At 39.7% G+C, this 51,539-nt stretch carries 43 protein-coding genes, 2 rRNA genes and 1 other annotated feature (1 of these 46 cut by a window edge); of the genes, 40 read left to right on the top strand and 5 right to left on the bottom strand.

The features are described 5' to 3' along the window. Nucleotides 1-522: 522 nt before the first annotated feature. The 5 genes from rpmH (at nt 523) to IGL36_RS13410 (ending at nt 3,735) form a co-directional block, all read left to right on the top strand. Nucleotides 523-657, top strand: coding sequence for a 50S ribosomal protein L34 (gene rpmH, locus IGL36_RS13430; protein WP_002356012.1), 135 nt, complete (start codon nt 523-525; stop codon nt 655-657). Between the two features lie 203 nt (nt 658-860). After that, nucleotides 861-1,217, top strand: coding sequence for a ribonuclease P protein component (gene rnpA, locus IGL36_RS13425; RefSeq protein ID WP_002356011.1), 357 nt, complete (start codon nt 861-863; stop codon nt 1,215-1,217). Then, nucleotides 1,217-2,044 (top strand): YidC/Oxa1 family membrane protein insertase, encoded by an 828-nt coding sequence (locus IGL36_RS13420; protein WP_002356010.1) that lies wholly within the window; start codon nt 1,217-1,219, stop codon nt 2,042-2,044. The genes rnpA and IGL36_RS13420 overlap by 1 nt, the downstream gene beginning before the upstream one ends. Nucleotides 2,045-2,058: 14 nt before the next feature. Continuing rightward, nucleotides 2,059-2,835, top strand: a complete 777-nt coding sequence (jag, locus tag IGL36_RS13415) for an RNA-binding cell elongation regulator Jag/EloR (protein WP_002356009.1) — start codon at nt 2,059-2,061, stop codon at nt 2,833-2,835. Between the two features lie 177 nt (nt 2,836-3,012). After that, the gene (locus tag IGL36_RS13410; RefSeq protein WP_002363545.1) at nt 3,013-3,735 is read left to right on the top strand and encodes a response regulator transcription factor; all 723 of its coding nucleotides are present in this window, start codon (nt 3,013-3,015) and stop codon (nt 3,733-3,735) included. 43 nt (nt 3,736-3,778) lie between these two features. Here the strand turns inward: IGL36_RS13410 and IGL36_RS13405 are convergent, their stop codons facing one another. After that, nucleotides 3,779-4,474: a GntR family transcriptional regulator gene (locus tag IGL36_RS13405; RefSeq protein ID WP_002397724.1), complete on the bottom strand. Its 696-nt coding sequence runs from the start codon at nt 4,472-4,474 to the stop codon at nt 3,779-3,781. A 133-nt stretch (nt 4,475-4,607) separates the two neighbouring features. Next, the gene (locus IGL36_RS13400) at nt 4,608-6,005 is read right to left on the bottom strand and encodes a CitMHS family transporter (protein WP_002356005.1); all 1,398 of its coding nucleotides are present in this window, start codon (nt 6,003-6,005) and stop codon (nt 4,608-4,610) included. Between the two features lie 404 nt (nt 6,006-6,409). On the opposite strand from IGL36_RS13400, the gene IGL36_RS13395 reads away from it, so the two are divergent. The 33 genes from IGL36_RS13395 to guaB all read left to right on the top strand — a co-directional run bounded on the left by IGL36_RS13395 (nt 6,410) and on the right by guaB (nt 44,565). After that, on the top strand, nt 6,410-6,772 hold the full coding sequence (locus IGL36_RS13395; RefSeq protein ID WP_430609057.1) for a hypothetical protein: 363 nt from the start codon (nt 6,410-6,412) through the stop codon (nt 6,770-6,772). Then, the gene (locus IGL36_RS13390) at nt 6,756-7,157 is read left to right on the top strand and encodes an acetyl-CoA carboxylase biotin carboxyl carrier protein subunit (protein WP_002363547.1); all 402 of its coding nucleotides are present in this window, start codon (nt 6,756-6,758) and stop codon (nt 7,155-7,157) included. The genes IGL36_RS13395 and IGL36_RS13390 overlap by 17 nt, the downstream gene beginning before the upstream one ends. A gap of 29 nt (nt 7,158-7,186) precedes the next feature. Next, nucleotides 7,187-8,302 carry a sodium ion-translocating decarboxylase subunit beta gene (locus IGL36_RS13385; protein ID WP_002383526.1) on the top strand — a complete coding sequence of 372 codons (1,116 nt, stop codon included), beginning with the start codon at nt 7,187-7,189 and terminating at the stop codon, nt 8,300-8,302. Between the two features lie 21 nt (nt 8,303-8,323). Further along, a complete protein-coding gene (locus IGL36_RS13380) occupies nt 8,324-8,458 on the top strand; it encodes an OadG-related small transporter subunit (RefSeq protein WP_002356001.1) in 135 nt (44 codons plus the stop codon). A 32-nt stretch (nt 8,459-8,490) separates the two neighbouring features. Beyond that, nucleotides 8,491-9,483 (top strand): [citrate (pro-3S)-lyase] ligase, encoded by a 993-nt coding sequence (gene citC, locus IGL36_RS13375; protein ID WP_002397726.1) that lies wholly within the window; start codon nt 8,491-8,493, stop codon nt 9,481-9,483. 5 nt (nt 9,484-9,488) lie between these two features. After that, nucleotides 9,489-9,797, top strand: a complete 309-nt coding sequence (citD, locus tag IGL36_RS13370; RefSeq protein ID WP_002355999.1) for a citrate lyase acyl carrier protein — start codon at nt 9,489-9,491, stop codon at nt 9,795-9,797. Next, entirely contained in the window at nt 9,785-10,672 is an 888-nt protein-coding gene (gene citE, locus IGL36_RS13365) for a citrate (pro-3S)-lyase subunit beta (RefSeq protein ID WP_002355998.1), read from the top strand. Before citD ends, citE begins: the two co-directional genes overlap by 13 nt. 2 nt (nt 10,673-10,674) lie before the next feature. Next, nucleotides 10,675-12,207: a citrate lyase subunit alpha gene (gene citF, locus IGL36_RS13360; RefSeq protein ID WP_002355996.1), complete on the top strand. Its 1,533-nt coding sequence runs from the start codon at nt 10,675-10,677 to the stop codon at nt 12,205-12,207. Continuing rightward, nucleotides 12,200-12,736: a citrate lyase holo-[acyl-carrier protein] synthase gene (gene citX / locus IGL36_RS13355; protein WP_002390266.1), complete on the top strand. Its 537-nt coding sequence runs from the start codon at nt 12,200-12,202 to the stop codon at nt 12,734-12,736. Before citF ends, citX begins: the two co-directional genes overlap by 8 nt. Then, on the top strand, nt 12,729-14,126 hold the full coding sequence (locus IGL36_RS13350) for an oxaloacetate decarboxylase subunit alpha (protein ID WP_002359205.1): 1,398 nt from the start codon (nt 12,729-12,731) through the stop codon (nt 14,124-14,126). Before citX ends, IGL36_RS13350 begins: the two co-directional genes overlap by 8 nt. Nucleotides 14,127-14,243: 117 nt before the next feature. Continuing rightward, nucleotides 14,244-15,416 carry an NAD(P)-dependent malic enzyme gene (locus tag IGL36_RS13345; RefSeq protein ID WP_010710949.1) on the top strand — a complete coding sequence of 391 codons (1,173 nt, stop codon included), beginning with the start codon at nt 14,244-14,246 and terminating at the stop codon, nt 15,414-15,416. A gap of 6 nt (nt 15,417-15,422) precedes the next feature. Then, the gene (gene citG, locus IGL36_RS13340) at nt 15,423-16,292 is read left to right on the top strand and encodes a triphosphoribosyl-dephospho-CoA synthase CitG (protein ID WP_002397728.1); all 870 of its coding nucleotides are present in this window, start codon (nt 15,423-15,425) and stop codon (nt 16,290-16,292) included. A 741-nt stretch (nt 16,293-17,033) separates the two neighbouring features. Then, nucleotides 17,034-21,998 (top strand): Ig-like domain-containing protein, encoded by a 4,965-nt coding sequence (locus IGL36_RS13335; RefSeq protein WP_025189619.1) that lies wholly within the window; start codon nt 17,034-17,036, stop codon nt 21,996-21,998. A 232-nt stretch (nt 21,999-22,230) separates the two neighbouring features. After that, nucleotides 22,231-23,628, top strand: coding sequence for a tRNA uridine-5-carboxymethylaminomethyl(34) synthesis GTPase MnmE (gene mnmE, locus IGL36_RS13330; protein ID WP_002355989.1), 1,398 nt, complete (start codon nt 22,231-22,233; stop codon nt 23,626-23,628). A gap of 19 nt (nt 23,629-23,647) precedes the next feature. Beyond that, nucleotides 23,648-25,546 (top strand): tRNA uridine-5-carboxymethylaminomethyl(34) synthesis enzyme MnmG, encoded by a 1,899-nt coding sequence (gene mnmG, locus IGL36_RS13325; RefSeq protein ID WP_002355988.1) that lies wholly within the window; start codon nt 23,648-23,650, stop codon nt 25,544-25,546. A 306-nt stretch (nt 25,547-25,852) separates the two neighbouring features. Next, entirely contained in the window at nt 25,853-26,593 is a 741-nt protein-coding gene (locus IGL36_RS13320; RefSeq protein ID WP_002386435.1) for a hypothetical protein, read from the top strand. Between the two features lie 253 nt (nt 26,594-26,846). Next, nucleotides 26,847-27,647, top strand: coding sequence for an SDR family oxidoreductase (locus IGL36_RS13315; protein WP_002355987.1), 801 nt, complete (start codon nt 26,847-26,849; stop codon nt 27,645-27,647). A gap of 15 nt (nt 27,648-27,662) precedes the next feature. Then, nucleotides 27,663-29,525 carry a BglG family transcription antiterminator gene (locus tag IGL36_RS13310; RefSeq protein WP_002397733.1) on the top strand — a complete coding sequence of 621 codons (1,863 nt, stop codon included), beginning with the start codon at nt 27,663-27,665 and terminating at the stop codon, nt 29,523-29,525. Beyond that, nucleotides 29,522-30,007, top strand: coding sequence for a transcriptional regulator GutM (locus IGL36_RS13305; protein ID WP_002355985.1), 486 nt, complete (start codon nt 29,522-29,524; stop codon nt 30,005-30,007). Before IGL36_RS13310 ends, IGL36_RS13305 begins: the two co-directional genes overlap by 4 nt. Then, the gene (gene srlA / locus IGL36_RS13300; protein ID WP_002355983.1) at nt 30,007-30,561 is read left to right on the top strand and encodes a PTS glucitol/sorbitol transporter subunit IIC; all 555 of its coding nucleotides are present in this window, start codon (nt 30,007-30,009) and stop codon (nt 30,559-30,561) included. The genes IGL36_RS13305 and srlA overlap by 1 nt, the downstream gene beginning before the upstream one ends. 16 nt (nt 30,562-30,577) lie before the next feature. Further along, nucleotides 30,578-31,573 carry a PTS glucitol/sorbitol transporter subunit IIB gene (gene srlE / locus IGL36_RS13295; RefSeq protein ID WP_002355982.1) on the top strand — a complete coding sequence of 332 codons (996 nt, stop codon included), beginning with the start codon at nt 30,578-30,580 and terminating at the stop codon, nt 31,571-31,573. A gap of 23 nt (nt 31,574-31,596) precedes the next feature. Then, on the top strand, nt 31,597-31,953 hold the full coding sequence (locus tag IGL36_RS13290; protein WP_002355981.1) for a PTS glucitol/sorbitol transporter subunit IIA: 357 nt from the start codon (nt 31,597-31,599) through the stop codon (nt 31,951-31,953). 27 nt (nt 31,954-31,980) lie between these two features. Then, on the top strand, nt 31,981-32,658 hold the full coding sequence (locus IGL36_RS13285) for a fructose-6-phosphate aldolase (protein ID WP_002397734.1): 678 nt from the start codon (nt 31,981-31,983) through the stop codon (nt 32,656-32,658). A gap of 200 nt (nt 32,659-32,858) precedes the next feature. After that, nucleotides 32,859-34,631 carry an oleate hydratase gene (locus IGL36_RS13280; RefSeq protein WP_002361446.1) on the top strand — a complete coding sequence of 591 codons (1,773 nt, stop codon included), beginning with the start codon at nt 32,859-32,861 and terminating at the stop codon, nt 34,629-34,631. Between the two features lie 558 nt (nt 34,632-35,189). Then, nucleotides 35,190-36,176: a DUF3114 domain-containing protein gene (locus IGL36_RS13275; RefSeq protein WP_002397736.1), complete on the top strand. Its 987-nt coding sequence runs from the start codon at nt 35,190-35,192 to the stop codon at nt 36,174-36,176. Nucleotides 36,177-36,423: 247 nt separating this feature from the next. After that, nucleotides 36,424-37,140: a 16S rRNA (guanine(527)-N(7))-methyltransferase RsmG gene (gene rsmG / locus IGL36_RS13270; RefSeq protein WP_010716707.1), complete on the top strand. Its 717-nt coding sequence runs from the start codon at nt 36,424-36,426 to the stop codon at nt 37,138-37,140. A gap of 15 nt (nt 37,141-37,155) precedes the next feature. Then, nucleotides 37,156-37,917 carry a ParA family protein gene (locus IGL36_RS13265; RefSeq protein WP_002355976.1) on the top strand — a complete coding sequence of 254 codons (762 nt, stop codon included), beginning with the start codon at nt 37,156-37,158 and terminating at the stop codon, nt 37,915-37,917. Continuing rightward, on the top strand, nt 37,910-38,800 hold the full coding sequence (locus IGL36_RS13260; RefSeq protein WP_002355975.1) for a ParB/RepB/Spo0J family partition protein: 891 nt from the start codon (nt 37,910-37,912) through the stop codon (nt 38,798-38,800). Before IGL36_RS13265 ends, IGL36_RS13260 begins: the two co-directional genes overlap by 8 nt. Nucleotides 38,801-38,917: 117 nt before the next feature. Further along, entirely contained in the window at nt 38,918-39,103 is a 186-nt protein-coding gene (locus IGL36_RS13255; protein ID WP_002355974.1) for a DUF951 domain-containing protein, read from the top strand. Between the two features lie 56 nt (nt 39,104-39,159). Then, the gene (ychF, locus tag IGL36_RS13250; RefSeq protein ID WP_002355971.1) at nt 39,160-40,275 is read left to right on the top strand and encodes a redox-regulated ATPase YchF; all 1,116 of its coding nucleotides are present in this window, start codon (nt 39,160-39,162) and stop codon (nt 40,273-40,275) included. Nucleotides 40,276-40,387: 112 nt separating this feature from the next. Continuing rightward, nucleotides 40,388-41,077: a DUF1129 domain-containing protein gene (locus IGL36_RS13245; protein WP_002363563.1), complete on the top strand. Its 690-nt coding sequence runs from the start codon at nt 40,388-40,390 to the stop codon at nt 41,075-41,077. A gap of 166 nt (nt 41,078-41,243) precedes the next feature. Further along, entirely contained in the window at nt 41,244-42,926 is a 1,683-nt protein-coding gene (locus IGL36_RS13240) for a 6-pyruvoyl-tetrahydropterin synthase-related protein (protein ID WP_002397737.1), read from the top strand. Between the two features lie 157 nt (nt 42,927-43,083). Next, nucleotides 43,084-44,565 (top strand): IMP dehydrogenase, encoded by a 1,482-nt coding sequence (gene guaB / locus IGL36_RS13235; RefSeq protein WP_002355966.1) that lies wholly within the window; start codon nt 43,084-43,086, stop codon nt 44,563-44,565. A gap of 211 nt (nt 44,566-44,776) precedes the next feature. On the opposite strand, the gene serS is transcribed toward guaB, so the two are convergent. The 3 genes from serS to IGL36_RS13220 all read right to left on the bottom strand — a co-directional run bounded on the left by serS (nt 44,777) and on the right by IGL36_RS13220 (nt 48,243). Next, a complete protein-coding gene (gene serS, locus IGL36_RS13230) occupies nt 44,777-46,048 on the bottom strand; it encodes a serine--tRNA ligase (protein WP_002355965.1) in 1,272 nt (423 codons plus the stop codon). A gap of 87 nt (nt 46,049-46,135) precedes the next feature. Beyond that, nucleotides 46,136-46,342 (bottom strand) — a binding site (T-box leader). A gap of 40 nt (nt 46,343-46,382) precedes the next feature. Continuing rightward, nucleotides 46,383-47,564: a sensor histidine kinase gene (locus IGL36_RS13225; RefSeq protein WP_002363566.1), complete on the bottom strand. Its 1,182-nt coding sequence runs from the start codon at nt 47,562-47,564 to the stop codon at nt 46,383-46,385. Further along, nucleotides 47,554-48,243, bottom strand: coding sequence for a response regulator transcription factor (locus IGL36_RS13220; RefSeq protein ID WP_002355963.1), 690 nt, complete (start codon nt 48,241-48,243; stop codon nt 47,554-47,556). The genes IGL36_RS13225 and IGL36_RS13220 overlap by 11 nt, the downstream gene beginning before the upstream one ends. A gap of 665 nt (nt 48,244-48,908) precedes the next feature. On the opposite strand from IGL36_RS13220, the gene IGL36_RS13215 reads away from it, so the two are divergent. Both IGL36_RS13215 and IGL36_RS13210 read left to right on the top strand, forming a co-directional pair. Further along, a 16S ribosomal RNA gene (locus IGL36_RS13215) occupies nt 48,909-50,469 on the top strand. A gap of 226 nt (nt 50,470-50,695) precedes the next feature. Continuing rightward, nucleotides 50,696-51,539, top strand: a 23S ribosomal RNA gene (locus IGL36_RS13210); it runs 2,069 nt beyond the window's last position. The 16S and 23S rRNA genes sit together here, the layout of an rRNA operon.

The raw sequence follows: 51,539 nt of genomic DNA, 5'->3' as shown, positions 1-51,539 counted from the left end.
ACAGTGACCTCCTATATGTTTAAATTTTGGTTATCTAAAAAATGTGGATAACTTAAAAGAATGAGCATAGTCGATTTTAGCATTTTTTTAAAACTTTTTCCACAAGCAATTGTTCAATGTGGAAAAAAAGTACACAAGGGTGAAAAAAGTTTTCCACAGGGTGTCGACACTTGCGGAAGAAAGTGGTTGTTGAATGAGTTATCCACAAAAAGTTGAGAATAATTAAGCTTGACACAATCATGTTTCAAGAACTTATCAACAGCTGAAAAAACACCTGTGCAAAACTTTTTAACAGGCTGTTTTTTTGTGTAAAACTAGTGGAAAAATGGCTGTGAACAGAAAAAAATGTGGAAAACTATCCACAAGCTACTCACAGGAAAATTTAATTTGTGGATAATTGAAACGAATCTTTCTCAGGAAATATTTCTTAAATTTTATTGACAAAAGACCCCATTACTCGTTATACTATCAAAGTATGTCTATATATTGATGGATAGTTACAATTTCAGGAGGTGTAATTGCATGAAAAGAACGTATCAACCAAACAAACGTAAACGCCAAAAAGTTCACGGATTCCGTAAACGTATGAGCACTAAAAATGGCCGTCGCGTATTAGCAAGCCGTCGTCGTAAAGGTAGAAAAGTTATTTCTGCTTAATGATGGTCTGGTCTTTTAAACAGTCAATTTCTAAGAACCCTTAGTTATCTCCATAATTTTTTGGAAGATGTGAAGATAACTAAGGGTTCTTTTTCTGTTTTCAATAAAAGAAAGCAGGATTCTATAGAAAAGGCTACTAAAAAAGAGCGGAAATATGCTATTATTATTAAGAAGTAAAAAAATATAGAAACAAAGGGATGCCGATGAAAAAGTCCTACCGTGTCAAGAAAGAAAAAGAATTTCAACAGGTGTTTAATAAAAAACAATCTTGTGCAAATCGTCGTTTCGTGGTGTACGTTTTAGAGAAACCACAACAAGCCCATTTTCGAGTGGGGATTTCTGTTGGGAAGAAAATTGGAAACGCGGTCACAAGGAATGCTGTGAAGCGGAAAATCCGCGCGAGTTTATTTCAATTAAAAGACCGTATCTCTCCAGAAATTGATTTTATCGTGATTGCACGTCCAGGATTGGAAAAGTTATCGTCTGAAGAAGTGAAAGCTAATTTAACACATGTGTTAAATTTAGCTAAAATATTAGATGTAAGAGAGGGAATTGAGTAGTGAAGAAGTATAAGCGCTTATTATTAATGGCTGGGTTAGTGACCTTAGTCTTTGTTTTATCCGCCTGCGGAACCGCGCCCGTAAGTGAAAGTAGTACAGGAATTTGGGATCGATACATTGTTTATTATTTTGCCCAAGCGATTAAGTTCCTATCATTAGGCGGCAGTGTCGGAATTGGGATTATCCTATTTACGTTAGTCATCCGGATTATTTTATTGCCGTTGATGCATTTCCAAACGAAGAGTATGCGTAAAACACAAGAGTTGCAACCGCAATTAAAGGCCTTGCAACAAAAATATTCTTCAAAAGATCCTGAAACACAACGCTTATTCCGAGAAGAACAGCAACGTTTGTATGCAGAGAATAATGTGAATCCTTACATTGGCTGTTTACCACTGTTGGTTCAACTACCAATCATGATGGCTTTGTATCAAGCCATTTCACGCGTGCCTGAGTTAAAAGAAGGAACGTTCTTGTGGTTAAGCCTCGATAAGCCGGATCCGTATTTAATTTTACCGATTTTAGCGGCTGTCTTTACGTTTGCTAGTACGTATCTTTCAAGTATGAGCCAACTAGAAACAAATGCCTCACTGAAAATTATGAATTACGTTATGCCAGCGATGATCTTCTTTATGGGGATTTCATTAGCCAGCAGTTTATCTCTTTACTGGGTGGTCTCAAATGCCTTCCAAACAGGGCAAACATTGTTATTAAACAACCCATTCAAAATCCGTAAAGAGCGGGAGGAAGCAGCACGTCAAGCCAAAGCACGGGAGCGAGCGCTTGAACGAGCAAAAAGTCCTAAGAAAAAAGGGAAGAAAAAATAAAGGAGGTCGTTCAGATGCCGATTTATGAAGGAAATACAATCGAAGAAGCAACGCAGAAAGGCTTACAAGCACTTGGTTTAACCAAAGAGGATGTTACAATTGATGTGTTAGACGAAGGAAAAAAAGGATTTTTAGGTCTAGGAAAAAAACTTGCCCAAATTTCAATGGAACCAACGATTAGTGAGCAAGTCACAGAAGCGGTCGAAGAAACAGTGGAAGATATTGTTGTTGCCGATGAAGCAAAAGCAGTGGAAGAAGCAGTTGAGGAATTAACCGAAGCAATTCCTAGTCTCTCAGAGGAATCAACACATTCTTTAGAAAATCTGGAAGACGAAGCTGCTATTACTGAATTAGCGATGTATTTAACGAATATTTCAAATGAACTGAACGCCCCTGCCATGGTTCGCATAGCGCGCGAGAATGGCAATATTATCTTCCATTTAGAAACAGAAAAACAAGGTATCTTAATTGGAAAACACGGAAAAGTGTTAAATGCGTTACAGTATTTAGCGCAAGTCTTTATTCACCGCATTGCAAGCAATAAGCTATCGATTGTTGTGAATGTCGGAAATTATCGTGAAAAACGTCATGAAATTTTGGAACGTTTAGCGAAACGCACCGCGGAAAAAGCCAAACGCACTGGGCGGCCAGTCTTCTTGGAACCAATGCCGGCTTTTGAAAGAAAACAAATTCATCACACGCTAAGTAAAGATGAGCAAATCAAAACCCATTCTGAAGGGGATGAACCTTATCGGTATTTAGTGGTTGAACCAGTTAAGAAGTATTTTTAAACAAACAAAGAAACGTTGGCAACTCTCAGCAGGGACTGAATAGTTGCCAACGTTTCTTTGTTAAATGATTTTTTAGCCGTCTCCGTTTCTTTTTTTATGTTATGATAATCAGTAATTACTCCAGTAGTAAATTCAAATGAAAAAGTTTTGTAAAGAGACGTAGGGGGAGCAACAGGTATGCGTACGGAGAAAATACTGGTTGTAGATGATGATGCAGCAGTTCGTCGCTTGATTTGGAAAGCATTACAATCAACAGGTATTCTTATTTACCAAAGTGAATCAATTGAAAAAACAAAAGATATTGTGTCCAGAGTTACCTTTGATTTGTTCATTTTAGATGATAACTTGGAACATGACAGCGATGGTTACTACTTAGTCCAAATGATTAGAGAGAAATATCCACTAGTGCCAATTATCTTTTTTAGTAGCAAAAAAGAAGAAGAGGATATCATTGCAGCCTTGGAAATGGGCGTGGATAGTTATATAACGAAACCTTTTTCCTTGAATGTTTTTAAGGCTCAGGTGATTGCTTCGTTGAATCGAGCTCGAATGATTCGAAAACAATTGAATGTTTATAAAAAAGAAGAGCTACAGGTAGGCGATTTCCGTTTTGATTATGGTCGTTATCAACTATTTAAAAAGGATTTACCTATTTCATTGTCTTCGAAAGAAGTTCAATTAATTCAATTTTTTCTGGAGAATCCCGAGCAAGTATTCTCTAAAGAACAAATTTACAGCAGTGTTTGGGGTACTGGGGATGTCGATGCGAATACGATTATGGTTTTTATTAATCGTTTACGAAGTAAATTAGAAGAAAACCCGAAAGAACCTTGTTACCTTCGGACCGTTTGGGGCATTGGTTATACCTTTACGCCAGATGGTTGCGTACAAAAAAAATGAAAAAAGGCCCGCAGTTGCACGAGCGACTGCGGGCCTTTTTTGATTATTCAATTTGTCGATGTTCCATTTCTTTCAAAATAAATTGAAGCGAACGATTTAGATGTTCATGGGTTAAAAGTGTGATCTGGTCAATATTCTTTGTTTTCATTCCGCGGAAAATTAACCAATGTTCTTCTAGGGCAATACTACGACGTTCTGAGGCACGAATCGCAATATCTCTGAAATAGATTAAGTAAGCATGGAGATCAGTCACAATTTTTTTTAAACGTAGCATCTGACTCTTAGTATAAATAAAGGAATTAAAATCTGAAAAGTTCTGTAGTAAGTCATCTACTTGGTTATTTTTATTGTATTGTTCTCCTTCGAGAAGTAAGGCTTCCAATTCATCAAAATCTTCTGGTGTCATGAGTTCCATGGCTTTAATGGTTGCTAAAGTGTCCAAAGATTTACGAATATCATAAATTTCATAAGCATCTTTCATACTAATCCCTTTAACCACGATACCTACCATAGGTATATGTTCCACCAATTGTTCTTTGACCAATTCTTGTAAAGCAAAGCGAATGGGCGTCCGACTAATGTTTAATTGCTCGGAAAATTCTTTTTCGTTAATCCGTTCACCTGCAGGAATATCCCCTAAAATAATGGTTTTTTTAAAGGCTTCGTAGGTACAAATTTTTAGAGGTTTACTGCTGGTTAAATCTAAGTTCCGTTTTACTGCTTCAACCGTTGGATTCATATGAGGCACCTCCCTATAGGTTATTTTTATAGATAATAAATATAATATTAAAAATGAAAATATAACGCAAGAAAAGACAAAATGAAAAGAAAACCGAGGAGAAAAGGCACTCCTACGGTTTCAGCGACGACGTTTAATTTTGTGGAATAAATAAAGGCATGTGACCTAAAGCAACAATTGTAACAACGAAAATAACGAAAATTCCTAAGGCATATTTTGCTGATTCTTTTTGCCATTGGCCCATATCTAAACCAGTTAAACGTAATAGCAAGTAAATAAATGCCACTAATGGACTTAATAAGTGGAACGCTTGCCCCATTAAGGAAGCTAAAGCCATAGACATATTGTCAAATCCATAAGAACGTCCAGCTTCTGCTAGGACTGGTAAGACACCGAAATAGAAACCGTCGTTTGAAATAAAGAATGTTCCTGGTGCTGAAATGAACGCAATCACTAAGCCCCAAGCGCCGGCTAATTGTTTTGGAATAATATTAACAAAGCTATTTGCTAAGGCATTGGCCATACCAGAACCTTGGAATAAGCCCATGAAGACGCCAGCAGCAAAAACTAAGATAACTACTTGCACAGCATCACCAGCATTTGCACTAATACGGCTGCTTTGATCTTTTAATTTTGGATAGTTAATCATTAAAGCGATACAAGTACCAACTAGGAATAATAATAACGGTGGCATTTCAATCCACGAAGGCAAACCTAATTGACCAACGAATGAACTTAGGACTAACCAACCGATTAAGACAATCGTTAAAATACCATTGAACGCAAAATTCTTTGGACGACGAATTTCTAATAACTCAGGATCGTTAACAATAGTCATTTCTTCCAATTCTTTATCAGTAAGCGTTGTCACGCCTAAGCGAGCACGTTCTTTTTTCCCCATGCGATAAGCAACAAAGAAGATAACATACAATACAGATAAAATCATACCAGGTGCTAAATAAGAAAGAATGTCGGCATCAACTTCTAGTACGGCCATGGCACGAGCTGTTGGACCGCCCCAAGGTAATAAGTTCATAATGGTGTTTTGTAAGATAACAAGCACACCTAAATTCATCAATTTCATATTAAGTTTTTTGTAGATGGGAATAAACGCAGAACAGCAAATCAAGGTCGTAGTTGTTCCATCTCCGTTTAAGGAAACAGCAGCAGCAACTACCGCAGTAGCCATCAAGACTTTCATTGGATCGCCTTTAGCAAAGTAAATCATTTTTTTAGTGATTGGGTCAAACAAACCAGCATCCAACATAATAGAGAAGTAAAGAATGGCAAATAATAACATAATACCAGTTTTTGAAGTAGTTGAAATCCCATCTAAGACGAAATTCCCAATGTTGACTTCAGGGACAACACCGTCAGCACCAGGTGGCGGACTCGCTACTCCAGTTGCAATTGCAATCAAAGTAAAAATAAGAGGAATAATTACTAAAGATGTAAACGGTGACAATTTCTTTTTCATGATTACATACATAAAGATGATAATCATACCATAAGCTAAAATAGTGAGTAACATGTTTTTCTTCCTTTCTTTTTTTAGAACTTTTTTGTAAGCGTTAACAACCGGTGTTAATAAAAAAGAATAGCCATGAGAAATGTTTCACAGTATTCTGGTTTACAACAAAAAATATTTTTTGTGTTTGTCTATAGTGTGAGAATATACAAACTTTCGCAGAGAATAAATAGCCTAAAACAAAAAGAACATCAAAAAAACAATTCAACAATCAAATTCTTATTAATAACTTAATATAATATTAATAGAATCTTAACGGCTGATAAATGCTTATATACCAATGTTTACAGAGTTTTTTTCACAAAATAAACAATAAAAGAACAATCTGAGCTAGTGTTTTCACTAGGTTTTTTAACGGTTTTTTCTATAATGAACGTATACCAAGAATTAGTGAAAGGAGAGACAATATGGGCCTATTTAAGTCCTTATTCAAGAAAGAGCAACACACGCAGGATACCGAGATTAATGAAAGCGTTATCCAACGTGAAGCGGATAACTTGGAAAAGCGATGGATAGATATACCAGCATATATTCCTTCTGAGCCAAAAGAATATCAATTGGTAAGTATTGTGGCCACTGCCATCGCAGCAGGAGAGTTTCCAGAAAGTCGTTTTGTTATCAAAAAAATCGCAAAACGAAATCCAGAAGCAAAAGAAGTTGCCATTATTGCAGCCAGTATAGCTGCAGAGCTTTCAGAAGAGTCTCAGCTAGTTGTCAAAAGAATTTCAAAACAAAACCTTGAGGAGGATCATTATGTTACGCAAATTTAAAATTTCAATTGATGGGAAAGAATATTTAGTCGAGATGGAAGAAATCGGTGGCGTCCCACAACCAGCACCTGTTGCGCCACAACCAACAGCGCCAGTTGCTACGACAGAAACACCAGCCCCTGCTGTTGAAGAAGCCCCAGCGCCAGCAGCACAGCCAGCCGCCCCAGCAGGAGCAGATGCAATGCCTGCGCCAATGCCAGGAACTGTGTTAAAAGTATTAGTCAATGTTGGTGATACGGTGTCTGAGAACCAACCATTGTTAATTTTAGAAGCAATGAAGATGGAAAATGAAATCGTTGCAGGAAAAGCAGGTACGGTAACAGGAATTCATGTTACCCAAGGCCAAATTGTGAACCCAGGGGAACCATTAATAACAATTAACTAGAATTAATTTAAGAAGAGGAAGTGATTTGTGTGGAGACACTGATTCAAGGTGTTATAGGAATGGGCCAAGAACCAGGACGCATTGTGATGATGCTGATTGGTGGACTATTAATGTATTTAGGAATAAAAAAAGAGTATGAACCAACACTTTTAGTGCCGATGGGTTTAGGAACGATTTTAGTGAACTTTCCTAATTCCGGCGTATTGAGCGCTGGCGGCGAGCCAGGTCCGTTTAATGTTCTTTTTGATTTTGGAATAAAAACAGAATTATTCCCGTTATTATTATTTATTGGGATTGGGGCAATGATTGATTTCGGTCCATTGTTACAAAATCCGTTTATGTTGATGTTTGGTGCCGCTGCACAGTTTGGGATTTTCTTTACAGTTATTATGGCTGTTTTATTAGGTTTTGATTTAAACGATGCTGCTTCGATTGGGATTATTGGTGCCGCTGATGGCCCAACGTCTATTTTCGTAGCAAATACCTTACATTCAAAATACATGGGGGCCATAATGGTTGCCGCTTACTCCTACATGGCGTTAGTTCCGATTATTCAACCAGTAGCGATTAAAGCAGTGACGACGAAAGCCGAACGTCGGATCCGTATGACTTATCGGGCCGGTGAAGTTTCTCAAACAGCGAAAATTCTTTTCCCGGTTGTTATTACGATTGTCGCAGGGTTAATTGCGCCGGTGTCATTACCATTAGTTGGTTTCTTAATGTTTGGGAACTTATTAAGAGAATGTGGCGTTTTGGATCGTTTATCCATTACAGCTCAAAATGAATTGGTGAATATTATTAGTATCTTGCTAGGACTATCTATTTCCGTTAGCATGAACTATGCAGAGTTCTTAAAAGTCGATACATTGATGGTTATTGGCTTAGGGTTAGTCGCCTTTATTATGGACTCAGTCGGCGGCGTGCTTTTTGCTAAATTCTTGAATTTATTTAGAAAAGAAAAAATCAATCCAATGATTGGTGCTGCGGGTATTTCCGCTTTCCCAATGTCTAGTCGGGTCATTCAAAAAATGGCTACAGATGAAGACCCACAAAACTTTATTTTAATGCATGCTGCTGGTGCCAACGTTTCAGGACAAATCGCTTCTGTAATTGCTGGTGGCTTACTATTAGCCTTTTTAACATAGGACGGAAAGGAGAACGAATACATGTCTGTTAACATGGAAGATTTAAAAATTGCTTTTGAACTGTTAGGTTTTGGTTGGGGCGGCGTTTTCGTTGTTTTATTTATCATTTATCTAGCATCTAAATTACTAACAAAATTATTTCCAATTAAAAAATAAAGGAGGTTATTGCTGTGAGCAGCGTATATACAATGAAAAGAATCTGGTTGCAAAAAGATAAAAAAGCTTATCAAGCTTGGCGCGAATTAATGGAAAAAGCCGAATTGCAAACGACAGAAGCACTTGATTACACCGTTGGCATATATGATGACACAGCATTAATCGCCTCTGGCTCGCTTTCAGGCAAAACGATTAAGTGCGTGGCCGTTTGTAAAAAATATCAATCTGAAAATTTGTTAACCCAATTGGTGGTTCATCTACTTGAAAAACTGAGAGAAGAAAACCAATTACACAGTTTTTTGTATACAAAACCAAAAAATGAACAAATTTTTCAGTCGCTAGGCTTTCAAAAAGTGGTTGCGAATCAAGAGGTGCTATTTATGGAGCAAGGCAAACCAGATTTTGCCGATTATCTTGATTACCTGACACAGCATAAAAAAGCAGGGCCAGCCAGTAGCATTGTCATGAATGCAAATCCTTTTACGAAAGGCCATCAGTACTTAGTCGAAAAAGCAGCCAAAGAAAGTCCGCACGTTTATGTGTTTGTTTTATCTGAAGATAAATCGCTATTTTCAAAAGAAGCACGTTTCGCAATGGTGCAAAAAGGGGTCGCCCATTTACCCAATGTGACAGTCCTATCTACAGAAGATTACTTAGTTTCGTCTGCGACTTTTCCTACCTATTTTTTGAAAGAAAAAGCGCCATTAGAGGTAGCTGCAATTCAAGCAACGCTTGATGCAACGTTATTTAAAGAAAGAATTGCGCCAATACTTGAAATTCAGCAACGTTATGTGGGAGAAGAGCCTTATTCAGAAGTGACCGATGTCTACAATCAAGCAATGCAACAAGTTTTCGGACAAACGATAACGCTAACCATTGTCCCGCGATTAGCGATTGATGGAGAGCTGATTAGTGCGACGAAAGTTCGCAAAGCGATGGTTGAAGGCGACAAAGAGACACTCAAGAAGTTTTTACCAGCAACAAGTTATCAATACTTAGTAGAACACAAGAAACTAATGAGGTGAAGAAAGTGAAGATTATCAAAAATGCTACTGCAGGGACAGTAGAATCAAGTGATATTATGATTACCGTCCAACCCATTGAATCAACAGAAAATACCATTGAATTAGAAAGTAGTGTCGAAAAACAATTTGGCAATCAAATTCGTCAGGTGATTACGACAACTTTGGAACATTTAGATGTCCAAGGCGTTGCGGTCAAGGCGATTGATAAAGGGGCATTAGATTGTACAATCAAAGCTCGGATGATTACAGTTTTACATCGAGGCGCTGAAAAAGAAACGTATGATTGGAAGGAGTTGGACTCATGGAACGTTTAAGAAGAACAATGATGTTTGTCCCTGGAGCGAACGCAGCAATGCTAAGAGATGCACCTTTGTATGGGGCAGATTCAATCATGTTTGATTTAGAAGATGCAGTTTCATTAAAAGAAAAAGACTCTGCCCGTGTTTTAGTCCATTCTGCTTTGAAAACTTTCGATTATGGCAATATTGAAATTGTTGTTCGGATCAATGCTTTAGATGCCGGTGGCGCAGAAGATATTGAAGCAATGGTCTTAGCTGGTGTCGATGTGATTCGTTTACCAAAAACAGAAACAGCCCAAGATATCATTGATGTCGAGGCAGTCATTACAGAAGTAGAACAGCAAAATGACATTCCCGTAGGAACAACGAAAATGATGGCTGCTATCGAATCGGCTGAAGGTGTTCTAAATGCGCCCGCGATTGCCAAAAGTTCAACTCGATTGATTGGCATCGCGTTAGGCGCCGAAGACTATGTTACCAATATGAAAACACGGCGCCATCCAGATGGCCAAGAACTATTCTTTGCTCGTAGCATGATTTTACATGCCGCTCGAGCAGCTGGGATTGCAGCTATTGATACGGTCTATTCAGATGTAGACAATACGGAAGGCTTTGAAGCCGAAGTTCGTTTGATTAAACAGCTAGGTTTCGATGGGAAATCGGTGATTAACCCTCGTCAAATCCCATTAGTTAATACTATTTATGCGCCAACAGAAAAAGAAATCCAGAATGCTAAGGAAGTAATCTGGGGCATTCGGGAAGCCGAAGCAAAAGGTTCCGGTGTTATCTCCGTAAATGGAAAAATGGTTGATAAACCAATTGTTGAACGAGCTGAACGGGTCATTGCGTTAGCATTGGCGGCTAAATTAATTACCGAGGAGGAAATATAGACATGGTAGTAAATAAAGTAGGCAAAGACATTCCTCAATCTTATGCAGAGCAATATGGCATTTATGAAGGAGAATTAGCACACATTGATGCTTATCAAGAAGCGAGCCGAGCAATTAAACCAGTGAAACCTCGGGAGACAAAACTTTTAGGAAGTATTCGTGAAGCAATTGAAAAAACAGGTTTAAAAGATGGCATGACCATCTCTTTCCATCACCATTTCCGTGAAGGAGACTATGTGATGAATTTAGTTTTAGCCGAGATTGCCGCCATGGGGCTGAAAAACATTTCGATTGCACCTAGTTCAATTGCAAATGTTCATGAACCTTTGATCGAACACATTAAAAATGGAGTAGTCACCAACATTACTTCTTCAGGTTTGAGAGATAAAGTAGGCGCCGCTATTTCAGCAGGTATCATGGAAAATCCTGTGGTGATTCGTTCACATGGTGGCCGGGCACGGGCAGTAGCAGCAGGCGATATCCATATTGATGTAGCTTTCTTAGGTGCACCAAGTTCAGATGCTTATGGAAATGCGAATGGAACCAAAGGAAAAGCTACCTGTGGTTCTCTTGGATATGCGATGGTCGATGCAAAATATGCGGATCAAGTGGTCATCATTACTGACACATTAGTACCATATCCTAATACCCCTATTAGTATTCCACAAACAGATGTTGATTATGTGGTAGAAATTGATGCAATTGGTGATCCAGATGGAATTGCCAAAGGCGCGACACGTTTTACAAAGAATCCTAAAGAATTATTGATTGCTGAATATGCCGCAAAAATAATTACACATTCTCCTTACTACAAAGAAGGCTTCTCATTCCAAACAGGAACAGGTGGCTCTTCACTAGCAGTTACGCGGTTCATGAGAGAACAAATGCTTAAAGATGGCATTAAAGCAAGTTTCGCTTTAGGCGGAATTACGAATGCAATGGTGGAACTTTTGGAAGAAGGCTTAGTAGAAAAAATTATTGACGTCCAAGACTTTGATCATCCATCAGCTATTTCTTTAGGGGAAAATGCCAATCATTATGAAATTGATGCCAATATGTATGCCTCACCGCTTAGCAAAGGGGCGGTTATTAATCAATTAGACACAGCTATTTTATCTGCTTTAGAAGTGGACACAGATTTTAATGTAAATGTCATTACTGGTTCAGATGGTGTCATCCGTGGTGCTTCTGGCGGACATTCCGATACAAGTATGGCTTGTAAAATGAGTCTAGTGATTGCACCACTTGTTCGTGGACGGATTCCAACAATCGTTGAGCAAGTAAATACAGTCGTTACACCAGGTACGAGTGTCGATGTCGTAGTAACAGAAGTCGGCATTGCAATCAATCCAAAAAGAACAGACTTAATTGATTGTTTTAAAACCTTAGATGTTCCTCAGTTTACGTTAGAAGAGTTGAAAGACAAAGCCTACAACATTGTTGGCACCCCGGAACCAATTAAATATGGAGACAAAGTTGTTGCGTTAATTGAATACCGAGATGGTAGTCTAATTGATGTGGTACGCAATGTTTAATGGGGAAAAAGTAACACTTTTAGAGATGTTGGATGCTCGCGAACAAAGAGCTGCCACACAGAAGGAGTTGTTAGAAACAGCACCAGAAGCTAGTCTCTTATCTGCCACAATGAATATTCCTGGAGAAGTAAAAAATTCGCCCACTTTAACGGCTGTTTTTTTAGAAGTAATTGACGAAGTCGAGCAACAATTGCTGGATCAAGTACCGATTGTTAATTTTTACCGGAATGAAAAGACAGGGCCTGAATATTATTTGGCGGTTTCGTTAGCCCCGCAAGAGTTAAAACAAAGAATGGTCAAAATTGAAGAAACACATCCTTATGGTCGTTTAGTGGACCTAGATGTTTTATGGGGAAATGAAGAACTAAAAAGCCTTCATCGAGGAGATTTAGGCTTGCCACCACGGCGCTGTTTTATTTGCCAAGAAGAGGCGAAAGTCTGTGGACGAAATCGACGTCACAGTCTTGAAGCAATGCAAGAAAAAATAACAGAAATAATTTTGACACGAAAGGAGCAGCCAAGTGAGTAAAAAAATTCGTTTTACAGAAACGGTGCTACGGGATGGACAACAAAGTTTAATTGCAACACGGATGCCAACCTCAGATATGCTGCCGATTATTAAAACAATGGACGAGGCAGGATTTCATGCATTAGAAATGTGGGGCGGGGCAACGTTTGATTCCTGTGTCCGCTATTTAAACGAGGATCCTTGGGAACGTCTTCGCCAAATTCGCAAAGAAGTTAAAAATACCAAACTTCAAATGTTATTACGAGGACAAAATTTACTAGGATATCGTCATTACGCTGATGATGTGGTGCGGGCCTTTGTCGAAAAATCAGTTGAAAATGGGATTGATATTATTCGTATTTTCGATGCCTTGAATGATGTCCGTAATTTACAAACAGCAATTCAAACAACAAAAGAAGCTGGCGGACACTGTCAAGCAGCGATCTCTTATACCACGAGTGAAATTCATACCATCGATTACTTTGTAAAATTAGCCAAAGAATTAAGTCAAACAGGAGCGGATTCCATTTGTATTAAGGACATGGCAGGCGTTTTGACGCCACAAACGGGTTTTGAATTAGTGAGCAAAATGAAAGATGCCATTGATTTACCTTTAGAGGTGCATACGCATGCGACTAGTGGTATTTCTGAGATGACCTATTTAAAAGTTGCTGAAGCAGGTGCGGATATTATCGATACAGCTATCTCTTCTTTCGCTGGTGGTACGAGTCAACCAGCCACAGAATCTGTAGCCATTGCGTTAGAAGATTTAGGCTTTGAAACAGGTTTAAATATGGAAAAAGTAACAGAGATTGCTGACTATTTCAATCCGATTCGTGATCGTTTTAGAAGTGAAGGCATTTTAAACCCTAAAGTTAAAGATACGGAACCGAAAACCTTGATTTATCAAGTGCCTGGTGGTATGTTATCAAACTTATTAAGTCAATTAACGGAGCAAGGTTTGCAAGACAAATATGAAGAAGTTTTAGCTGAAGTACCTAAAGTAAGAGCGGATTTAGGGTATCCACCACTAGTTACGCCGCTTTCACAAATGGTCGGAACACAAGCCTTAATGAATGTGATTTCTGGGGAAAGATATTCCTTAATACCGAATGAAATCAAAGATTATGTGCGCGGAGAATATGGCAAATCACCAGCACCTATCGCAGAAGAGATTAAGCAAAAAATCATTGGGGATGAAGAGGTAATCACTTGTCGACCAGCGGATTTATTGAAACCAGAGTTGCATAGTTTAGAAAATGAAATCCAACAATATGCAAAATCTGAAGAGGATGTCCTATTATATGCGATGTTCCCACAACAAGGAAAAGACTTTTTAGGACGTCGTGAAGATCCTTTTTACGATGTACCGTTACAGAAAGTGACAGTCAAACTTGACTTGCCAGAATAGAACGGGCAAGTGCTCCGCAAATGTATAAAGAAGCAAGGGTTTGAGCGACGATAACGGTTGTTCAAACCCTTGCTTCATCAAATAGAAAAAAGGCAGCCCGTGAAAGGAAGTGACAATGTGTTAGAAGAAGTTCTAGCAATTCATCAAAAAAATATTGGTGTACTAAGTCTTGAAGCAACAGAAGCGGTGTTAAACCATCATGATTTAGCCAAAATGTATACACCTGGTGTCGCAGAATTGAGTTTAATGATTGCCCAAAATCATGAATTAGCGCGCGAGTGGACCATTAGTGGTAAGTTAATTGCGGTTATTACAGATGGATCAGCTGTTCTGGGTCTCGGCAATATGGGCACGCAAGCGGGCTTGCCAATTGTTGAAGGCAAAGCTTTACTTTATAAAAATTTGGCGGGGGTCGATGCTATTCCCTTAGCACTGGAACAAAAATCAGTGGACGAGATGGTTCAAACAATTGAAAATTTACAAAATAGTTTTGCAGGAATCCATTTAGAAGATATTTCTGCACCAAAATGTTTTGAAATTGAAGAAAAACTTCAACAACGTTTGAACATTCCTGTGTATCATGATGACCAAGAAGGCACTGCCATTGTCGTTTTAGCTGGGCTAATTAACGCAGCTAAAATTAAAGGAAAACCTTTAAATGAATTACGTGTGGTGATTAACGGAGTTGGAGCTTCTGGTGTAGCGACCGCTAAGTTATGTATTCAAGCGGGGATTACGCATCTCACCTTAGTAGATCGCCAAGGTGTTTTAAGAGAAGAAGACCCGACATTGAATCCTTACCAACGTGCTTTGCTTCGACAGGTAATAAAACCATCAGTAGAAAACAAAGATTTAGCCACCGCTGTCGTCAATCAGGATGTTTTTTTAGGCTTATCAGAAGCGGATGTGCTAACGCCAGCCCTGATTAAATCAATGAACCAAGACCCAATTATCTTTGCTTTAGCAAATCCTAAACCAGAAATTGAACCAGCCCTCGCCCAAGCCAATGGCGTCCGTTTATTAGCAACTGGTTCTTCCAAATATCCGAATCAAGTGAACAACATTTTAGCTTTTCCAGGTCTTTTTAAAGGGTTATTGGCAGCGAAAGGCAGAAAAGTCGATGTCGGTTTGCAAATGACAGTAGCACGAAGCTTGGCCGCTATGATTTCAGAACCCACAGCAGAAAAATTCATACCTAATGTATTTGATGGCGGCGTAGTTGACACGGTTTTTAATGCTGTACTAGACTATATAAAACAAGAAAAGACCACGGCAGAAGAAGGGACGTAAGAGGCAATGACAAAGCAAGCAAGGAGTAAATTAGCGCAGCAAGCACAATTGGCACTACTCTATGAAGTGACCTGTTTAAATAAACCAGGCTTGGTGGATCCAGTCGATGCAGGCGCCCATCAAGATATGGATGTTTTCACTTTTTTAGAAAGTAGTGTGGTTTTGACTCCTTATTTTGAAACCTTCGTTCAAGCTGGGACAGAGCTACGTCATTTGCCGATTGAGGCAACATTTCGCGCAATTCGACAAGTTGGTTTAGAAGCAGAACGAGCAATGTTTGAGGCAACAGAAGGGATCAACACACATAAAGGAGCGATTTTTTCTCTAGGTATTTTTTTAGCTATCTGTGGTCGTCTAATGATTTGGGAGACCCCTTGCACCTTACAATTGTTTCAACAAACGCTTCAAACAATGACGCAAGACTTACTGGCCGACTTTGAAAACCTCGCTACGAATGAGCTAGAAAAACTGACTTGGGGTGAACGATTATTTGTTCAGCATGGCTTGACTGGAATCCGTGGTGAGGCGCAACAAGGTTATCCCGCTGTCTTTGAACAGGGAGTGCCTTATTATCAAAAACATCAAGGCACACAACAACAAAAACTCATTGATACGCTCCTTTATTTATCGCTCTATGTTGAGGATACGAATTTGATTAAACGAAGTCAAAATGTCCAAATTTTTGAAATATATCAACCGTTAATTCAGAAATATTTTGCTTTAGGGGGGACACAAACGTTACGGGGAACCCTTTGTTTAGAAAGATTGAATCACTTATTCAAAGAAAAAAATTGGAGTATTGGTGGCAGTGCAGATGCTTTAATTTTGGTGGTGTTTTTAGATAAACTCATGAAATTAAATTGGCTGACGCCTTAATTAAAAAGATAGTTACAACGCTGATTTGGTCAGTTGTTTTGACCTTATATGCTTATGGAAAGGTCTCAAGAGAATTCAAGAAAGCGATTGACAAATACCACGAAACACAGTATATTTTATTACGAAATCATTCTTATCAGAGTATACAAATACGATGATAAACAGTTGAAGCGAATCTTGATTTGCTTTTCCTAAACCTGATTCTTTTAGAATCAGGTTTTTGTTTATCTAAAAGGCGGCATTCGTTCAAAAACGGCTGTCGCCTTTTTTTATGAAATTTTTTTAATATAAAAAATTTCATAAAAAAAATCTTAAAAACAGAAAAAATTGTTATAGATTAGAGTCATTTTTTTGATGTAAAGTTTTTATGACTTACAGCCATAAAATTGATAAAAACAGTCAAAGAAGCAGAAAAAATAATAGTGGAATTTCTCAAAAAAATAAAAAAATTTTCCGTTATTTAATTATCGATTTATCAAACGATAAGTTATAATAAAATAATTTATTTATCTTTAATGATTGGGGAGAAATGTATAAACTTCCTCATTTTCCTCTCATTGTATAATAACTCACTAATGAATTAGTGAGTTTTTTAACATATCCAGGATGCTTGTTATCAAATGAATTTTTATATAAAAATTCACAGCATTATATTTTGAAAAGCTGAGGAAATGTACTAAACTGCAGGTGTTAAATCCATTTAAATCGCTAAAGGGGGAGATGAACAACTAGGGGAAGCTAATGATCTTGGTATTTATCGTTTATTTTAAAGAAAAGAGGGACGATCAGATGAAAAAGAAAATTGTTGAGGATTTTAATCGGAAAAGTCAGCATAAAAAATGGACAAAACGCAAGATGCTTAATTTAGCAATATCAAGTGGTTTATTATTTACGTCATTAGCAATCCCTGTAAGTATAGCTGTTACCTCTGGCACAATCAGTGCATCAGCAGCGGTCTTGGATATCGAACTATTATCAAATGTTACGTCAAATAATGACAGTGGCACTTCAACGAGTAATCGTTGGACAGCCGCAAACCAAAATCAACCAGTTAATTTCACGGTTTCTGGTGGCGCTTTAGCAGATGCTTCCGCTGTGTTTAGTGGACAAAAACAAGCGGTGTTAGTGGTTCCTCCTGAGTTAAGAGGAAATGTAGCTGCAGCAGGCAGCGCAGCAATCAATACCAATGTCACGATTGATCTTTCAAAAGTTACTTTTTTGACCGCCGTTTTGAATGCAGCCAATGATTTAACCAATGTCATTACTCAAATTACCAGTGGAGCGTTAGGGAATTTAACTGGTGTTGATATTGATCTGACGGAAGTGAATCGTCAGTTGGAATTAGTGAATAACATTGAAAACTTAGGTGCTGCTTCATTTACAGCTCCGGAAACGTTAGCAGCTGACGGCTCATACATTAGCGCACCAATTAGTGATGGTTTAGGGTTAGTTTTAGCCCAAAATGTTTCAAACATCTTACAAGATTTGAATGCGGCAGTTCAAGCTTTGGAGGCAAAAGGAACCAGTATCCCAAGTAATCTTGTCGCCACAGCCATAAATGCAGCCTTGCTTCCTGTCAAAGGCACGGTAAACGTGGCTGTTTCAGGTGCTTTGCCTTTATTAGCGGTTGGTGGTTCAGGTGTGAATGAGTTAGTGGATGCTTCTTTACTAGGCGCAACTACGGTTACTTTACCAACTACCGTTTCAACACCTCAAAATTTATCCAATAATTTAGATGCTCGTTTTGTAGGAACAGTCGTTCAAACAGATCTTTTAGACGTTAATTTATTAGCAACAGCAGACGGTGTATCCAACATTTATTTTGCTGCAGGTACTACTAGTGAAGTAACCGCACCTACCGTAACAGGAGTAACAGGCAATTCAACGGCAGGTTACGAAGTTAAAGGAACTGCCGATGCCAATGCCACGGTTGAAATCCGAAATGCAGGAGGTGCCGTGATAGGTACAGGTACTGCTGATGGGACAGGGGCATTTACAGTTACCATTCCCGCAGGTGAAGCAGGTGCGAATGAAACGTTAACCGCCGTAGCGAAAAACGCCAGCGGCACAGAAAGTACGCCAACAACGTTCCAAACACCAGCGGATGAAGCAACCGTAACCGCACCAACAATCACAGGAGTGACAGGTAATTCAACGGCAGGTTACGAAGTTAAAGGAACTGCCGACGCCAATGCCACGGTTGAAATCCGAAATGCAGGAGGCACCGTAATAGGTACAGGTACCGCCGATGGGACAGGGGCATTTACAGTTACCATTCCCGCAGGTGAAGCAGGTGCTAATGAAACGTTAACCGCCGTAGCGAAAAACGCCAGCGGCACAGAAAGCACGCCAACAACGTTCCAAACACCAGCGGATGAAGCAACCGTAACCGCACCAACAATCACAGGAGTAACAGGCAATTCAACAGCAGGTTACGAGATCAAAGGCACCGCCGACGCCAATGCCACGGTTGAGATCCGAAATGCAGGAGGCACCGTAATAGGTACAGGTACCGCTGATGGGACAGGAGCGTTTACAGTTACCATTCCCGCAGGTGAAGCAGGTGCCAATGAAACGTTAACCGCCGTAGCGAAAAACGCCAGCGGCACAGAAAGTACGCCAACAACGTTCCAAACACCAGCGGATCCTAATACACCCGTAGCGACGCCAATTGTTGAGACTGTAACAGGTAGTACAACAAAAGGCTATGAGGTCAAAGGGACTGCTGAAGTTGGCACCACCATTGAGGTTCGCGATGCAGCTGGCACGGTCCTTGGTACTGCAACAACTGGAACTGACGGAAAATATACAGTGACTTTAGATCCAGGAAAAGCAACAGCAAATCAAACGCTGAGCGTTGTAGCGAAAAACGCTAGTGGCACGGAAAGTCAACCAGCAACGGCGACAACACCAGCTGATGTCACTGCACCAACAGTTGATAACATCACAGGCAACTCTGGTTCGGGTTATGAAATTACAGGAACAGCAGACCCTAACACAACAATCGAAGTTCGTGATCCAGCTGGGGCAGTCATTGGTACAGGTACCTCTGATGCGAATGGTGATTTTACTGTAACGCTACCAACGGGAACGACAAATCCTGGGGATACGTTAACAGTGATTGGAAAGGATAACGCAGGAAATGAAAGTCAACCGACTGAAGTCCTTGTTCCTGCTGATGCCACGGTTACAGCACCAACTGTAACAGGAGTAACAGGTAATTCAGTTGCTGGTTATCAGGTGACAGGCACCGCTGATCCGAATGCTACCATTGAAATTCGTGATGCAGATGGGAACGTGATTGTAACAGGGACTGCCGATGGGACTGGTTCCTTTGCTGTGAACCTTCCAGCTGGGACGGCAAATGCGAATGAAACATTGACAGCGTTAGCCAAAGATCCTGATGGCAATACAAGTACACCGACAACCTTCCAAACACCAGCAGATGAAGTAGTGGCACCGCCAAGTGTCGACAAAGTTACTGGGAATACAACACAAGGATATCAAGTGACAGGTACCGCTGAACTTGGCACCACCATTGAAGTTCGTGCAACAGACGGAACAGTTTTAGGCACCGCAACAACTGGACCGACTGGCCAATATACTGTGACGTTAGCTTCAGGAAAAGCAACAGCTAAACAAACAGTGAATGTAGTTGCTAAAAATGATACTGGACTTGAGAGTCAACCAACTACAGCTATGACACCCGCTGATGTTACCACACCAACAATTGGTGACATTACTGGAGATTCAACAACTGGTTATGAAATCACTGGGACGGCGGACCCTAATACCACCATTGAAGTACGGAACCCAGATGGAACAATTATTGGTACAACGACAACGGATGATCAAGGAAACTTTACTGTGGACCTTCCAGCGGGAGCCGCTAATCCTGGTGATACATTAACAGTTGTTGGAAAAGACGGTGACGGCAATGAAAGTCAACCAACGGAAGTGACGGTCCCTGAAGATGCAACCGTAGCAGCACCAACTGTGACGACTGTTACAGGAACAACTGCCACTGGGTATCAAGTAACCGGCACGGCAGAGCCAAATGTCACCATTGAGATTCACAATGAAGCAGGTTTAGTTATTGCTACGGGAACGACTGATGGTGCTGGCGCATTTACAATCACTCTTCCGACGGGCACAGCAACAGCTAACGAAGCCTTAACTGCCATTGCGAAAGATGCTGCTGGGAAAGAAAGTAATCCGACTGCTTTCAAAACACCTGCTGATCCAGATGCACCAGTCGCGACACCTACTGTTGACAAAATCACTGGTAGCACGACAAACGGCTATCAAGTAGTAGGAGCAGCAGAAGTTGGTACAACAGTTGAGGTGCGTGACGCCGATGGCACAGTCCTTGGCATGGCAACTACTGGAACTGATGGCAAATACACAGTGACTTTAGAGCCAGGGAAGGCCTCAGCTAACGAAACAATAACTGTCGTAGCGAAAAATGCAACAGGAAAAGAAAGTCAGCCAGCTACAGCAACTACACCAGCCGACTTAGCCACACCAACCATTGATTCTATTACCGGAAATTCTGGTAAAGGTTACGAAATCACTGGAACGGCGGAGCCCAAAACCACTATTGATGTCCGTGACGCAGACGGAACCATCATTGCTGCTACCACTGCTAACGAAACCGGCCAATATACGGTGACTCTACCAGCTGGCGTAGTGACACCAGGAGAAACGATTACGATTATTAGCAAAGATGGCGCTGGCAATGAAAGTCAACCAGCTACAGCCGTTATTCCAGCGGATGTTGTTTTAGCGGCGCCAACTATTACGAAGGTTGAAGGAAACAAAGCCAATGGCTATACAGTCACTGGAACTGCTGATCCAAATGTCACGGTTCAATTTTACAATAGCAGTGAACAATTATTGGCAAGTGGCAATACAACTACTGGAGGCACCTTCTCCGTTCATATTGCAGCAGGGTTAGCAACAGAAAAAGAAACGTTAACCGCACTAACCACAGATACACAAGGAAATGTGAGTCCTAAAACCACATTTATGACGCCAGCCGATATTACGGGAGAACCAGAAATTAAAATTGCGGCACCAACTGTTTCTTCAGTTTTAGGAACGTCTAAAGCCGGCTACCTCATCAAAGGAACAGCTGAACCAAACCGAATCATTCAAATTAGTAACCGACTATTAAGAAGTGTGATTGCTGTAGGTGCCACCGATGCTGAAGGCAACTTCGCTATCCAATTAACAGCGGGACAAGCGACTGCTCAACAAAGTTTACTTGCGACAGCTACAGATGGCGCAGGACATTACAGTACGGCTACAACCTTCATGACACCAGCCGACCCAACGAATCCTGGAGGAGGCAATGGTAACACTGGCGGAAATAACGGCAATACAGGCGGCAACACAGGAAACAATGGCGCAACTGGTGGGAATAATGGGAATGGTTCAAACACAGGTTCAAATCCAAATGGAGGTTCTGGTTTAGGCACAACAGGTTCTGGCTTAGGTTCACTAGGCAATGGCCTCGGTACAAATGGTAGTGGCTACCACCCTAAACTAAGCACCATCAGTTATGGCACTGGAAATCACGGGAAAACAGGCTTCTTACCTAGCACAGGTGAAAAAGAGTCTTCAGCCGTGACAACAAGTTTGTTTGGCGCCTTTGTCGCACTCCTTGCGAGCATGGGAATCATCAAACGCAAACGTAAAAACTAGCTCTCTCCTTTAATTCCTATAGATGAGAAAACGTATTGTTGAGAATTCCCCACTCAATGATACGTTTTCTCGTTCCATTTAATGAAGAAAAATTGCCAAATAGAATAAAATGTGCTATTCTATTTTCAGAAAATCGAAGGAACAAGCAGTGAAAGTGCTAAATCCAACCTGAATTTTTTAATGCAGGAGGAGTGGGCGCTTTTTTTGTTGTTATGAAGAAAGGAAGCTAATTATGCAATCAGCTACAATGGAATTTGATACAATTGCGGCGATTTCTACGCCGCCAGGTGAAGGTGCGATTAGTATTGTTCGTTTAAGTGGCGAGCAAGCAGTTGCTATTGCAAACAAAGTTTATCGGTCAGGCACTAAAGATTTAGCTAAAGTCCCCACGCACACGATTCATTATGGTCATATTGTTGATCCGCAAAACGATCAATTGATTGATGAAGTCATGCTTTCTGTGATGCGGGCACCGAAAACATTTACACGAGAAGACGTGGTAGAAATTAACTGTCATGGCGGCATTGTCGTGGTGAACCAATTATTGCAATTACTGTTACGTGAAGGCGCACGAATGGCCGAACCTGGGGAATTTACAAAACGTGCTTTTCTAAATGGCCGAATGGATCTTTCACAAGCAGAAGCAGTGATGGACTTAATCCGTGCTAAAACGGATAAAGCGATGAATGTTGCATTGAATCAATTGGATGGTAACTTGTCGGCGTTAATTCGTTCATTAAGACAAGAAATTTTAAATACTTTAGCACAAGTAGAAGTTAATATCGATTATCCAGAGTATGATGATGTCGAAGAATTAACCACGAAATTACTTTTAGAAAAAGCCGAATTTGTGAAAGCGCAGATTCAACAATTATTAACGACCGCTAAACAAGGAAAAATTTTGCGAGAAGGTCTAAGTACAGCAATTATTGGCCGACCAAATGTCGGGAAATCCAGTTTGTTAAACCATCTGTTACGAGAAGAAAAAGCTATCGTTACAGATATTGCTGGAACGACACGTGATGTCATTGAAGAATACGTTAACGTTCGCGGTGTTCCTTTAAAATTAATTGATACAGCGGGGATTCGCGAAACAGAAGACATTGTTGAACGAATTGGTGTCGAACGTAGCCGCAAAGCGTTAGCAGATTCGGATTTAATTTTGTTAGTCTTAAATCAAAGCGAAGAATTGACAGAGGAAGATCGTCAACTGTTGGAAGCAACGAAAGGCTTAAAACGCGTTATTCTTTTAAATAAAATGGACTTACCGACAAAACTAGATCCTAACGAATTACAAGAATTAGTCCCTGCAGAAGAAATTTTATCCGTTTCGGTGTTGTCAAACACAGGCTTAGACCAGTTAGAAGCGAAAATTGCTGATCTTTTCTTTGGCGGCCAAACAGGCGAAAAAGATGCTACCTATATTTCTAATACACGTCATATTGCTTTGCTAGATCAAGCAGCGCTTTCGTTACAAGAAGTGATTAACGGCATCGAAGCAGGTATGCCAGTCGATTTAGTTCAAATTGATATGACCCGTTGTTGGGATTATTTAGGGGAAATCGTCGGTGATAGTGTCCAAGATGAATTAATTACACAGTTATTTAGTCAATTTTGTTTAGGAAAATAAGACAAGAGAGGAATTTTTTATGAATCAATATCAAGCAGAATCATATGATGTTATTGTCGTCGGTGCTGGACATGCTGGCTCTGAAGCAGCCTTAGCAGCCGCACGAATGGGCGTTAAAACGTTACTTTTAACGATTAATTTAGATATGGTTGCTTTTATGCCATGTAACCCTTCTGTTGGTGGACCTGCCAAAGGAGTCGTTGTCCGAGAAATCGATGCATTAGGCGGCGAAATGGGTAAAAACATTGATAAAACCTACATCCAAATGCGGATGCTAAATACTGGTAAAGGTCCAGCAGTGCGTGCGTTGCGCGCGCAAGCTGACAAACATGCCTATGCGACAGAAATGAAACATACCATTGAAAAAGAAGAAAATTTAACCCTTCGTCAAGGGATTGTTGAAGAATTAATCGTGGAAGATGGCGTTTGTCGTGGTGTTGTAACTTCAACAGGTGCCGCATACCGTAGTCAAGCAGTGGTGATTACTGCCGGTACTGCCTTGCGTGGCGAAATTATTATTGGTGAATTAAAATATTCTTCAGGACCAAACAATTCGCAACCTTCCGTTGGTTTAGCCAATCATTTAAAAGAATTAGGTTTAGAAATCGATCGCTTTAAAACAGGAACGCCGCCACGAGTAAAATCAAGTACGATTGATTATTCTGTGACAGAGGAACAACCAGGCGATAAAGAACCCAACCACTTTAGTTACAGCACGCCAGATAGTGCCTACAATCAAAACCAAGAACCTTGTTGGTTAACTTATACGAATGAAACAACGCATGAAATTATTCAAAAAAATCTACACCGCGCCCCAATGTTTACTGGGATTGTGGAAGGTGTGGGCGCTCGGTATTGCCCATCCATCGAGGACAAAATTGTTCGTTTTGCAGACAAACCAAGACACCAATTGTTCTTGGAACCAGAAGGGTTGAATACCGAAGAAGTTTACGTCCAAGGCTTATCTACTTCTTTACCAGAAGATGTCCAAACAGAAATGCTTCATTCTATTGAAGGATTAGAAAAAGTAGAAATGATGCGTACAGGTTACGCCATTGAATACGATGTGGTAGTCCCTCACCAATTACGCCCAACATTAGAAACAAAGGTCATTGAGAATCTTTATACAGCAGGTCAAACGAACGGAACTAGTGGCTACGAAGAAGCTGCTGGTCAAGGCTTGATGGCAGGAATTAATGCTGCATTGAAAATTCAAGGCAAAGAGCCTCTTGTTTTAAAACGTAGTGATGGCTATATTGGCGTCATGATTGACGATTTAGTTACAAAAGGTACTAACGAACCTTATCGCTTATTAACGTCACGTGCGGAGTATCGTTTAATTTTACGACATGACAATGCGGACTTACGTTTAACAGAAATGGGTCATGAAATTGGCTTAGTCAAAGAAGAACAATATGCCGCCTATCTAGTCAAAAAAGCGGCTGTTGAAGCGGAAATTGCCCGCTTAGGCAAACATCGGATTAAACCAACCAAAGAAGTGCAAGCATTTTTGGAAACTAAAGGCGCTGCTGGCTTAAAAGACGGTATTTTAGCTAGAGATTTTCTGAAACGCCCAGAAATCAGTTATCAAGAAGTCGCTCAATTTATTCCCGCACCTGAAGAGGCGCTCGATCCAAAAGTGATTGAACAAGTAGAAATTCAAATCAAGTACGAAGGCTACATTAAAAAAGCCATGGAAAAAGTTGAGAAACTAAAACGCATGGAAGCAAAACGCATTCCAGAAAACATCGATTACCAAGCGATTAACGGCTTGGCTACAGAAGCAAAACAAAAACTACAAAAAATCCAACCAGAAACGATTGCCCAAGCAAGCCGTATCAGCGGTGTGAACCCCGCTGACATTAGCATTTTGATGGTCTACATCGAACAAGGAAAAATCGCGAAAGTACAAGGATAATAAGTGAAAAAAGAAAGTTGCTATTTAAATGGTGTAGTTAAACTCAAAAATTAATTTTTTTTGATTTAACTTTTAAATGCACTAGCATAGCAGCTTTCTTTTTGTATGGATGAGTTTTATTGTAGTTAATTTAGTTTGAATAGAAAAAATAAACAAGCTAACTCATAGAAATAATTATATTTTTAACATATATTAGAATGTTCTTGATTTATATTAGTGGAAAAAGTAACATATAAGTGACCACAATTATCTGAACAAAAATAAAAGTCAGGGGAGAGAAGTTTTGTGTTGAGTAAAAAATGGTATATGGGGATATCTTTATTATTATTGATTAGTTTGACTGCATGTGCATCTAATAGTGAAAGTACTGGTTCAAAAAAAAGTTCAGAAGAACCGATAAAAGTGACAAATAGTTCGAGTGATTCACAGAAAACAGAAGATTCATTGCCAAAAATAATGAATAAATTAGCAGCTAATGGCCAGTCGGTTGATGAAATCTATGTAACTGGAGATATAACTGTGGGGAATGATGCTACAGTAAAACCTGGTATTTATGATTTAGAAGTTACTGGTGGACGTGGTAATTTCACAGGAACTAGAAAAGATATTAACGGATTATTTTTTAATTGGGTCTTGGGTACACCTGATTCAGGTGCAGATTATGCTTCAAAAGTAAGATTAATTTTATTTGATGGTGATGTGTTAAGTTTTAGAAATATATCTAAAATCAAACTAAATGCTGTACCAGAAAAAGTTACAGAAGCTACAGAGTTAGGTATTGGCGAATATATAGTGGGAAGAGATGTACCTGCTGGAAAATACAAATTGAGTACAAACATGGAAATGGATCCACAGTTTGCTAATTTGGGTTGGGATTTAGATATATATAATGATAATGAAGGAAATTCTAGGTCGCAAAATTTTAATCCAGGGAATCAAGATGTAGCAATTGAGTTAAAAGAGGGAGAAATTATTTCTACTTCTTTCTACAACTCTAAACATGATGTACCGACCGACACAGCAAAATTAATTTTAACAGCAGTATAAAGTTGGAATATTTGGAAATAGCTACTTATAACTCAGTTTAGTCTACATCGAACAAGGAAAAATCGCGAAAGTGCAAGGATAATAAAAATTTGAAGCAGTTGCTTCTTCACGGATGATTGATTGTGAAGAAGCAACTGCTTTTTTGTTTTGAATTAGTCTACTTTTTTTTCTAAACTGCAAAAAAAGACTGTCTTAAATAATTTCACAAACTGACCTATACTGAAAGCGCAAACAAATGATAGGAGTGGAACAAATGACAGATTGGTTAGGAATTAAAGGAAAAGTAGTGATTGTTACAGGAGGCTCATCTGGTATTGGTCGCAGCATTGTTGAAAGCTTGTTAGCACAAGAGGTCTATGTTGCTAATTTTGATATTTCAGCATCAGAAACGCAACATGAGCATTTACTCTTTGTGAAAGTCGATGTAACTTCTCGAGCAGAAGTAGAAGCGGGTGTCGCTCAAGTGGTGGAAAAATTTGGAACCGTAGATGGCCTAGTAAATAATGCCGGAATCAATATTCCTCGTCTATTGGTGGATAAAAATCATCCTCATGGGCCTTATGAATTATCGGATGAGGTATTCGACAAAATTGTAGCCATCAATCAAAAAGGGCTCTACCTAATGAGCCAAGCAGTGGGCCGGATTCTTGTACAAAAACAAGCAGGTGTCATTATTAATATGTCTTCAGAAGCTGGATTAGAAGGCTCCGAAGGGCAAAGCGCCTACGCTGCAACGAAAGCAGCGGTCAGCAGTTATACACGTTCATGGGCTAAAGAGTTAGGAAAATCAAACGTCCGTGTCGTGGGGATTGCGCCAGGCATTATGGAAGAAACGGGCTTGCGCACCTTAGCATACGAAGAAGCATTGGCTTATACACGAAACATTTCTGTGGAGCAATTGCGAGCAGGTTATTCAAAAACAAGTACGATTCCATTAGGTCGTAGCGGAAAACTCCATGAAGTCGCTGACTTAGTATGCTATTATTTATCAGACCGTTCAAGCTATATTACAGGCATCACCACAAACGTAGCTGGAGGTAAAACAAGAGGATAGAGGTGGGAAAACTAAATGACGCTAGTAAATAGATGGTACCAAGTAATAAAATTACTAGTTGATCACAAAGGAATGAGCTTACAGGAATTGCAAGAGAAATTAGCCGCAAGTCCTCAAACAGTTCGTAAAAACATTGATACATTGAATGATGAATTAATCGGTATTGCCCAAATTATTCAGAAGGAAAATCTCTTTCAGTTAGAAATCAATAACTTTGAAGGTTTTGAAGAGGTTTTGTCTGGACGGCTAAAAAGGGAATCTGATTTTAATTCTTCAAGCAAGCGTGTTTCCTACATTATCAAACGATTAATAGAAGAAGATCAATTTATTTCAACTTATGATTTATCCGAAGAACTCGCCGTTAGTCGCGGCACAGTTAATAAAGACATTAAGCGCATGAAAGAGCTGATTGCTCCTTGGCAGGTTGCGGTTGTAGGCACGCCAAACCGTGGCATTCATTTAGAAGGAAAAGAGTTTGATTTACGCTTACTTCATGTGAATTACGTCCAAGAATATTTTGAAGAACAGTTTCTTCATGAAACTACCAAACAAATGATACAAAAAATAATCAAAGAAACAAGACTAGCAAAACAAGATAGTTTTCTTTTACGAAGAGTGGTTTCAATTGTTTTGCAGCGTGTTTTAGCTGGAAAACTCATTACGGAACTACCACCAGAATATGTTGATTATGTTCGTCATAACGAGCAGATTGAAGAACTGATGTATCACTTGGAAATAACCTATAATGTAACGTTAAGCCAATGGGAACGTTCCTTTATCAGCTTTCCTTTTAACATCAACACAAACCATATTCGTAATTCTTTATTGGCTGATGAAGGACTCTTAGCTGACTATTTTCAAAAAATGATGAAAAAAATTCATCATTCAGTTGTTGTTGAATTTGATGAGGACTTCTTGTTTTCAGAAATGAAAGATCATTTAAGAAACGTGATGAATCGACTCGTTTTTCATGTGGAGTGTCACGATTTATTTTACGGAGAAATTGAACGACAATATCCTTTGGCCTATGAATTAGCCAAGATTGGCTTGCAAGAATTGGGCCGTTTGTTAAATCGTTGTGTGCCGACGGTTGAATTTGGGTATCTCGCTTTGTATTTTGAACTAGCATTGAGAGGGAACTATGAAGCGGGAGCCAAAAAAGAAATCGCTGTAATCTGCAGTACAGGTCATGGAACGGCCTTGATCATTCAGCGGCAATTAGAAAAAGTTTTGGGTCCAGACGTCCAGATTGCCCATTTTTCTGAAGAAGAGGCAGAGAGAAGAGAATTGAATCAATATTTTGCTATTTTTACAACCATTCCCTTAAAAAATATTCGACCACAAACACCGATGATCCATTTAACTAATTTATTTAACGATACTTGGCTCAGAAATGAGTGGCAGAGAGCAAAAGAAATTCGTTCCGTGGAATCTCAAAATATTCATATGACCTATCAATTATTAGAGAATACTCAAGGTTACCGAGCGAATATCCAGAAAATGATTGCTGATTTAGAAGCAGAAAAATTAGTAGATCCCCGATTTATCGAACGAATTTTTACTAGAGAAGATCAACAAACAACTATTTTTGAATCGGGGATTGCCTTTCCCCATACAATTAATCAAGCCTTACCAACGATTATTTTATCGATTGGGGTTTTTGAAGAATCACTGGTTACACCAGAAGGTAAAGTTGATGTTATTTTGCTGTTGGGTATTCCAGAAGAGCTGACGGCCACTGTTGAAGCAGAGTTACTACAACTATATGACCGCTTGTTTACAATCGCAGGAGACGAACGTTTACGTAATGAATTACGGAAGCAACGAGATGTTTTAGCGGTTAAAGAGTGGATGCAAAGGAAGGGGATTATCATATGAGTTTTATCTACGTATTCGGGGCGCTTTTTTTAACAGCTTACTTCGTTCAGATAGCTATGGGAATGAAACAGATTAAACACTTTAATCAAAACTACCAAGAATTGCGACAATTAGGAAAAGTCGCGATTGGTCGACGTGCAGGGAAGTTAAAAGCAGGCACGATTATCTTGTTTGCTGTGGATTCGCAAGGGAAAATCTTAGCCGCTAGAAAGATGCAAGGTGTCACCGTTCTAGCTAAATTTCATCCCTTACCTCAGTACGTGAACGAGGATATTCATTATATGGATCATTACCATCCACTCGTACAAAAGGAAAATAAATTAACCCAACAAGCGATGGAAAATGCACGAGAAATTTACTTACGTGTTGAGCTTGGCAATTATCAAGAAACACAACCATTAACGCCGCTTAATGGAGCCAAAATTCAATGGCAATTATGGAAAAATAAAGTACAAACAAAATTGAAAGGAAGTGTCGAGTAATGTCTTATATTACAAAATTTGCGGAAGGATTTATGCACCTTTTCCAAACAGGAGCAGAAACATTTATTTCTTGGATGACAGGCATCGTACCTGTTGTTTTGATGTTAATGGTAGCTATGAATACTTTAATTGCTTTTCTAGGAGAAGAAAGAGTAACCAAGGTAGCCAAACTTTCTGCCAAAAATCCTGTTACGCGGTATTTAGTGTTGCCTTTTTTATCCGCTTTTATGTTAGGCAATCCAATGTCCTTTACGATGGCTCGATTTTTACCAGAATACTATAAACCTAGCTATTATGCTGCACAAGCGCAATTTTGTCATACCAGTAATGGAGTTTTTCCTCATATTAATCCTGGTGAATTGTTCGTTTGGTTAGGGATTGCGCAAGGGATTGATACGTTAGGACTAAATTCGATGGACCTAGCGATTCGCTATATGTTTGTAGGGATATTAATGAATTTTATTGGCGGTTGGGTTACCGATTTCACTACCGCCTATGTTTGCAAACAACAAGGAATTACCCTTAGTAAAACAGTAGAGATTGCTGTGGATTAGAAAGGAGCAAGGTGAGATGACGTACAATAGTATTAAGGTAGTTAAAGGAAATGGCGGTTATGGTGGGCCCTTAGTGATTACACCGACAGAAGAAAAACATAAATTTATTTACATTACAGGTGGCGGCGAGAAACCCGCAATCGTTGATAAAATCGTAGAATTGACAGGAATGGAAGCGGTCAATGGTTTTAAGACATCGATTCCAGATGATGAAATAGCATTAGCCATTATTGATTGTGGAGGCACTCTTCGTTGCGGAATTTATCCTAAAAAAGGAATTCCTACTATTAACGTTGTTCCAACTGGCAAAAGTGGTCCCTTAGCACAATACATTAATGAGACAATTTATGTTTCCGCTGTAGGCCCGAAACAGATTACATTGACATCAGAAGAAGCTGCTGCTGATACAGAAAAGCCCACCTCGAAAAAAACAGAATTTAAATATGATACAAGTAAAAAAATTACTGAACAAAAAGCGGAACAACAAAGTTTTGTTGCGAAAATTGGTATGGGTGCAGGAAAAGTTGTAGCGACATTCAACCAATCAGCCCGTGAAGGCGTACAAACGATGATCAACACAGTGATTCCGTTTATGGCATTTGTTTCTTTATTAATTGGTGTGATTCAAGGTTCAGGAATTGGTGAATTTTTTGCCAATATCATGGCGCCATTGGCAGGAAACATTGTGGGTTTAACAATTATTGGTTTTATTTGTTCTCTGCCATTTCTTTCTCCTTTATTAGGTCCTGGAGCAGTAATCAGCCAAGTAATTGGTACGTTAATTGGTGTGGAAATTGGGAAAGGCAACATTCCGCCACAACTAGCCTTACCAGCATTGTTTGCTATTAATACACAAAACGCGTGCGACTTTATTCCCGTGGGCTTAGGCTTGGAAGAAGCTGAAGCCGAAACCGTTGAAGTCGGGGTCCCTTCTGTTTTATATTCTCGTTTCTTAAATGGTGCCCCTCGAGTACTAGTTGCTTGGTTAGCAAGTTTTGGATTGTATAGTTAAAAAATTTTTTTGGAGGATGGGAAATGTCAGTATTTACAACAAAGGTTCAGTCTATTGGACCAGAAGCCGAATTATTTAAAGAAGAAAAAATGGTCATCTTATTTGGAAAAGATGCACCAGATGCTTTAGCAGATTATTGTTATAACATTGAGGTTCAGCCAGTCACAGAAGCGATTACGGACAAGCAAACGTTAGTGATTGATGAACAAACTTACCAGATTACCGCTGTAGGCGAGGTAGTATTAACTAATTTAGACACATTGGGTCACATTACTATTAAATTTGATGGCGCAACAACACCTGAATTACCAGGTACATTATATGTTGAAGAAAAAGCTATTCCTGAAATAACTGTTGGTACAACAATCACTATTCTATAATTATCGTTTAAGGGAGGAACGTAAAAGATGGAATTTATGCTAGATACAATTAATCTTGAGGCTATTCGAAAGTATCAGAAAATTTTACCACTGGCAGGCGTAACGTCTAATCCTAGTATTGTTAAGCAAGCAGGAAAAATTGACTTCTTTGCGCAGATGAAAGAAATAAAAAAAACGATTGGACAAGCGAGTTTGCATGTCCAAGTGGTCGGTCAAACGACAGAAGAGATGCTAGAAGATGCCCAAACCATTGTACAACAATTAGGCCAAGAAACATTCATTAAAATCCCAGTCAATGAAGCAGGCTTGGCAGCCATCAAACAACTAAAGCAGGCAAATTATCGGATAACAGCAACCGCTATTTATACAGAATTTCAAGGTTATCTAGCGATTGCGGCAGGTGCAGATTATTTAGCGCCGTATTATAATAGGATGGAGAATTTAACAATTGATTCTCAAAAGGTTATTGAGCATTTAGCTGCAGAAATTAAACGGACGAACGCAAAGAGTAAGATCTTAGCTGCTAGTTTTAAAAACGTGGCACAAATTAATCAAGCCTGTCAAATGGGGGCGCAAGCGGTCACTATCGCACCAGAACTCGTGAAACAAGGCTTGGCAATGCCCGCCATTCAAAAAGCAGTAACTGATTTTCAGGAAGATTGGGTTGCTGTTTTTGGAGTAGAAACGGTAAACGAATTAGCATAAAAAGAACGAGAAGAAAAAGCGGCCATTTTTCTTCTCGTTCTTTTTTTGTTTCACATGAAACATCTACGATTATTCACTTGCTTAAAAATTAGACAATTTTCTTTATTTGTCAAAGAATTTCTTAAAAAAAAGGGTTATCTTTTGGGTATTTTTTTTGGTAGCAGTATGATGAGGGTATCAAATGATAGGAGGAAACGAGAATGAGATACACAAATGGAAATTATGAAGCATTTGCTCGACCAAGAAAACCAAAAGGTGTAGATGACAAGAGTGCCTATATCGTTGGTGGTGGCCTAGCAGGTTTAGCAACGGCTGTTTTCTTAATTCGTGACGGTCAAATGAAGGGCGAAAATATTCACATTTTTGAAGAACTCACGCTGTCTGGCGGTTCTTTAGATGGTAAATTTATTCCCCATGATGGCTTTGTCACTCGCGGCGGACGCGAAATGGAAAACCATTTCGAGTGTTTGTGGGATCTATTTCGTTCGGTACCATCATTAGAAGTAGAAGATGCCTCTGTCCTAGATGAGTTTTACCGGTTAGATTTAGATGATCCGAATTCTTCAAATTGCCGCATTATTCATAACCGTGGCGAACGTGTCCCCGATGATGGACAATTTACTTTATCCAAAAAAGCACAAAAAGAAATCGTTGATTTATTTATGACTTCTGAAGATCAATTAATTGGCAAAAAAATTGAAGATGTTTTCGGCGAAGAATTTTTTGAATCCAACTTTTGGATCTATTGGTGTTCAATGTTTGCTTTTGAAAAATGGCACTCTGCCATTGAAATGCGCCGCTACATCATGCGCTTTATCCACCACATCAAAGGTTTGCCTGACTTTACAGCCTTGAAGTTTACCAAATACAATCAATACGAATCGTTAGTGAAACCATTACTAAGCTTTTTAACCAATCAAGGGGTAGACTTTCAATATGAAACAACGATCAATGATATCCAAGTCGACATCAAAGGAGCTACTAAAGTTGCTCGGCGATTATTGCTGACACAAGCGGGCAAAACCAAAGAAATTCCTTTAACTGAAAATGATTTAGTCTTCGTAACGAATGGCTCAATTACTGAAAGTTCGACGCAAGGAGATCATCATACACCAGCACCAATTACTCATGAACTAGGGGGAAGTTGGAATCTCTGGAAAAACTTAGCAAAACAATCCCCAGAATTTGGGCACCCAGAAGTTTTCTGTGAAAATTTACCAGATGAAAGTTGGTTTGTCTCAGCAACGATTACGTGGGAAAATTTCGATATTGAACCGTATCTTTCTCGGTTAACACATCGTAAATTACGCACAGGAAAAATTGTCACAGGTGGTATTATTACTATCAAAGACTCTAATTGGATGATGAGTTTTGCTATGCATAGACAACCGCATTTTAAAGAACAAAATGATCAACAATCTATAACTTGGGTATATGGATTACTTTCTAATAAACCAGGAAATTATATCAAAAAACCAATCGAACAATGTACAGGCCAAGAAATTACGCAAGAGTTACTTTATCATTTAGGGGTCCCAGAAGGGGAAATTGAACGTATTTCAGAAGAATCGGCTACCACTATTCCGGTTTATATGCCGTTTATCACTTCTTACTTTATGTTAAGAGAACCAGGCGATCGACCATTAGTTGTACCAAACGGCTCTAAAAATCTTGCTTTCATTGGGAACTTCGCAGATACTGAACGAGATACGGTGTTTACAACAGAGTATTCTGTACGGACAGCGATGGAAGCTGTTTATCAATTGCTAGAGGTTGAACGCGGAGTACCAGAAGTGTTTGCTTCTGCATACGACTTGCGCGTCTTAGCAAACTCTGTTTATTATTTATCTGACAAGAAAAAATTAACAGAAATGGATATGCCGTTCGTGGAACGCAAAATGGTTGAACACTTTGTGAAGAAATTTGAGGATACGTATATTGGTGATATTTTAAGAGAAAATCATTTAATTTAGTTGAAAGAGGTCGGGATAGAAGTGTTTAACTCCGAGAAATAAGAAGGAATTTCCGAAAATTGTTCTATAATTTTTGGAGAATTTCGGCTTATTTCCGAAGGAGTTGCTTCTGTTCCCGCCGTTTATCAGTTTTTGAGCGTGGAGCAAAAATCCAAAGTGATTTTTGTCCCATGCTCTTTTTTGTTGGATTATTAACCGATGAATAAATATTCATTATTGTGTATATTTCTTTTATGATTTTATGAATATTAAATATATAATATGTTGAACGGGAGTGGCCAGCGGGCAACTTCGCAAAAAAATCTTAATTTCTGAAGAGACTTTTTCGAAATTTTGTTGAAAAGAAGGCGCATTTTTACCATAGTTTCTTCACATTTAACGGCTATTATTTAAACATACCCGATAAACAAAACCCTAACAAAACACTTTTTCATTTTTTAACTCCTCCGCCCGCCCTTCCCCAAAGGGCGGGTTGTTTTTTTGCGTTAAAGTAGTTGGCATTTTGCGGGGAAAGGATTATCATTATAGAAGAAGTATATAGAAAAAGGCGGCGAGAAGATGGGACGTTGGCAAGAATTACAACAAGCAATGAGTGCTGGTGTAGAGGCGGCGATTGACGCTGGTTGGGACCGCCAAGCTGTTTATGGTTTAGTGGAAAGCGCCATAAAAGACACGCGTTTCTTGCCACTTGAGCAAGCGAAAACAGCAGTTGCGGAACTGTTTTCTGAAGTGGAAGAAGTGGGCTCTTCAGCGTATGAGCGATTATTTCGCTTTTCGGCTTATCGTCCGCAAGAAAAGCTCTCGTTACTGTTATGGCAATTAGGTGCAGTGTTGGATCAGCATGGCATGTTGCAATTAGTAGGACCTTATCGTTTCTCGAAGGCGGTTGCACCGCATGCGACGTTTTGGGATTTGTTGGCAAAAACAGTTCAAAAAGCCTATCCGTTAGGTCTTCTTGGGAGCTTTAATCAAGAGAAAGCGAAAAAGATACATCAATTAAGAATGTATATTGATCGTCAAAATATCACGTATATCCGCGATTTTTTTAAACAAGAAGGGGACACCGATGAACAGGCATTAAAACGCTATGTTTTTGCGGCCAAGCCGCAAGGGATGGGCGGGCGGAAGCTGAAAAAAAGCTCTGCTCGTTTGCACAACAAATACCCTGAGGGGGCATCTTATTCTTTAATTAATAAGAAACGATTGACGCCTAATTTTCACAGTGAGTTTATTTTGAATGAAGAAGGGACCTTTGTAACCCAGTGGGATGTGTTAGTTGAGGACTGGCGAGGCAGATTAATTAGTAATCCAGCCTATTATCAAGCGGCCAAAAACAGTGAATACCAGGAAAAAGTCTTGAATGGTGAATCGTTTAATTATGCAAATCGGAATAATCGTACCCATGAATTACTAGATAGTTCACCACCAGGGAGATTTGATCATCAATTACGAAAAACAGCCAAAAAAGGTTGGTTAAGTCCCCGTATCCAAGAATACGACTACCGCAGAGAACGACAAATAAAGTGCGATGATTATAGTAAGTAAAACAAGCCAATGTTTCACATGAAACATTGGCTTGTTTTACTCTTAGAGAAAGGCGGTTTTCGTTGCCGCCAATTGAACATTTTGGCCCGTGGCTAGAGACTTTTTACTACATAAAAAGGCGGGTTTTTCTTTTATCATTCAGGCAAAAATCTTCCGAAAAGCATTGCAAGAAATTGCTATTTGCGTTAAAGTAGGAAAAGATGATTGTGAAACATTTTTCTGTTTCACAAAAAAGGAAGGAGTCTTTATGCTACCCGAAGAATTTAGACAACTATTAGCCGCAAAAGGCATTGAATTGACAGACCAACAGATGACACAATTTGACCAATATTTCCATTTATTAGTAGAATGGAATGAAAAAATGAATTTAACAGCCATTACAGAAGAAAAAGAAGTTTATTTGAAACATTTCTATGATTCTGTTTCGTTGGCATTCTTTGAAGACTTTGCCAGTGACAAAGCCATTTGTGATGTTGGCGCAGGCGCAGGATTTCCAAGTATTCCTTTGAAAATTGTTTTTCCTTCATTAAATGTCACAATTGTTGACTCTTTAAATAAACGAATTACTTTCCTAACAGAGTTGGTGAATCAACTAGGTTTGGCTAATGTTTCTTTGTATCATGATCGTGCAGAAACATTTGGTCAAAAAGCAGAATTTCGTGGCGCATTTGATTACGTTACAGCGCGAGCAGTTGCACGATTAAATGTTTTAAGTGAACTGTGTTTACCCTTAGTTAAAAGAGAAGGCTATTTTTTAGCCTTAAAAGCATCGAAAAGTGAAGAAGAAATTAATGAAGCAAAACCTGCAATCGCTACATTAGGCGGTCAATTTCAAAAAGAAGTTGGTTTTACTTTGCCGATTACGGCAGACGAACGCCACATTGTCGTGATTCAAAAGAAAAAAGAAACCCCTAAAAAATATCCCAGAAAACCTGGATTACCAAATAAACAACCGATTAAATAAGATGGAGGCACACACATGACACGAATTATTTCTGTAGCGAACCAAAAAGGCGGCGTTGGTAAAACAACGACCACTGTAAATTTAGGCGCATGTTTAGCAAACTTAGGCAAAAAAGTCTTACTGATCGACATTGATGCACAAGGAAATGCTACCAGTGGCATGGGTGTCCCTAAACCAGATGTCGCACACGATGTGTATGATGTCCTTGTAAATGAAGAACCAATCACTAGCGTGGTTCAACATACCAGCCGTGAAAATTTAGATATTGTCCCTGCAACTATTCAATTAGCAGGCGCTGAAATTGAATTAACTTCAATGATGGCTCGAGAATCGCGCTTGAAATTAGCAATTGATGAAGTAAGAGACATGTATGATTTCGTTTTAATTGATTGCCCGCCTTCTCTAGGGCATTTAACAATCAATGCTTTTACAGCAAGTGATTCGATTCTAATTCCTGTTCAATGTGAATATTACGCATTAGAAGGCTTGAGTCAATTGCTAAATACGATTCGCTTGGTTCAAAAACATTTTAACCCTGAATTGAAAATTGAAGGGGTCTTGTTAACCATGTACGATGCTCGGACCAATTTAGGTGCCGAAGTCGTTGAAGAAGTCCGTAAATATTTCCGTGAAAAAGTCTATGACACGATTATTCCAAGAAATGTCCGTTTATCCGAAGCACCAAGTCATGGTTTACCAATCATTGACTATGATATTCGCTCAAAAGGTGCCGAAGTGTATCAAGCACTAGCAAAGGAAGTGTTGGAGAATGAATAAAGGCAAAGGTTTAGGCAGAGGCATCGATGCCTTGTTTCAAGATATCGCAAAGCTAGAAGATGTCGACGTTAAGAACGAACAAGTGACAGAAATTCTATTAAACGAACTTCGTCCCAATCCTTACCAACCGCGGAAAACATTTGATGAAACCTCTTTACAAGAACTTGCAAACTCGATTCTACATTCCGGTGTGTTTCAACCGATTATTGTTCGTAAATCGGCAGTTAAAGGCTATGAAATTATTGCAGGTGAGCGTCGGTTCCGGGCTTCTAAATTAGCCGGCAAAGAAAAAATTCCCGCAATTATTCGCGAATTTGATGAAGAATCCATGATGCAAGTTGCTGTTTTGGAAAACTTACAAAGGGAAGATTTAAATCCGCTAGAAGAAGCAGAAGCCTATGAAATGCTAATGAAAAATTTGAAATTAACACAAGCGGAAGTCGCAGAACGTTTGGGAAAAAGTCGCCCGTATATTGCCAATTATTTACGGTTGCTAACTTTACCAGATGCGGTCAAAGCAATGGTTCAAAAACAAAGCATGTCAATGGGTCAAGCACGGACGTTATTAGGCTTGAAGAACAAAGAACAGCTATTGCCATTAGCTAATCGTTGTATTAAAGACAATTTAACGGTTCGACAATTAGAACAACTTGTCGCTGAATTAAACGAAACACAAGGCAAAAAGGGCAAAAAAGCGAAAAAAGCCATCAAAGAAAAACCCATTTATATTCGAGAAAGTGAAGACCGCTTAATGGATAAATTTGGGACAACCGTAGCGATTCAAGAAAAAGAAGGCAAAGGAAAAATTGAAATTGAGTACTTGTCCTCTTCGGATTTGGCTAGAATTTTAGATATTTTAGATATTCATTTTGACGAGGAATAAAAAGCAAAGTGAGAAAGTAAGACAGAAAGTCACAAATCCTTTTGCTAGTTTCGTTAAAAAATGGTATTGTAATCATGGTATTTTTATATAAGTAAGAGAAGAAAGAAGGCTTGGAACATGTATGATTTAGGCGATATTGTCGAAATGAAAAAGCCGCATGCTTGCCAAGCAAATCGTTGGCAAATCATTCGCATGGGCGCTGATATCAAAATCAAGTGCACGAATTGCGGGCATATTGTCATGATGCCGCGTCGTGATTTTACTAAAAAATTAAAAAAAGTAATCGAGAAAAAAGCAGACTAATGCTTTGATGCCTCTAATAGAAAAGAGAATAGACTGAGAGAAAGAGTGGAAAACAAATGGCACTAACAGCTGGAATTGTCGGCTTACCAAACGTTGGTAAATCGACCCTATTTAACGCAATTACAAAAGCAGGAGCAGAAGCTGCAAATTATCCCTTTGCAACGATTGATCCGAACGTCGGCATGGTTGAAGTACCAGATGCCCGTTTACAACGCTTGACAGAACTAGTAAAACCGAAAAAAACAGTTCCCACAACGTTTGAATTTACAGACATCGCCGGAATTGTTAAAGGTGCCAGCAAAGGAGAAGGGCTGGGAAATCAGTTTTTAAGTCACATTCGTCAAGTAGATGCAATCTGTCACGTGGTTCGTTGTTTTGATGACGAAAATATCATGCGTGAACAAAATCGGGATGCGGATTTCGTTGATCCTTTAGCAGACATTGATACAATTAATTTAGAGCTAATTTTAGCAGATTTAGATTCAATCAATAAACGCTATACTCGCGTGGCAAAAATGGCGAAAGCAAAAGATAAAGAAGCGGTGGAAGAATTAGCTGTTTTAGACAAAATTAAACCAGTTTTAGAAGAAGGTTTATCTGCTCGTACGATTGAATTTACGCCAGAAGAAGAGAAAATTGTTAAATCTCTTTTCTTATTAACCACAAAGCCGGTCCTTTATGTAGCAAATGTTTCAGAAGATGAAGTGGCGGATCCAGACAACAACGAGTATGTACAACAAGTTCGTAATTTTGCAACTAGTGAAAATGCGGAAGTAATCGTGGTTAGTGCGCGAGCAGAAGAAGAAATTGCTGAATTGGATTCTGAAGAAGACAAGGCTGAATTTTTAGAAGCAATGGGCATTGAACAATCTGGCTTAGATCAATTGATTCGTGCGGCGTACGATTTGTTAGGCTTAGCTACCTACTTTACAGCTGGTGAACAAGAAGTTCGTGCGTGGACGTTCCGTAAGGGAATCAAGGCACCTCAAGCAGCTGGGATTATCCACAGTGACTTTGAACGAGGCTTCATTCGTGCGGAAACTGTTTCTTATGAAGACCTAGATAAATATGGCAATATGCAAGCTGCCAAAGAAGCGGGCCGTGTTCGTTTAGAAGGAAAAGACTACGTCGTTCAAGATGGCGATGTTATGTTGTTCCGTTTTAACGTTTAAGAAAAGACCCATGCCCAACAAGCAATTTGTTTTGGGGTAAGCCCACATATTTAAGGCCATTCAGCCGTTTAGAAAGAGGTTCCCTCTACATGAGGGTGAGGAGGATACAACTATGGAAGCAGAAGCATTACGAGCAATCGTGGCTGAGAATCGTCAATTAGAACAGAATTTGACTAAAAGAAATGAACAATACATTTTTGACTTAAAAAAATCATTAAAAGCGGCTAATTTATCTGAAGAAGAGCTAGCATTGGCTCTACACGGTATTTTACCAGAATTAGTAGCCGGTCAAAAAACAGGCAAAACAGCCCGTCAGTTATTTGGCACTGTTTCAGAACGGACGGAAGCAATTTTAAATAAACCAGCAGAAGTCAAAGAACCAGCGGGCTGGATGATTTGGCTCGACAATACCTTACTATTACTTGGTTTATTAACAATCATGTTAGCGGCGATGTCTCTATTTTCAAAAGGAACCGCACAACCTCTCGGATTAACCACATATATCTTAGGTGCGATGGCTGGGGGTTATGTTTTCTATCTAATGCACAAATATGTTTACCGTTTTGATCGTCAAGGTGGCGACAAAAGCAAACGTCCTGGTTGGTTAAAAACGACTGCCATTCTATTTGGCGGAATGTTCTTGTGGATTGCAGTTTTCGCTGGTTCAGCAATGCTGCCACCAGTGATCAATCCCATTTTAGATCCGATGATTGCTTTAGTAATCGGTGCGTTAGCCTTTGTAGCACGCTATTTCTTCAAGAAAAAATACAATATTCAAGGTAGTTTCATGACACGTCAATAAACGGCGCGCGCTCAATTGTGAATGCGCTCGGCTGACGCAGAAACTGCAACAAGCAAAGTCGCTCTCTCAATAGAGCGTTTTAACAGTTAAAGCCTGGGGGATTAGTCGAAAAAACTAGTGTCCCAGGCTTCTGTTTTCAGAAGTTTGCTAAAGAAAGGAGCCTCTTATGGGACAACAAGTGAAGTCTTGGTGCCGTCAACACGAGCGGCTACTCATTTTTATTAGTTTTCTCTTATTAAGTGGACTTTCTCTCTATTTTGTCTATTTTCAAGAGAATTTTTTACGAGCAAGTGATTTCCGCTTTCATCAAAATCGGGTGGAAGGTCTCGCATTAGCAATTAAAAACAACGACTGGTTTCCTAAAATCAATTATTTTTTCTTGGGAGGCTATGGCTATGCCTCTAGTTTGTTTTATCCAGATGCGTATCTTTATTTACCTGCGCTTTTGCGTGTTCTGGGGCTTTCCTTTGTCGCTAGTATGGCGATTTTTGTGTTTGCGGTAAATTTGGCAACATTCAGTCTTACTTATTATGCAGGCCGATTAATGGCGCTCTCTAAAAAAAGAAGCTATCTCTTTGCCATTTTGTATGGCTTATCTATTTACCGCATGCAAGACTTGTTTAATCGCCAAGCGTTAGGAGAATTTTTGGCGCTAAGTTTTTTTCCGTTGGTCTTAGCGAGCCTGTTTTTATTACGAAAGGGAACCACGAAATATTGGCCGTTGTTAACGCTGGCGATGACTGGGATTGGGTTGGCTCACTTTATTTCTATTGAAATGGTTTCTATTTGGATTGGGTTATACATTCTGTTTTATTGGCAGCAGTTTTTTAAAAAGGAGGTCCTGTGGGCATTAGCGAAGGCTGCAGGTCTGACATTGCTTTGGCTGGCCTTTTATCTTTTACCAGTTGCTGAACAAATGAAAAATCAAGTGTTTAAAGTTACATCCAATCCACTCACTTATATTTCCGAAAGAAGTTATCCCATTGTTTCTCTTTTCATTAATAGTTTAAAGAGCAGTGTTTTTCACGCGAAAACAGCGAATCTAGGAACCCTTTTGTTTGTAGGGCTTGTTGTAGCAGTGGTTTCGCTTGCCAGCAAAAAAATTCAGGACAAACGGTTTATTGGTTTGACGCTGGTACTCTTATTGATGGTTACCACGCTTTTTCCTTGGCACTGGCTGAACCACACGCCTTTAAATACGATTCAGTTTCCTTGGCGGTTTTTAGGGATTCTTTCTGTAATGCTCGCTTTTTTCATTGCACAAGACGAATGGGGCGTTTTCCGTAAATCTTGGACCGTGGCTTTGTTGGTTTTCCTTGCCATCAGCAATTTAGGCATTTATCAATATCAAAGTATTCAGTCACAACAAGGCCACCTGTTAACAAAAGCTGAGTATGAGCAACCAACGCCTTTTTATATCGGTGCGGGCCATGAATATTTGCCAGATGAAATCAATTATCAGGAATTATTGAAACAGAAAAAACGACCACTTGATTATTCGGCAGAACAAGTAACCATTACAAATGTTAGAATGCCTTATGGGAAAATTTCATTTGACTACCAAGTGGTGAATCAATCAGCGAAGGTGACCGTTCCTTTTATTTATTACTTAGGCTATCAAGCCACGATTCAAATGAAAAACCAAACGGGCGCTAAAAAAATGAGCCTAACCAATCAAGGAGGCTTAGCCGCTCTTTCTTTATCTGGTACAGGACATGTCGACATCCGTTACCAAAGAACAAAAGTGCAAAAAATAGGAACAATGATTACCTTGTTTTCTGTCGGCAGTTTTGGATTTAGCCGATTTTTACAACAAAAAAAGAAACACAAGATAAAAGAACAACGATGAAAATAGGAGCTTAATTAGGAAGAGTTGAATAAAGGACAAACCGATTTCGGCGTTTTGTCCTTTATTCCTCATTGATTATTTAAACAAATCTAGTTGACTTCCTTAGTATTATCTGTTATTTTCATATATAAAATTAAGTCGAGGAGTGGACAAAAAAATGTCAAATTGGGAAACAAAATTTGCGAAAAAAGGTCTTACATTTGATGATGTGCTATTAATCCCTGCAGAAAGCCATGTCTTACCAAATGATGTAGACATGAGTGTACAATTAGCTAAAAATATCAAGTTAAATATTCCATTGATGAGTGCCAGTATGGATACTGTTACAGATAGTAATATGGCAATTGCGATGGCTCGTCAAGGTGGACTAGGTGTCGTACATAAAAATATGACTGTCGCCCAACAAGCAGACGAAGTACGTAAAGTCAAACGTTCTGAAAGCGGCGTTATCATTGATCCATTCTTTCTAACACCAACAAACTTAGTAGCGGATGCAGAAGAATTAATGAGTCGTTACCGTATTAGCGGTGTGCCGATTGTAGAAACAATGGAAAACCGTAAATTAGTCGGAATTATTACAAACCGTGATATGCGTTTTGTAACCGACTACCAAATCAAAATTGAAGAAGTCATGACAAAAGATCATTTAGTCACTGCGCCAGTTGGCACATCTTTAAAAGATGCAGAAAAAATCTTACAAAAACATAAAATCGAAAAATTACCAATCGTTGATGAAGCAGGTCGCTTAAGTGGCTTAATTACAATTAAAGACATTGAAAAAGTGATTGAATTCCCAAATGCTGCCAAAGACGAACACGGTCGTTTACTTGTGGCGGCAGCAGTCGGTGTCACTAGTGATACGTTCGAACGTGCGGAAGCATTATTAGAAGCAGGTGCCGATGCGATTGTTATCGATACTGCACATGGCCATAGTGCCGGCGTTATTCGCAAAATTAAAGAAATTCGTGAAACGTTCCCTGAAGCAACATTAATTGCTGGTAATGTTGCCACTGCTGAAGCAACCAAAGCATTGTATGATGTCGGCGTTGACGTTGTCAAAGTTGGTATTGGACCTGGTTCAATTTGTACAACACGTGTCGTTGCTGGTGTTGGTGTTCCTCAATTAACAGCGATTTATGATGCTGCTTCTGTAGCTAGAGAATATGGTAAAGCAATTATCGCTGATGGCGGTATTAAATATTCTGGTGATATCGTGAAAGCCTTAGCTGCTGGTGGACATGCTGTAATGCTAGGAAGTATGTTAGCAGGTACAGATGAATCTCCAGGCGAATTTGAAATTTATCAAGGCCGTCGTTTCAAAACTTACCGTGGCATGGGCTCATTGGGTGCAATGGAAAAAGGATCAAGTGATCGTTACTTCCAAGGAAGTGTCAATGAAGCAAATAAATTAGTGCCAGAAGGAATCGAAGGACGTGTTGCTTACAAAGGAAGCGTTTCTGATATTGTCTTCCAATTAATCGGTGGCTTGAAATCAGGGATGGGTTACGTCGGTGCAGCAGACCTGAAAGCGTTGCGTGAAGAAGCACAATTTGTTCAAATGAGTGGTAACGGATTGAAAGAATCACATCCACATGACGTTCAAATCACAAAAGAAGCACCAAACTATTCTGTTCAATAAAATAAAAGCTGATTTTTTTAAAATTTAAAAGAGGCAGACGTCATTTCGACGTCTGCCTCTTTTTCTGTAGAATGAAGGAGTTGCTTCTGTTTCCGCCGTTTATCAATTTTTAAGCCTGTAACAAAAATCCAAAGTGATTTTTGTTACAGGCTCCTTTTCCTATAGAATAAAAGCCGTTATCTGATATCAGACAACGACCTTCATCTTCCCTTTATTTAATAACTGTTAGGTTACCCATGTAAGGAACTAGGACTTCTGGTACAGTCACAGAGCCATCTTCGTTTTGGTAGTTTTCTAAAATAGCAGCGACTGTCCGTCCCACGGCTAAACCAGAACCATTGAGTGTATGCGCATATTGGACTTTATCATTTTCATCACGGTAACGAATCATCGCACGGCGCGCTTGGAAATCTTCACAGTTTGAGCATGAACTGATTTCACGGTATGTCTCTTGAGCGGGAATCCAAACTTCCAAGTCATAAGTTTTCGCAGCTGAGAAGCCCATGTCACCTGTTGAAAGAGCCATGACACGGTAAGGTAATCCCAGTTTTTGCAGAATTTCTTCGGCATTATTCGTCATTTTTTCTAATTCCTCATAAGAATGCTCTGCATCACTAAATTTAACCATTTCGACTTTATTAAATTGGTGTAAACGAATTAACCCACGTGTGTCACGACCAGCGCTACCAGCTTCAGAACGGAAAGAAGGGCTCAAGGCCGTAAAGTAAATCGGTAAATCCTTGCCATCTAAAATTTCATTGTTGTAGTAATTAGTTAACGGGACTTCTGCCGTTGGGATTAACGTTAAATCCGTATCTTGTAATTGGAAGACATCTTCTTTAAATTTAGGAAATTGGCCAGTTCCGAACATGGCGGTGTCATTAACGATATAAGGCGTAATCATTTCTGTATAGCCATGTTCATAAACATGTAAATCTAACATGAAGTTGTATAACGCACGTTCTAAGCGAGCACCTAAGCCTTTGTAATAAACAAAACGGCTACCAGCTACTTTGGCACCACGTTCAAAATCTAGAATGCCTAAGTTTTCAGCGACTTCCCAGTGTGGTTTTGGTTCAAAAGCAAAAGTTCTTGGTTCACTCCAACGACGTACTTCTACATTTTCTTCTTCACCAGCACCAACAGGCACAGAATCATCTGGCAAATTCGGTAAAGTAGTTGTGATCCCACGTAGCTCTTCGTCAATAGCGTTAATTTCTGCATCTAATGCTTTAATATTGCCGCCGACTTCTTTCATTTCCGCGATTTTGGCCGTTGCATCTTCTTTGTTTCGTTTTAATTGAGCAATTTCAGCAGACACATCATTCCGGTATTTTTTCATTTCTTCGACTTTGACTAATAAATCACGGCGACTTTCATCTAAACGCAGAAATTCCACTAAGATTTCTTCTTTCACGCCACGGGTTTGTAGCTTTGCTTTTACTTCGTCAAAATTTTGACGCATCATTTTTACATCTAACATATTTTTTCCTCCTTAAAATTAGTACATAATCAATAATAACTGTTGTAGAAAACAACAAAAAAGCCATCTCACCCCAAAAATAAATATTCTTGGGACGAAATGACTGGAAATCTCGCGGTACCACCCAAGTTCAGTAATGTTACTGCCCTTGATTTGCAGATAACGGCTGCAGACCGTTCCAACTTATTTCGCTGGACACCTGGAAGAGACGGACTTCTTTATAGATGAATGTTTGCTCGCACCCCCGCAAACTCTCTGGAATTCAGTGCCATAAATACTTTTTCTCTTAGTTTTCTCTTTTCTATAGAATACCGAAAAAGTTCAGGGATGTCAATTAACTCTCTGATTTCTTGTTGGTACGCTGTAAGGGTAGATGAATAATAAAGGAAGTCCACTTTTGATCAGACTTCGCATAAATATATCCACCATGTAAAGCGACAATACTTTGTGCAATAGCCAGACCTAAACCAGTACCCCCCGTTTCTTGTGATCGGGATTCTTCGACACGATAGAAGCGGTCAAACAACTGATCTAAAGAATGTTTAGGGATAGCTGGTCCATCATTGCGAACAGCAATAATTGCTTCGGTGCCGACTTTGTCTACTTCCATTACAATATGATGGCCACCTTTGCCATATTTCAAAGCGTTTGAAAGAAGGTTGTTAAAGACTCGGACTAGTTTTTCCGTATCGCCTTCCATCATTAAAGAAGCTGGATTGGCTTTTACTTGGATTTGCATATTAATCTTTTTCGCTTCCAATTCAAAATCGGCAGCAAGCTGTTCAATTAATTGTGCCATATCAAAAGTCGTCGTATGAATCGGTACACTTGGTTGACGGACTTTTGTATATTCAAAAAGATCATCAACTAATAATTTCATTTGTTTCGCTTTGACGTAAGCGGTATGCGTATATTTCAGTAAATCTTCTTGGCTATGAAATTGACGATCTTCAATCAATCCCAGATAACCAATAATAGAAGTTAACGGTGTCCGAATATCATGACTGACATTCGTAATTAATTCATCTTTTGATTTTTCAATTCGCCGTTCATCTTCAATGGCTGCGACAGTACTATCCACCAGACCGTTAATACTCGTCACGACTTTTGCTAAATCACCACTTAATTCAAACGGAATGCGGTGATTGTAATTACCATCAGCGATGTAATGTAACTCACTGATAATATGACGCAATTGCATTTGATGGTAGCGACGAATTAAGCGCCAATAGAGAACAGCTGCATCTACTAAAAAGAAAATGGGTAAGACAAATTTATTCCAGCTCCAAAACAAATCAGTATTTAATTCTTTAGCGACCGCATCCTTAGTGGCCCAGATGACACCAGCTAAGGGCGAGTTTTCACTAAGTAGTTGTCCTAAAAGGAACATAATTGAGACATTTAATAGTAGTAATAAAACAATTGTCACAATTGCTTCTGCTAATAACTCGCTGATTTCTTTAGAAGTTAAGGTAATTCGTTTTTGTTTTTCAATCTTTTTAGGTTTAACGAGCATCGATCTTATATCCAACTCCCCACACTGTTTGAATGACTTTTTCTCCACCAGTTGCTTCTTCAATCTTATCTCTTAAATGACTGACGTGAACCATCACGGTTTTAGCAGAAACAATACTTTCTTGTTGCCACACACGCTCAAAAATTTCATCCGCACTAAACACACGATTTGGATGACTAGCTAATAGATAGAGGATACCAAACTCAAGAGCGGTTAATTGAATTTCTTTTCCTTCTATTGTTTTGACTTCGTGAGAGTCCTTATTAATCATTAATGGGCCGACTTCTAATTCATCGGGTTCTTCTTTGGTTAATTGCATTTGGCTTCTACGTAAAATAGACTTTACCCGAGCCATTACTTCTAAAGGATTAAAAGGCTTGGTGACATAATCGTCTGCACCAGCAACTAAGCCTTTGATTTTATCCATATCGGTTGTTTTTGCTGTTAACATAATAATTGGAATTTGCGATTCTTTTCGAAGTTCTTTCACTACTTCCATTCCATCCATGATTGGCATCATAATGTCCAAGATTAATAAATCGATATCTGGTGTTGTGTGCAATTTGGATAACGCTTCTTTTCCATCATAAGCTTTCACGACTTCGTATCCTTCATTATGAATATAAATACTCAATAGTTCTACAATTTCTTTATCATCATCTGCAACTAAAATTTTCATAAGCGTTCATTTCCTCCATATATAAAAAATCTCTTTTCCATATTTTAACAAATAATTGCTAAAAAGGACAAAATCCTTGATATATTACGATAAATTTAGAAGATTTTGCTAAAAGTTAATAAACTATAGCCAAAAAAGGATGAAAGGGGGTAAAAAACGAACGAAAATACCTATACCAATCATAATAATCGGTATTGAAAAAAAGTTTAAAAAAAGTGAAAATAATGATTGACCAATGCTTGAAATCTTGGTATATTATTACATGTCGCAAGGCGAGTCACACAGCTGAGCGATTCAGAAATCAATAATTAAATAACAATTCTTGATTTCGAATCTCTCGAAAAAAGTTTGAAAAAACAACAAAAAAGTTGTTGACAAATAACAAACGAGATGATAAGATATAGAAGTTGTCACAACAGACAACAACAACCGAGCAAAACAACTTAAAAAACTTTTTTAAAAAAGTTCTTGACATTCAAACGAAAGTTTGTTATGATATAAAAGTTGCTGCGAGGTAACGTAGACCTTTGAAAACTGAACAAAGAATAGACGAACCAAATGTGTAGGGCGTCTTGATTCAATTCAAGACAACAAACATTTTTAACAAGCAAGCAATATGCTAGCAAACAAATTGAGCTTAACAATCGCAAGATTGTTCTAACTTTTATTATGAGAGTTTGATCCTGGCTCAGGACGAACGCTGGCGGCGTGCCTAATACATGCAAGTCGAACGCTTCTTTCCTCCCAAGTGCTTGCACTCAATTGGAAAGAGGAGTGGCGGACGGGTGAGTAACACGTGGGTAACCTACCCATCAGAGGGGGATAACACTTGGAAACAGGTGCTAATACCGCATAACAGTTTATGCCGCATGGCATAAGAGTGAAAGGCGCTTTCGGGTGTCGCTGATGGATGGACCCGCGGTGCATTAGCTAGTTGGTGAGGTAACGGCTCACCAAGGCCACGATGCATAGCCGACCTGAGAGGGTGATCGGCCACACTGGGACTGAGACACGGCCCAGACTCCTACGGGAGGCAGCAGTAGGGAATCTTCGGCAATGGACGAAAGTCTGACCGAGCAACGCCGCGTGAGTGAAGAAGGTTTTCGGATCGTAAAACTCTGTTGTTAGAGAAGAACAAGGACGTTAGTAACTGAACGTCCCCTGACGGTATCTAACCAGAAAGCCACGGCTAACTACGTGCCAGCAGCCGCGGTAATACGTAGGTGGCAAGCGTTGTCCGGATTTATTGGGCGTAAAGCGAGCGCAGGCGGTTTCTTAAGTCTGATGTGAAAGCCCCCGGCTCAACCGGGGAGGGTCATTGGAAACTGGGAGACTTGAGTGCAGAAGAGGAGAGTGGAATTCCATGTGTAGCGGTGAAATGCGTAGATATATGGAGGAACACCAGTGGCGAAGGCGGCTCTCTGGTCTGTAACTGACGCTGAGGCTCGAAAGCGTGGGGAGCAAACAGGATTAGATACCCTGGTAGTCCACGCCGTAAACGATGAGTGCTAAGTGTTGGAGGGTTTCCGCCCTTCAGTGCTGCAGCAAACGCATTAAGCACTCCGCCTGGGGAGTACGACCGCAAGGTTGAAACTCAAAGGAATTGACGGGGGCCCGCACAAGCGGTGGAGCATGTGGTTTAATTCGAAGCAACGCGAAGAACCTTACCAGGTCTTGACATCCTTTGACCACTCTAGAGATAGAGCTTTCCCTTCGGGGACAAAGTGACAGGTGGTGCATGGTTGTCGTCAGCTCGTGTCGTGAGATGTTGGGTTAAGTCCCGCAACGAGCGCAACCCTTATTGTTAGTTGCCATCATTTAGTTGGGCACTCTAGCGAGACTGCCGGTGACAAACCGGAGGAAGGTGGGGATGACGTCAAATCATCATGCCCCTTATGACCTGGGCTACACACGTGCTACAATGGGAAGTACAACGAGTCGCTAGACCGCGAGGTCATGCAAATCTCTTAAAGCTTCTCTCAGTTCGGATTGCAGGCTGCAACTCGCCTGCATGAAGCCGGAATCGCTAGTAATCGCGGATCAGCACGCCGCGGTGAATACGTTCCCGGGCCTTGTACACACCGCCCGTCACACCACGAGAGTTTGTAACACCCGAAGTCGGTGAGGTAACCTTTTTGGAGCCAGCCGCCTAAGGTGGGATAGATGATTGGGGTGAAGTCGTAACAAGGTAGCCGTATCGGAAGGTGCGGCTGGATCACCTCCTTTCTAAGGAATATTACGGAAATACACATTTCGTCTTTACTTTGTTCAGTTTTGAGAGGTCTACTCTCAAAACATTCGTTCATTGAAAACTGGATATTGAAGTAAAAAGAATCAAAACAAACCGAGAACACCGCGTTGAATGAGTTTTTTAATAAGTTCAATTGCTTATTTATTGATTAACCTTCTATCGCTAGAAGAAGTGATCAAGACCCAACCGTAAGGTTGATAAGGTTAAGTGAATAAGGGCGCACGGTGGATGCCTTGGCACTAGGAGCCGATGAAGGACGGGACTAACACCGATATGCTTTGGGGAGCTGTAAGTAAGCTATGATCCAGAGATTTCCGAATGGGGGAACCCAATATCTTTTATAGGATATTACTTTTCAGTGAATACATAGCTGATTAGAGGTAGACGCAGAGAACTGAAACATCTTAGTACCTGCAGGAAGAGAAAGAAAATTCGATTCCCTGAGTAGCGGCGAGCGAAACGGGAAGAGCCCAAACCAACAAGCTTGCTTGTTGGGGTTGTAGGACTCCGATATGGTAGTCTGTTAGTATAGTTGAAGGATTTGGAAAATTCCGCTAAAGAGGGTGAAAGCCCCGTAGACGAAATGCTGACAACACCTAGGAGGATCCTGAGTACGGCGGAACACGAGAAATTCCGTCGGAATCCGCGGGGACCATCCCGCAAGGCTAAATACTCCCTAGTGACCGATAGTGAACCAGTACCGTGAGGGAAAGGTGAAAAGCACCCCGGAAGGGGAGTGAAATAGATCCTGAAACCGTGTGCCTACAACAAGTCAAAGCTCGTTAATGAGTGATGGCGTGCCTTTTGTAGAATGAACCGGCGAGTTACGATTGCATGCGAGGTTAAGTCGAAGAGACGGAGCCGCAGCGAAAGCGAGTCTGAATAGGGCGAATGAGTATGTAGTCGTAGACCCGAAACCATGTGATCTACCCATGTCCAGGTTGAAGGTGCGGTAAAACGCACTGGAGGACCGAACCCACGTACGTTGAAAAGTGCGGGGATGAGGTGTGGGTAGCGGAGAAATTCCAAACGAACTTGGAGATAG

The organism is Enterococcus sp. AZ011 (assembly GCF_050548355.1).
Taxonomy (GTDB): Bacteria; Bacillota; Bacilli; order Lactobacillales; family Enterococcaceae; genus Enterococcus; species Enterococcus faecalis.
The sequence above is the reverse complement of the archived record's forward strand: the minus strand, read 5'-3'. Positions and strand labels throughout refer to the sequence as shown.

Excerpts from the sequence above, each read along its gene's own strand:
- rpmH (WP_002356012.1), top strand. The coding sequence starts at position 523 with ATGAAAAGAACGTATCAACCAAACAAACGTAAACGCCAAAAAGTTCAC.
- rnpA (WP_002356011.1), top strand. The coding sequence starts at position 861 with ATGAAAAAGTCCTACCGTGTCAAGAAAGAAAAAGAATTTCAACAGGTG.
- jag (WP_002356009.1), top strand. The coding sequence starts at position 2,059 with ATGCCGATTTATGAAGGAAATACAATCGAAGAAGCAACGCAGAAAGGC.
- IGL36_RS13410 (WP_002363545.1), top strand. The coding sequence starts at position 3,013 with ATGCGTACGGAGAAAATACTGGTTGTAGATGATGATGCAGCAGTTCGT.
- IGL36_RS13405 (WP_002397724.1), bottom strand. The coding sequence starts at position 4,474 with ATGAATCCAACGGTTGAAGCAGTAAAACGGAACTTAGATTTAACCAGC.
- IGL36_RS13400 (WP_002356005.1), bottom strand. The coding sequence starts at position 6,005 with ATGTTACTCACTATTTTAGCTTATGGTATGATTATCATCTTTATGTAT.
- IGL36_RS13395 (WP_430609057.1), top strand. The coding sequence starts at position 6,410 with ATGGGCCTATTTAAGTCCTTATTCAAGAAAGAGCAACACACGCAGGAT.
- IGL36_RS13390 (WP_002363547.1), top strand. The coding sequence starts at position 6,756 with ATGTTACGCAAATTTAAAATTTCAATTGATGGGAAAGAATATTTAGTC.
- IGL36_RS13380 (WP_002356001.1), top strand. The coding sequence starts at position 8,324 with ATGTCTGTTAACATGGAAGATTTAAAAATTGCTTTTGAACTGTTAGGT.
- citC (WP_002397726.1), top strand. The coding sequence starts at position 8,491 with ATGAAAAGAATCTGGTTGCAAAAAGATAAAAAAGCTTATCAAGCTTGG.
- citE (WP_002355998.1), top strand. The coding sequence starts at position 9,785 with ATGGAACGTTTAAGAAGAACAATGATGTTTGTCCCTGGAGCGAACGCA.
- citF (WP_002355996.1), top strand. The coding sequence starts at position 10,675 with ATGGTAGTAAATAAAGTAGGCAAAGACATTCCTCAATCTTATGCAGAG.
- citX (WP_002390266.1), top strand. The coding sequence starts at position 12,200 with ATGTTTAATGGGGAAAAAGTAACACTTTTAGAGATGTTGGATGCTCGC.
- citG (WP_002397728.1), top strand. The coding sequence starts at position 15,423 with ATGACAAAGCAAGCAAGGAGTAAATTAGCGCAGCAAGCACAATTGGCA.
- IGL36_RS13335 (WP_025189619.1), top strand. The coding sequence starts at position 17,034 with ATGATCTTGGTATTTATCGTTTATTTTAAAGAAAAGAGGGACGATCAG.
- mnmE (WP_002355989.1), top strand. The coding sequence starts at position 22,231 with ATGCAATCAGCTACAATGGAATTTGATACAATTGCGGCGATTTCTACG.
- mnmG (WP_002355988.1), top strand. The coding sequence starts at position 23,648 with ATGAATCAATATCAAGCAGAATCATATGATGTTATTGTCGTCGGTGCT.
- IGL36_RS13320 (WP_002386435.1), top strand. The coding sequence starts at position 25,853 with ATGGGGATATCTTTATTATTATTGATTAGTTTGACTGCATGTGCATCT.
- IGL36_RS13315 (WP_002355987.1), top strand. The coding sequence starts at position 26,847 with ATGACAGATTGGTTAGGAATTAAAGGAAAAGTAGTGATTGTTACAGGA.
- IGL36_RS13310 (WP_002397733.1), top strand. The coding sequence starts at position 27,663 with ATGACGCTAGTAAATAGATGGTACCAAGTAATAAAATTACTAGTTGAT.
- IGL36_RS13305 (WP_002355985.1), top strand. The coding sequence starts at position 29,522 with ATGAGTTTTATCTACGTATTCGGGGCGCTTTTTTTAACAGCTTACTTC.
- srlA (WP_002355983.1), top strand. The coding sequence starts at position 30,007 with ATGTCTTATATTACAAAATTTGCGGAAGGATTTATGCACCTTTTCCAA.
- srlE (WP_002355982.1), top strand. The coding sequence starts at position 30,578 with ATGACGTACAATAGTATTAAGGTAGTTAAAGGAAATGGCGGTTATGGT.
- IGL36_RS13290 (WP_002355981.1), top strand. The coding sequence starts at position 31,597 with ATGTCAGTATTTACAACAAAGGTTCAGTCTATTGGACCAGAAGCCGAA.
- IGL36_RS13285 (WP_002397734.1), top strand. The coding sequence starts at position 31,981 with ATGGAATTTATGCTAGATACAATTAATCTTGAGGCTATTCGAAAGTAT.
- IGL36_RS13280 (WP_002361446.1), top strand. The coding sequence starts at position 32,859 with ATGAGATACACAAATGGAAATTATGAAGCATTTGCTCGACCAAGAAAA.
- IGL36_RS13275 (WP_002397736.1), top strand. The coding sequence starts at position 35,190 with ATGGGACGTTGGCAAGAATTACAACAAGCAATGAGTGCTGGTGTAGAG.
- rsmG (WP_010716707.1), top strand. The coding sequence starts at position 36,424 with ATGCTACCCGAAGAATTTAGACAACTATTAGCCGCAAAAGGCATTGAA.
- IGL36_RS13265 (WP_002355976.1), top strand. The coding sequence starts at position 37,156 with ATGACACGAATTATTTCTGTAGCGAACCAAAAAGGCGGCGTTGGTAAA.
- IGL36_RS13260 (WP_002355975.1), top strand. The coding sequence starts at position 37,910 with ATGAATAAAGGCAAAGGTTTAGGCAGAGGCATCGATGCCTTGTTTCAA.
- IGL36_RS13255 (WP_002355974.1), top strand. The coding sequence starts at position 38,918 with ATGTATGATTTAGGCGATATTGTCGAAATGAAAAAGCCGCATGCTTGC.
- ychF (WP_002355971.1), top strand. The coding sequence starts at position 39,160 with ATGGCACTAACAGCTGGAATTGTCGGCTTACCAAACGTTGGTAAATCG.
- IGL36_RS13245 (WP_002363563.1), top strand. The coding sequence starts at position 40,388 with ATGGAAGCAGAAGCATTACGAGCAATCGTGGCTGAGAATCGTCAATTA.
- IGL36_RS13240 (WP_002397737.1), top strand. The coding sequence starts at position 41,244 with ATGGGACAACAAGTGAAGTCTTGGTGCCGTCAACACGAGCGGCTACTC.
- guaB (WP_002355966.1), top strand. The coding sequence starts at position 43,084 with ATGTCAAATTGGGAAACAAAATTTGCGAAAAAAGGTCTTACATTTGAT.
- serS (WP_002355965.1), bottom strand. The coding sequence starts at position 46,048 with ATGTTAGATGTAAAAATGATGCGTCAAAATTTTGACGAAGTAAAAGCA.
- IGL36_RS13225 (WP_002363566.1), bottom strand. The coding sequence starts at position 47,564 with ATGCTCGTTAAACCTAAAAAGATTGAAAAACAAAAACGAATTACCTTA.
- IGL36_RS13220 (WP_002355963.1), bottom strand. The coding sequence starts at position 48,243 with ATGAAAATTTTAGTTGCAGATGATGATAAAGAAATTGTAGAACTATTG.